Origin of the sequence: Microbacterium sp. (genome assembly GCF_035556355.1) — a bacterium.
In the GTDB taxonomy this organism is placed as follows: domain Bacteria; phylum Actinomycetota; class Actinomycetes; order Actinomycetales; family Microbacteriaceae; genus Microbacterium.
Genome location: NZ_DATMFG010000033.1, coordinates 1 through 56627, shown reverse-complemented (window position 1 = coordinate 56627; position 56627 = coordinate 1). Strand labels below are relative to the sequence as shown.

54 protein-coding genes and 3 tRNA genes (1 of these 57 running past the window's edge) are annotated in these 56627 nt (G+C 70.2%); 27 read left to right on the top strand and 30 right to left on the bottom strand.

The annotated features are described in order from the left end of the window. On the bottom strand, positions 1-634 hold the 5' portion of the coding sequence (gene cysS / locus VNR19_RS09225; RefSeq protein WP_325726042.1) for a cysteine--tRNA ligase. The gene continues 869 nt to the left of window position 1, outside the view; only the first 634 of its 1503 coding nucleotides appear in the window; the start codon lies at positions 632-634; its stop codon lies off the left edge, out of view. Positions 635-673: 39 nt separating this feature from the next. Here cysS and VNR19_RS09220 point away from each other — a divergent pair, with 39 nt between their 5' ends. Genes VNR19_RS09220 through VNR19_RS09210 form a run of 3 tightly spaced genes read left to right on the top strand, consistent with a single transcriptional unit; the run spans position 674 to position 2070 of the window. Beyond that, the gene (locus VNR19_RS09220; protein WP_325726040.1) at positions 674-1600 is read left to right on the top strand and encodes a DMT family transporter; all 927 of its coding nucleotides are present in this window, start codon (positions 674-676) and stop codon (positions 1598-1600) included. 4 nt (positions 1601-1604) lie between these two features. Further along, positions 1605-1931: a hypothetical protein gene (locus tag VNR19_RS09215; RefSeq protein WP_325726139.1), complete on the top strand. Its 327-nt coding sequence runs from the start codon at positions 1605-1607 to the stop codon at positions 1929-1931. Then, positions 1855-2070 carry a GNAT family N-acetyltransferase gene (locus VNR19_RS09210; RefSeq protein WP_325726135.1) on the top strand — a complete coding sequence of 72 codons (216 nt, stop codon included), beginning with the start codon at positions 1855-1857 and terminating at the stop codon, positions 2068-2070. Before VNR19_RS09215 ends, VNR19_RS09210 begins: the two co-directional genes overlap by 77 nt. A 32-nt stretch (positions 2071-2102) precedes the next feature. On the opposite strand, the gene ispD is transcribed toward VNR19_RS09210, so the two are convergent. Then, positions 2103-3320, bottom strand: coding sequence for a 2-C-methyl-D-erythritol 4-phosphate cytidylyltransferase (gene ispD / locus VNR19_RS09205; RefSeq protein WP_325726038.1), 1218 nt, complete (start codon positions 3318-3320; stop codon positions 2103-2105). A 20-nt stretch (positions 3321-3340) separates the two neighbouring features. Next, positions 3341-3823, bottom strand: a complete 483-nt coding sequence (locus VNR19_RS09200; protein WP_325031747.1) for a CarD family transcriptional regulator — start codon at positions 3821-3823, stop codon at positions 3341-3343. 144 nt (positions 3824-3967) lie between these two features. Between VNR19_RS09200 and VNR19_RS09195 the strand changes: the two genes are divergently transcribed. Then, positions 3968-4435, top strand: coding sequence for a DNA modification methylase (locus VNR19_RS09195; protein WP_325726035.1), 468 nt, complete (start codon positions 3968-3970; stop codon positions 4433-4435). Between the two features lie 47 nt (positions 4436-4482). On the opposite strand, the gene VNR19_RS09190 is transcribed toward VNR19_RS09195, so the two are convergent. Both VNR19_RS09190 and VNR19_RS09185 read right to left on the bottom strand, forming a co-directional pair. Further along, on the bottom strand, positions 4483-5166 hold the full coding sequence (locus VNR19_RS09190; RefSeq protein WP_325726033.1) for a response regulator transcription factor: 684 nt from the start codon (positions 5164-5166) through the stop codon (positions 4483-4485). Then, entirely contained in the window at positions 5163-6398 is a 1236-nt protein-coding gene (locus tag VNR19_RS09185) for a sensor histidine kinase (protein ID WP_325726031.1), read from the bottom strand. Before VNR19_RS09185 ends, VNR19_RS09190 begins: the two co-directional genes overlap by 4 nt. 168 nt (positions 6399-6566) lie before the next feature. On the opposite strand from VNR19_RS09185, the gene phoU reads away from it, so the two are divergent. After that, on the top strand, positions 6567-7253 hold the full coding sequence (gene phoU, locus VNR19_RS09180; protein ID WP_325726029.1) for a phosphate signaling complex protein PhoU: 687 nt from the start codon (positions 6567-6569) through the stop codon (positions 7251-7253). A gap of 9 nt (positions 7254-7262) precedes the next feature. On the opposite strand, the gene VNR19_RS09175 is transcribed toward phoU, so the two are convergent. Continuing rightward, the gene (locus tag VNR19_RS09175) at positions 7263-8012 is read right to left on the bottom strand and encodes a phosphoglyceromutase (protein ID WP_325726027.1); all 750 of its coding nucleotides are present in this window, start codon (positions 8010-8012) and stop codon (positions 7263-7265) included. 50 nt (positions 8013-8062) lie between these two features. Between VNR19_RS09175 and VNR19_RS09170 the strand changes: the two genes are divergently transcribed. Next, positions 8063-8908, top strand: a complete 846-nt coding sequence (locus VNR19_RS09170) for a class I SAM-dependent methyltransferase (protein ID WP_325726025.1) — start codon at positions 8063-8065, stop codon at positions 8906-8908. 15 nt (positions 8909-8923) lie between these two features. Here VNR19_RS09170 and ygfZ read toward each other — a convergent pair whose 3' ends face one another. The 3 genes from ygfZ to VNR19_RS09155 form a co-directional block, all read right to left on the bottom strand. Further along, complete coding sequence (gene ygfZ, locus VNR19_RS09165; RefSeq protein WP_325726023.1) at positions 8924-10027, bottom strand: CAF17-like 4Fe-4S cluster assembly/insertion protein YgfZ; 1104 nt, start codon at positions 10025-10027, stop codon at positions 8924-8926. Beyond that, positions 10027-10635: a heme-binding beta-barrel domain-containing protein gene (locus VNR19_RS09160; protein ID WP_325726021.1), complete on the bottom strand. Its 609-nt coding sequence runs from the start codon at positions 10633-10635 to the stop codon at positions 10027-10029. The genes ygfZ and VNR19_RS09160 overlap by 1 nt, the downstream gene beginning before the upstream one ends. 166 nt (positions 10636-10801) lie before the next feature. Then, entirely contained in the window at positions 10802-11092 is a 291-nt protein-coding gene (locus VNR19_RS09155; RefSeq protein WP_325726020.1) for a hypothetical protein, read from the bottom strand. Between the two features lie 124 nt (positions 11093-11216). Here VNR19_RS09155 and VNR19_RS09150 point away from each other — a divergent pair, with 124 nt between their 5' ends. The 7 genes from VNR19_RS09150 (at position 11217) to pstB (ending at position 19258) form a co-directional block, all read left to right on the top strand. Further along, positions 11217-11930: a response regulator transcription factor gene (locus tag VNR19_RS09150; RefSeq protein ID WP_325031737.1), complete on the top strand. Its 714-nt coding sequence runs from the start codon at positions 11217-11219 to the stop codon at positions 11928-11930. A 43-nt stretch (positions 11931-11973) separates the two neighbouring features. Beyond that, positions 11974-14139, top strand: coding sequence for an RNA degradosome polyphosphate kinase (locus tag VNR19_RS09145; RefSeq protein ID WP_325726018.1), 2166 nt, complete (start codon positions 11974-11976; stop codon positions 14137-14139). Beyond that, a complete protein-coding gene (locus VNR19_RS09140) occupies positions 14136-15074 on the top strand; it encodes an NUDIX hydrolase (protein ID WP_325726016.1) in 939 nt (312 codons plus the stop codon). Before VNR19_RS09145 ends, VNR19_RS09140 begins: the two co-directional genes overlap by 4 nt. A 145-nt stretch (positions 15075-15219) precedes the next feature. Continuing rightward, positions 15220-16317 carry a phosphate ABC transporter substrate-binding protein PstS gene (locus tag VNR19_RS09135; protein ID WP_325726015.1) on the top strand — a complete coding sequence of 366 codons (1098 nt, stop codon included), beginning with the start codon at positions 15220-15222 and terminating at the stop codon, positions 16315-16317. A gap of 77 nt (positions 16318-16394) precedes the next feature. Further along, positions 16395-17348, top strand: coding sequence for a phosphate ABC transporter permease subunit PstC (pstC, locus tag VNR19_RS09130; protein WP_325726013.1), 954 nt, complete (start codon positions 16395-16397; stop codon positions 17346-17348). Between the two features lies 1 nt (position 17349). Beyond that, positions 17350-18450 carry a phosphate ABC transporter permease PstA gene (gene pstA / locus VNR19_RS09125; RefSeq protein ID WP_414684139.1) on the top strand — a complete coding sequence of 367 codons (1101 nt, stop codon included), beginning with the start codon at positions 17350-17352 and terminating at the stop codon, positions 18448-18450. A 28-nt stretch (positions 18451-18478) separates the two neighbouring features. Beyond that, positions 18479-19258, top strand: a complete 780-nt coding sequence (gene pstB / locus VNR19_RS09120; protein ID WP_325726011.1) for a phosphate ABC transporter ATP-binding protein PstB — start codon at positions 18479-18481, stop codon at positions 19256-19258. 9 nt (positions 19259-19267) lie between these two features. Here pstB and VNR19_RS09115 read toward each other — a convergent pair whose 3' ends face one another. Then, positions 19268-20152, bottom strand: a complete 885-nt coding sequence (locus VNR19_RS09115; RefSeq protein ID WP_325726009.1) for an aminodeoxychorismate lyase — start codon at positions 20150-20152, stop codon at positions 19268-19270. Between the two features lie 163 nt (positions 20153-20315). Further along, complete coding sequence (locus VNR19_RS09110) at positions 20316-20951, bottom strand: DNA-directed RNA polymerase subunit beta (RefSeq protein WP_325726007.1); 636 nt, start codon at positions 20949-20951, stop codon at positions 20316-20318. 158 nt (positions 20952-21109) lie between these two features. Here VNR19_RS09110 and VNR19_RS09105 point away from each other — a divergent pair, with 158 nt between their 5' ends. The 7 genes from VNR19_RS09105 to VNR19_RS09075 all read left to right on the top strand — a co-directional run bounded on the left by VNR19_RS09105 (position 21110) and on the right by VNR19_RS09075 (position 30850). Continuing rightward, positions 21110-22627 (top strand): serine/threonine-protein kinase, encoded by a 1518-nt coding sequence (locus VNR19_RS09105; RefSeq protein WP_325726005.1) that lies wholly within the window; start codon positions 21110-21112, stop codon positions 22625-22627. 41 nt (positions 22628-22668) lie between these two features. Then, positions 22669-22744 (top strand) — tRNA-Lys (locus VNR19_RS09100). Between the two features lie 70 nt (positions 22745-22814). Continuing rightward, positions 22815-26516 (top strand): nitrate reductase subunit alpha, encoded by a 3702-nt coding sequence (locus VNR19_RS09095; RefSeq protein WP_325726003.1) that lies wholly within the window; start codon positions 22815-22817, stop codon positions 26514-26516. 14 nt (positions 26517-26530) lie between these two features. Next, positions 26531-28225: a nitrate reductase subunit beta gene (gene narH, locus VNR19_RS09090; protein WP_325726131.1), complete on the top strand. Its 1695-nt coding sequence runs from the start codon at positions 26531-26533 to the stop codon at positions 28223-28225. Next, positions 28222-28845, top strand: a complete 624-nt coding sequence (gene narJ, locus VNR19_RS09085; protein WP_325726001.1) for a nitrate reductase molybdenum cofactor assembly chaperone — start codon at positions 28222-28224, stop codon at positions 28843-28845. Before narH ends, narJ begins: the two co-directional genes overlap by 4 nt. Next, positions 28842-29621 carry a respiratory nitrate reductase subunit gamma gene (narI, locus tag VNR19_RS09080; RefSeq protein ID WP_325725999.1) on the top strand — a complete coding sequence of 260 codons (780 nt, stop codon included), beginning with the start codon at positions 28842-28844 and terminating at the stop codon, positions 29619-29621. Before narJ ends, narI begins: the two co-directional genes overlap by 4 nt. Next, positions 29618-30850, top strand: a complete 1233-nt coding sequence (locus tag VNR19_RS09075; RefSeq protein ID WP_325725997.1) for a nitrate/nitrite transporter — start codon at positions 29618-29620, stop codon at positions 30848-30850. Before narI ends, VNR19_RS09075 begins: the two co-directional genes overlap by 4 nt. 15 nt (positions 30851-30865) lie before the next feature. On the opposite strand, the gene VNR19_RS09070 is transcribed toward VNR19_RS09075, so the two are convergent. Both VNR19_RS09070 and VNR19_RS09065 read right to left on the bottom strand, forming a co-directional pair. Then, positions 30866-31447, bottom strand: coding sequence for an isochorismatase family protein (locus VNR19_RS09070; protein ID WP_325725996.1), 582 nt, complete (start codon positions 31445-31447; stop codon positions 30866-30868). Then, on the bottom strand, positions 31444-33720 hold the full coding sequence (locus VNR19_RS09065; protein ID WP_325725994.1) for an MMPL family transporter: 2277 nt from the start codon (positions 33718-33720) through the stop codon (positions 31444-31446). The genes VNR19_RS09070 and VNR19_RS09065 overlap by 4 nt, the downstream gene beginning before the upstream one ends. Before the next feature lie 88 nt (positions 33721-33808). On the opposite strand from VNR19_RS09065, the gene VNR19_RS09060 reads away from it, so the two are divergent. Further along, positions 33809-34771: an EamA family transporter gene (locus VNR19_RS09060; protein WP_325725993.1), complete on the top strand. Its 963-nt coding sequence runs from the start codon at positions 33809-33811 to the stop codon at positions 34769-34771. 31 nt (positions 34772-34802) lie between these two features. On the opposite strand, the gene VNR19_RS09055 is transcribed toward VNR19_RS09060, so the two are convergent. From VNR19_RS09055 to VNR19_RS09005, 11 genes are all read right to left on the bottom strand, one after another. Next, the gene (locus VNR19_RS09055) at positions 34803-35195 is read right to left on the bottom strand and encodes a hypothetical protein (RefSeq protein ID WP_325725991.1); all 393 of its coding nucleotides are present in this window, start codon (positions 35193-35195) and stop codon (positions 34803-34805) included. Between the two features lie 53 nt (positions 35196-35248). Continuing rightward, positions 35249-35321: transfer RNA gene (locus tag VNR19_RS09050), tRNA-Thr, on the bottom strand. A 92-nt stretch (positions 35322-35413) separates the two neighbouring features. Further along, positions 35414-36961, bottom strand: coding sequence for an alpha/beta hydrolase (locus VNR19_RS09045; protein ID WP_325725989.1), 1548 nt, complete (start codon positions 36959-36961; stop codon positions 35414-35416). Continuing rightward, complete coding sequence (locus tag VNR19_RS09040; RefSeq protein WP_325725987.1) at positions 36958-38136, bottom strand: DNA polymerase III subunit delta'; 1179 nt, start codon at positions 38134-38136, stop codon at positions 36958-36960. Before VNR19_RS09040 ends, VNR19_RS09045 begins: the two co-directional genes overlap by 4 nt. A 39-nt stretch (positions 38137-38175) precedes the next feature. Next, positions 38176-38838, bottom strand: a complete 663-nt coding sequence (tmk, locus tag VNR19_RS09035; RefSeq protein WP_325725985.1) for a dTMP kinase — start codon at positions 38836-38838, stop codon at positions 38176-38178. Beyond that, positions 38835-41540, bottom strand: a complete 2706-nt coding sequence (gene topA, locus VNR19_RS09030; RefSeq protein ID WP_414684138.1) for a type I DNA topoisomerase — start codon at positions 41538-41540, stop codon at positions 38835-38837. The genes tmk and topA overlap by 4 nt, the downstream gene beginning before the upstream one ends. Positions 41541-41605: 65 nt before the next feature. Then, positions 41606-41923, bottom strand: coding sequence for an Rv3654c family TadE-like protein (locus VNR19_RS09025; RefSeq protein ID WP_325725983.1), 318 nt, complete (start codon positions 41921-41923; stop codon positions 41606-41608). Between the two features lie 3 nt (positions 41924-41926). After that, a complete protein-coding gene (locus VNR19_RS09020) occupies positions 41927-42280 on the bottom strand; it encodes a TadE family type IV pilus minor pilin (RefSeq protein ID WP_325725981.1) in 354 nt (117 codons plus the stop codon). After that, entirely contained in the window at positions 42277-42501 is a 225-nt protein-coding gene (locus VNR19_RS09015) for a DUF4244 domain-containing protein (RefSeq protein ID WP_325725979.1), read from the bottom strand. Before VNR19_RS09015 ends, VNR19_RS09020 begins: the two co-directional genes overlap by 4 nt. Before the next feature lie 47 nt (positions 42502-42548). Then, the gene (locus VNR19_RS09010) at positions 42549-43469 is read right to left on the bottom strand and encodes a type II secretion system F family protein (RefSeq protein ID WP_325725977.1); all 921 of its coding nucleotides are present in this window, start codon (positions 43467-43469) and stop codon (positions 42549-42551) included. After that, positions 43457-44497, bottom strand: coding sequence for a TadA family conjugal transfer-associated ATPase (locus VNR19_RS09005; RefSeq protein WP_325725975.1), 1041 nt, complete (start codon positions 44495-44497; stop codon positions 43457-43459). Before VNR19_RS09005 ends, VNR19_RS09010 begins: the two co-directional genes overlap by 13 nt. A gap of 408 nt (positions 44498-44905) precedes the next feature. Here VNR19_RS09005 and acs point away from each other — a divergent pair, with 408 nt between their 5' ends. After that, positions 44906-46876 carry an acetate--CoA ligase gene (acs, locus tag VNR19_RS09000; protein WP_325725973.1) on the top strand — a complete coding sequence of 657 codons (1971 nt, stop codon included), beginning with the start codon at positions 44906-44908 and terminating at the stop codon, positions 46874-46876. Positions 46877-46882: 6 nt separating this feature from the next. Here the strand turns inward: acs and VNR19_RS08995 are convergent, their stop codons facing one another. Both VNR19_RS08995 and sp36 read right to left on the bottom strand, forming a co-directional pair. Beyond that, the gene (locus VNR19_RS08995) at positions 46883-47350 is read right to left on the bottom strand and encodes a RidA family protein (protein ID WP_325725971.1); all 468 of its coding nucleotides are present in this window, start codon (positions 47348-47350) and stop codon (positions 46883-46885) included. Position 47351: 1 nt separating this feature from the next. Continuing rightward, positions 47352-47579 (bottom strand): Sp36 family protein, encoded by a 228-nt coding sequence (gene sp36, locus VNR19_RS08990; RefSeq protein WP_325725969.1) that lies wholly within the window; start codon positions 47577-47579, stop codon positions 47352-47354. Between the two features lie 113 nt (positions 47580-47692). On the opposite strand from sp36, the gene VNR19_RS08985 reads away from it, so the two are divergent. From VNR19_RS08985 to VNR19_RS08970, 4 genes are all read left to right on the top strand, one after another. Then, a complete protein-coding gene (locus tag VNR19_RS08985; RefSeq protein ID WP_325725966.1) occupies positions 47693-50557 on the top strand; it encodes a transglycosylase domain-containing protein in 2865 nt (954 codons plus the stop codon). Further along, positions 50557-51534 carry a metallophosphoesterase gene (locus VNR19_RS08980; RefSeq protein WP_325725964.1) on the top strand — a complete coding sequence of 326 codons (978 nt, stop codon included), beginning with the start codon at positions 50557-50559 and terminating at the stop codon, positions 51532-51534. The genes VNR19_RS08985 and VNR19_RS08980 overlap by 1 nt, the downstream gene beginning before the upstream one ends. Before the next feature lie 16 nt (positions 51535-51550). After that, a tRNA-Pro gene (locus tag VNR19_RS08975) sits at positions 51551-51624 on the top strand. Positions 51625-51813: 189 nt separating this feature from the next. Beyond that, positions 51814-52584, top strand: coding sequence for an HAD-IIB family hydrolase (locus VNR19_RS08970; RefSeq protein WP_325725962.1), 771 nt, complete (start codon positions 51814-51816; stop codon positions 52582-52584). Here the strand turns inward: VNR19_RS08970 and VNR19_RS08965 are convergent. Both VNR19_RS08965 and VNR19_RS08960 read right to left on the bottom strand, forming a co-directional pair. Then, positions 52559-53830 carry an alpha-hydroxy acid oxidase gene (locus tag VNR19_RS08965; protein ID WP_325725960.1) on the bottom strand — a complete coding sequence of 424 codons (1272 nt, stop codon included), beginning with the start codon at positions 53828-53830 and terminating at the stop codon, positions 52559-52561. The two genes, VNR19_RS08970 and VNR19_RS08965, sit on opposite strands and share 26 nt — an antisense overlap. A gap of 31 nt (positions 53831-53861) precedes the next feature. After that, positions 53862-54563, bottom strand: coding sequence for a FadR/GntR family transcriptional regulator (locus tag VNR19_RS08960; RefSeq protein ID WP_325725958.1), 702 nt, complete (start codon positions 54561-54563; stop codon positions 53862-53864). Between the two features lie 70 nt (positions 54564-54633). Between VNR19_RS08960 and VNR19_RS08955 the strand changes: the two genes are divergently transcribed. Next, positions 54634-55479 carry a DUF1295 domain-containing protein gene (locus tag VNR19_RS08955; RefSeq protein ID WP_325725956.1) on the top strand — a complete coding sequence of 282 codons (846 nt, stop codon included), beginning with the start codon at positions 54634-54636 and terminating at the stop codon, positions 55477-55479. A 16-nt stretch (positions 55480-55495) separates the two neighbouring features. Here the strand turns inward: VNR19_RS08955 and VNR19_RS08950 are convergent, their stop codons facing one another. After that, a complete protein-coding gene (locus tag VNR19_RS08950; protein WP_325725954.1) occupies positions 55496-56143 on the bottom strand; it encodes a thymidine kinase in 648 nt (215 codons plus the stop codon). Positions 56144-56162: 19 nt separating this feature from the next. Beyond that, a partial coding sequence (locus tag VNR19_RS08945) for a pyrimidine dimer DNA glycosylase/endonuclease V (protein WP_414684137.1) occupies positions 56163-56627 on the bottom strand: 465 nt, incomplete at its 5' end.

Below are 56627 nucleotides of genomic sequence, written 5' to 3'. Positions count from 1 at the left end.
GCCAGCCGGGGCGCCCGCGTCCCCACGGCGAATCCCACGATGCGCTCTCCGGCTCTTCGGGCTTGGCGCCCTTCCACAGCGCGAAGTCGCGCGGGTCGCGCTTGCCGCGCGGGTCGGCGTCCTCGGCCGGCTCCATCGCGTCGAGCGACTGGCGCGTGAGCGAGCCGTAGTCGGCCCACGACCGCACGTCGAAGTACACGTCGCCCGCGGCCTCCGCCGACGTCGCGGCGTAGGCGTGCCCCGCCTCGATCAGCCGTGCGATGAGCTCCTGCATCTGCGGGATCGACGCGGTCGCACGCGGCTCGTACGTCGGCGCCGCGATGCCGATCGCCGTGTACGCGCGCGTGAACTCGAGCTCCATGCGATAGGCCAGCGCCCACCACGGCTCTTCGGGCGTCGCGTTGGCGAGCACCTTGTCGTCGATGTCGGTCACGTTGCGCACGAACGTCACGCGGCCGAACCGGTGCTCGAGCCAGCGGCGGAGGATGTCGAAGCTCAGCGCGCCGCGGAGGTGCCCGATGTGGGGGCCGGACTGCACGGTCGGGCCGCACACGTACATCGTGACGTTCGACGGGTCGAGCGGCGCGAAGTCGCGCAGCGCCTGAGCCTTCGTGTCGTAGAGCTGAACCGTCACCGCACCAGCCTACCGGCGGGGTCGCGGTACAAATGGGGGATGCTCCCGATCCTCGCCGTCGTCGCGGCCGCCGTGCTGTTCGGCACGACGGGCACGTCCCAGGCCCTCGGACCGGACGACACGACACCACTGTCCGTCGGCGTCATGCGCCTCGTCATCGGCGGCACCGCGCTCGCCCTCATCGGCTGGCTCCTGGCCCGCCGCCACCGCCGCCGCACGGGTGCGCCGCCGCGCCGCGCGACGCCCCGCGACATCGCCCTCATGGCGACGACCGGCGTGTGCCTGGCCGCCTACCAGCCGCTGTTCTTCCTGGGCACGGAGCGCAACGGCGTCGCGGTCGGCACCGTCATCGCGCTCGGCTCGGCGCCCGTGCTCGCGGGCACGCTCGAATGGGCGCTCACGCGCCGCACCCCATCCGGAACGTGGGCGCTCGCGACCGCGCTCGCCACCGCCGGGGTCGTGCTGCTCGGCGTCGGCGGCGACGCGGGCGCGACAGCGGGCGCCGATCCGCTCGGCATCCTGGGGTCGGTCGGCGCCGGAGCGTCGTTCGCGGTCTTCGCCAACGCGCAGCGCCGCCTCATGGACTCCGGGTGGGACCCGTTCACCGTCGCCGGCGCCATGGGCGCGTGGTCGGCGCTCGTCGCCGCGCTCGCGCTGCCCTTCGTCGATCTGTCGTGGCTCGCGGAGGGCCGCGGGCTCGCGATGGCGCTGTGGCTCGGCATCGCGACGATCGCGGTCGCGTACACGCTGTTCACGTGGGGGCTCGAGCGGCTCAGTGCGGGCACCGCGGCGACGCTCACCCTCGCGGAGCCGCTCACCGCGAGCCTGCTCGGCATCCTCGTCCTCGGCGAGCGGCTCAGCGTCCTCGCGATCGCCGGGCTCGCGGTGCTCGCCGCGGGGCTCATCCTGCTCGCGTGGGGCGCCCGGTCGCCGCGCGATCCGGTCCCGTTCGCGGTGGAGGGCTGAGCCCATGGTCATCGAGATCCGGGTCGACGATCTGTCCGGGCCGCTCACACAGGCCCTCATCGCGAAGCACCTGCGCGGCATGCACGACTCGTCGCCGCCTGAGAGCGTGCACGCGCTCGATCTGGAGGGGCTGCGGCATCCGTCGATCACGTTCTGGTCGGCGTGGGTCGACGGCGAGCTCGCCGGCATCGGCGCGCTCAATCAAGGCGATGGACGCCCCGGATGCCCCGGTGCAGCGCGGCGAGATCAAGTCGATGCGCGTCGACGACCGGCACCGGGGTGCGGGGATCGGGCGCGCGCTCCTGCGGCACATCGTCGCCGACGCGCGTGAGCGCGGGTACGAGAGCCTGTGGCTCGAGACCGGCACGCCGCCCGACTTCCTCCCCGCGCGGGCCTCTACGCGGCCGAGGGGTTCGTCGAGTGCGGCCCGTTCGGCGACTACGTCGACGACCCGTTCTCGGTCTTCATGACGCTCGACCTGCGCTGACGTCGTCGCGGAGGGTCACGCCGGGACGAGGAGGGCGACTGCGACGGCCTCGACGCCCTCGCCGCGGCCGGTGAACCCGAGCCCGTCGGTGGTCGTGGCGGACAGCGAGACGGATGCGCCGCCCAGCGCCTCGGACAGGGCACGCTCCGCCTCGGCGCGACGCTCCGCGAAGCGGGGCCGGTTCGCGCGCACCTGCACGGCGACGTTGCCCACGGCCCACCCCGCCTCTCCGACCAGACCGAGCGTGTGCGTGAGGAATGCGTCGGCGTGGGCGCCCTCGAACTCGGGCCGGTCCGTGCCGAAGTGCGTGCCGATGTCGCCGAGGCCCGCGGCCGACAGCACTGCGTCGACGATCGCGTGCGCGACGGCGTCGCCGTCGGAATGACCGCTCAGCGCCGGCTCGCCGGGCCACTCGAGACCAGCGAGCCACAGCGTGCCGGAGCCGCTGAACGCGTGGACGTCGGTGCCGACGCCGACGCGCGGCGAACGGGGCGTGCGGTCCAGCGACACCGGGATCGCCGGCAGCGGGTGCTCGGCCACGAGGGCGCGGGCTCGCTCGAGGTCGGCGGGCGTCGTGATCTTGAACGCGAGGGCCTCGCCGTCGACGACGCCGATCGGGTGCCCGGCATCCGCCATGAGCGCAGCGTCGTCGGTGTACTCGTGATCCGCGACGCGGTACGCCGCCTCGAGGGATGCGCGCGCGAACCCCTGCGGGGTCTGCGCCGCGGCGAGCTGCGACCGGTCCACCATTCCGGTGATGCGGTCGCCCTCGAGGCGCTTGATGGTATCGACGACGGGCACGACGGGGACGATCCCCCAGTTCGTGCGGTCGATGGCCGATACGACGCGGTCGAACACGGCGCCGGGCGTCAGCGCGCGGGCGGCGTCGTGCACGAGCACGATCTCGATGCCGGGCCACAGCGCGTCGAGCCCTGCTGCGACGGACTCCTGGCGCGTCGCGCCGCCGGTCACGACGCTCACGAGGTCGCGTGACGCGCCGGCCGCTGCGGCCGCCTCGAACAGATCGGTCTCGGCTTCGCCTTCGCGACCCTCGGGCGCGACCACGATGACCTGCGCGGTCTCGTGCGCGGCGAACACGCCGTCGAGCGCGTGACGCAGGATCGTATGCCTGCCGAGGCCGACGAACGCCTTGTGCTCGCCCGCTCCGAGTCGCGTGCCGGAACCGGCCGCGACGACCACGACGGCGACGCGAGGAGAGGGGGTGATGCTCACACCCCGAGGCTAGCGCGCGACTAGGACGCGAGGACCTCGTCGAGGATGACGCTCGCGCGCTCCTCATCGGTCTTCTCGGCGAGCGCGAGCTCGGAGATGAGGATCTGCTTCGCCTTCGCGAGCATGCGCTTCTCGCCCGCCGACAGGCCGCGGTCCTGATCGCGGCGCCACAGGTCGCGGACGACCTCGCTCACCTTGATGACGTCACCCGACGCGAGCTTCTCGAGGTTCGCCTTGTACCGGCGAGACCAGTTCGTGGGCTCCTCGGTGAAGGGCGCGCGAAGAACCTCGAAGACGCGCTCGAGGCCCTCCTTGCCGATGACGTCGCGGACGCCGACCAGGTCGACGTTGTCTGCGGGTACCTCGATGGTCAGGTCGCCCTGTGTGACGCGGAGCTTGAGATAGACCTTCTCTTCGCCTTTGATGATGCGGGTCTTGACTTCCGCGATAGTGGCAGCCCCGTGGTGCGGGTAAACGACCGTCTCGCCAACCTCAAAAAGCATGCAGTTATGTCCTTTCGGCAACTAATAGGATACCACAGGCGACATACGCTAAGGTTCTCACCCGCACCTTCCGGGACCGTCCACAGAGGCAGGGCGAAGCCCCATAGAATGCAAGGGTTGCTGTCTTCGGCCCTGGGAGGATCCGTGATCAAATCGCGTCTCGTCGCGTCCGTCGCCCTGGCTGTCGCCGTCGCCGTGGGCACGAGCGGCTGCGCCATGGTCTCGACCCAGGCGACCACCATCCCCTACTCGCCCGCCGACGGCGTGAACATCCCCGACTCGGGTCCGCTCAAGGTGCGCAACGTCCTCATCGTGGCCGATGAGGACGGCATCGACGGCAACCTCGTGGCGGCCATCGTCAACGACACCGACGAGCCCCACACCCTCCGGATCGAGTTCGGCGAGCCCGCCGAGCGCGTGAGCGTGCGCGTGCCCGCCAAGTCGGTCGTGAGCCTCGGCGAGAACGAGGAGCCGATCCTGCTCGAGGGCATCGACACCATGCCGGGCGCCGACATCGACATGTTCTTCCAGTCGGGCGACGACACGGGCGTCGTCCAGCCCGTGCCGGTCCTCGACGGCACTCTCCCCTACCTCGCCGACCTCGTTCCCTGAGCGGCGGGCGCTCCTTCGCTGGGCCGTGGGCGAGAGAGTCGAGTCGATCAGCCCTCGAACCGGTACCCGAGCCCGCGTACGGTGACGAGCATCTTCGGTTCGCTCGGGTTCTCCTCGATGCGTGAGCGGATGCGCTTGATGTGCACGTCGAGCGTCTTCGTGTCGCCGAAGTAGTCGCTGCCCCATACGCGATCGATGAGCTGCCCCCGCGTGAGCACGCGGCCGGCGTTGCGCATGAGCACCTCGAGCAGCTCGAATTCTTTGAGCGGCATGGCGATCTCGCGCCCGTCGACGGCAACTGTGTGGCGGTCCACGTCGAGCGTGACACGACCGCCCGTCAGCACGCGCTCGTCGAGGTCCGCGTCCAGCGCCGCCATGCGCCGCAGCACCGCGCGCATGCGCGCGAGCAGCTCGCGTGACGAGTAGGGCTTCGTGATGTAGTCGTCGGCGCCGAGCTCGAGCCCGACGACGATGTCGACCTCGGAGTCCTTCGCCGTCAGCATGATGATCGGCACGTTCGACCCCGCCCGCAACTGTCGCGCGACCTCGGTGCCGGGCATGCCGGGCAGCATGAGGTCGAGCAGCACGATGTCGGCGCCCCGCTCGCGATACGCCGTGAGTCCGGCCGGGCCGTCTTCGGCGATCTCGACGTCGTATCCCTCGCGGCGCAGCAGGTACGCGAGCGGGTCGGCGAGGTCGGGCTCGTCCTCGACGATCAGAACGCGGGTCATGACTCTCCGTTCGTGGTCGCGATGGTCGCCGCGGTGGGCGTGTGCGTCTTCCGGGTCTTCTCGGCCTTCTTCTTGCCCTTGCGGCCCTTGCGCGGGCCCTCGACGTCGGGCGGTTCGATGAGCGGCAATCGGATCGTGAACGTCGACCCCCGTCCCGGGCGCGACCACAGGCGGACTTCCCCTCCGTGGCGCTGCACGGCGTGCTTGACGATCGACAGGCCCAGGCCGGTGCCGCCCGTGCGGCGCGAGCGCGCCTGGTCGGCGCGGTAGAAGCGCTCGAAGATGCGGTCCTGCTCACCCTCGGCGATACCGGCGCCGTGGTCGGTCACGGCGATCTCGACGACGCCGTCCGCGTCCTTGACGCCCACCCCGACCGTCGCGCCCCGCGGTGAGTACGCGATCGCGTTCGCGATGAGATTGCCGACCGCTTCGATGAGGATCTGCGCGTCGCCGCGCACCCACAGCCCCTTGCAGCCGCCGCGCGCGAGCTCGACGCCGGCCGAGGCCGCCTGCACCACGTGGGCCTCGATCGCCGCCGTCACGATCCCGTCGACGGCGACGTCGCGCGTCTCGATGAGCTCGTCGGCCGCCTGAAGCCGCGAGAGGTTCATGATGCGCGACGTCAGAAGCCCCAGGCGCGACGCCTCGGCGGTGAGCCGCGACGCGAAGACGCGCACCTGCTCGGGGTCGTCGGCCGCGGACTCGATCGCCTCGGCGAGCAGCGTCACCGCGCCGACCGGCGTCTTCAGCTCGTGGCTCGTGTTCGCGACGAAGTCGCGGCGCATCTGCTCGACCCGTTCGCGCTCGGTGATGTCCCGCATGACGACGAGCGTGAGTCTGGGCGAGATGACGCTCGCCCGCGCCGCGACGAGCCGCGGCTCGGCGGGCGGCGCGCCCCGACGCAGCCGGAGGGTCTCGGTGATCGCGGCCTCCGACTCACGCGCACGCCGCACGATGTCGCGCAGCTCCTCGGATGGGACGACGGTCCCCTCCCCGAGCCCGAACGGCACGGCCCCGACGGATGCCGCGACCACCGTGCCCGACGCGTCGACGACGACCGCGGCGTTGTCCATCGCGTGGAGCACCGCCGAGACGCCGTCGGGGATGGCGGACGACGTCACGTGCCGCATCCGGTCCCGCATCCGCAGCGCGGCGAACACCACGGCGACGACGAAGCCCCCGATGATCACCCCGACGAACAGGGCGAGCAGCGCGAGCTGCGTGGTGTCCATGGCCTCCAGCGTAGGGCGCGCGTCGGCACGGGAGACCGCGCGAACCCTCCCCGCGACCGGACCGAAAGGTACTATTCACTGTTCCGGCACCGGCCGTTAACCTTCGCCGGTGACAATCGCCGGGGTCGCCGAACCGCGGTGTCTCCCCGTTTCACGAAAGGTGCTGCGATGCGCGAGGTCTTCCATCAGTCGCTCGAGGATGTGCGGAATCGCCTCGTCGAGATCGCGGAGCTCGTGACGATCGCGATCGACAAGGCGACGCGCGCGTTCGAATCGCGCGACGTCGCCCTCGCCGAGGAGGTCATCGAGGAGGACGCCGTCATCGACGAGAAGGCGACCGCCCTCGACGAGCTCGCGATCGAGATCCTCGCGCGTCAGCAGCCCGTCGCGCGCGACCTGCGCGTCGTCGTGAGCGCGCTGCGCATGAGCGCGTCGCTCGAGCGCATGGGCGACATCGCCGAGCACATCGCGCAGCTCACGCGCATGCGCTTCCCCGAGCGGGCGATCCCGAAGGGCCTGAAGTCGACGTTCACCAAGATGGGCGAGCTCGACACCGAGGTCGCGCGCCGGCTCACGGAGCTGCTGCGCACCGAGGACCTCGCGCTCGTCGAGGAGATCCGCAACTTCGACGACAAGCTCGACGACCTGCACGTGAGCGTCTTCGAGAAGGTGCTCAGCGACAGCTGGCGAGGCGACCCGTCCGCGACGGTCGACGCGACCCTCGCGAGCCGCTACCACGAGCGCTTCGCCGATCACGCGGTCTCGGTCGCGAAGAAGGTGCTGTACCTGTCGACCGGCGACTGGCTGGTGCACACCGACACGATCGAGCTGCCCTCGACGGAGCAGCCCGACTGATCGGGCCGGCTACTTCTTGCCCTGGCTGGCGACCGCGGCGGCGCCCGCCGCGGCGGCCTCGGGGTCGAGGTACTCACCGGGACCGACGGGCATGAGATCCTCGCCGATGCGGTACACGAGCGGGATGCCCGTCGGGATGTTGAGCTCCGCGATGTCGGCGTCGCTGATGCCGTCGAGATGCTTGACGAGGCCGCGCAGCGAGTTGCCGTGCGCCGTCACGAGCACCGTCTTGCCGGCCTTGAGGTCGGGCACGATCTGGTCGTACCAGTACGGCATCATGCGGTCGATCACGAGCTTGAGAGACTCGGTGCGGGGCACCTCGCCGTCGATGTCGGCGTAGCGCGGGTCGCCCACCTGGCTGTACTCGTCGTCGTCGGCGAGCGGCGGCGGCGGCACGTCGAACGAGCGGCGCCACAGCATGAACTGCTCCTCGCCGAACTCCTCGAGCGTCTCGGCCTTGTTCTTGCCCTGGAGCGCCCCGTAGTGGCGCTCGTTGAGGCGCCACGACCGCTTGACCGGGATCCACAGCCGGTCGGCCGCCTCGAGCGCGATGTTGGCGGTCTGGATCGCCCGCGTGAGCACGGACGTGTGCAGCACGTCGGGAAGGAGCCCCGACTCGAGGAGCAGCTCGCCGCCGCGCTTCGCCTCGGCGGCGCCGAGCTCGGTCAGACGCACGTCGACCCACCCGGTGAACTGGTTGGACTTGTTCCACGTGCTCTGGCCGTGGCGGAGCAGGATCAGCGTGTAGGGCTCGGTCATCCGCCCATGATATCGAGGGCCGGATGCCGCGCCTGGGCGAAGATGGAGGCATGGCCTCCTCCCCCGTCGGGCAGGTGACCCGCGGGACCACGGGCACCAACCGGCTGCGTCGCGTCGACCGGTGGATCGCGCGCCACGCGGCGCTTCGCCGAGCGACCGATCCGCTCGTCGTCGACCTCGGCTACGGCGCGAGCGGCGTGACGGCGCTCGAGCTGCACGCGCGGCTCGCGCGCACGCGACCGGACGTCGAGGTGCTCGGGCTCGAGATCGATCCGGCGCGCGTCGAGCGCGCACGGCACCAGCTCACCGAGGTGCGCGCGGGGCGCACGTCGTTCGCCCGCGAGGCGCACGTGTCGTTCGCGCTCGGCGGATTCGAGGTCCCGGCTCCGGACGGGCGGCGTCCCGCCGTCATCCGCGCGATGAACGTGCTGCGGCAGTACGACGAGTCCGAGGTCTCCGACGCGTGGGGGCGCATGGCCGGACGCCTCGCACCGGACGGACTGCTGGCCGAGGGCACGTGCGACGAACTCGGCCGGATCGTGACGTGGGTCGCGATCGGACCGGATGCGGCGCCCCGCAGCCTCAGCATCTCGCTGCGCCTCCCGGGCGGCGACTCCGCGACGGCAGGCGGCGAAGCGTGGCATCCGTCGATCGCCGCGGAGCGGCTGCCGAAGGCCCTCATCCACCGCAACGTCCGCGGTGAGAAGGTCCACGACCTCCTGGGCGCGCTCGACCGCGAGTGGGATCGCGCCGCCGCCCTGTCGCCGTTCGGCTCGGTGCACCGTTGGCAGGCCGCCCTCGGGGCGCTCGTCGAGCGGGGGTGGCCGCTCGTGGCGAGGTCGCGGTGGCGCCTGGGCGAGCTCACGGTGCCGTGGGCCGCGGTCGAGCCGCGGTGATGCCGTCGGCTCGGTTCAGGCGCGGGCGCGTCGCGAGAGCCGCGGAATGCGGGGAACGGATGCCGTCGCGCCCGCCTCGGGCGGCACGATGACCTGCTGCGCGGCCGCCACGGGACCCGCCTCGGTGTCGATCGTGAGCTCGGCGTCGACCGGCGTCGTGCGGCGCACGATCGCGAGCGCGATCGGTCCGTCCTCGTAGTGGAGCGCCGCCGACGTCACGGTGCCGACGATGTCGCCGCCCACGCGCACCGCGGCGCCCGACTCGGGGAGCACGCTGTCGCTGCCGTCCAGGTGGAGCGCGACGAGCCGCCGCGGCGGGTGCCCGAGGTTGTGCACCTTCGCGACCGTCTCCTGCCCTCGGTAGCAGCCCTTGTCGAGGTGCACGGCGGTGCGGATCCAGTCCACCTCGTGCGGCAGTGTGCGCTCGTCGACCTCTCGCGAGCGGCGCGGGCGCCACGCGGCGACGCGCAGCGCGTCGGCCGCGACCGCACCCGCGAGCGCGATCTCGCCCGCGGCGGCCGCCTGCGCGAGCCGCTTCTCCTCGTCGCGCGTGACGATCGCCTCGGCCCAATCGCGCTCGGCGCCGGGGTGGGGGTCGACCGGCGAGTAGGCCCAGCCGCCCACGGTGACGTTCGGCCACGGGTCGTGCCATACGAGGTCGACTCCCGCGGGCGCTGCGACCCGAACCGGCGCGAACGCCTCGGGAGCGCCGCCGACGACCGCGTACTCCTCACCCGCGTCGCGCGGGTCGACACGCAGGCGGAACCGCATCTTGCGGAGCCAGTCGAGCAGTCCGGCGGCGTCGATCGCGTCGACGATCAGCCACGTGGTCTCGCCGTCGTCGACGACGGATGCCTCGTGCTCAACGTGACCCTTCGGATCGAGCACGAGCAGCTCGGCGCTCACGCCGGGTGCGAGGTCTTTGAGCGCCTGCGACGTGAGCGAGTCGAGCCACGACAGGCGGTCCTCGCCGGTCACGGCGAGCACGTGGCGGTCGGCGAGCGGTGCGATCGCCTTCGCTCCGGCGAGCGCGCGCTGCTCGACGAGCGGATTGCCGATGTGCAGGAGCACGCCGTCTTCGACGACGGCACCCGGGATGCCTGCGAACGGGCTCGACATCAGTCGGCCCTCGCGAGCCGCGCTGACGCGTGCGACGACAGCTCGGTGCCGAGGGCCGCGATGTCCCACGCCCACAGCAGGTGGTTCTCGACGAGGCCGTACATGCGCGTCGCGGCGGCGTAGTTCTTCGCGCCGGCGGTGCGGACGACGGCATCCGTCGCGATGTCGATGCGCGGCCCGCGGATCTGGCCGAGGTACAGCTCGCTCACGCCGTCGGCGTGCACGAGCGACACCTCGATGTCGAAGCCGCCCTCGGCGTTGCGCAGCGCTTCGACGTCGTCGGCGGTGCGGGTCGTGGGCTCGGCGATCGCGGGCAGGAGTCCGGGGCCCGGGTCCGCGTCGGTCGACGGGCGCGACAGCCGCCAGAAGCCCATCTCGGCGACGAGCGGCTCGCGCGGCGCATCCGGATCATCGCCCAGCAGCCACGCCGTGGCCGAATAGTTGAGGTAGTCGCCGCCGTCGTGGCTGAAGCTCACGCGATGCGCGAACTCACCGGAGAACCGGTGGCCGGATGCCTCGTAGTCGATGACGCCCGTGCCCTCCCACACGCCGATCAGCCACGCGAACGGGACGAGGTCCGCGGGGAGGTCGGTCGGCAGCTCCAGCACGACGCCGCCCGTCAGCGCTGGCCGCGGTAGAGGTTCCAGACCACGACGCCCGAGACGAAGACGATGGCCAGCGACGCAAGCGCGAGAAGGCCCACGAAGAAGAGTTCGAGCGCGACGAGGTCCATGGCTCCACTCTACCCCCGAGCGAGGGCGCGACCGCCGCGCATCAGACCGAGAACAGCGACGCGAGCCCGAACCCGAGGCTCAGGATCCCGAGCACCACGAACGCGCCGAGCACGCTCGCGCCGACGCGCTGCGTGAAGCCCTGCGATCGGCCGTACGCGAGCTGGACGAGGAACGAGGCGATGAGGCATCCGGCGAGCCCGACAGCGAGCCACTGCGCACGCCACCCGAGCGGGACGAAGACGGCGATCGCGATGCCCACGAGCGCCGCGACGATCCAGACGGCGATGATGCCGCCGATCGTGCGGCGGGGGACGAGTTCCGGCGCAACCACCTGTCCATTCTCGCGCAGTCGCACGTTCCGCGTCATCCTGCGTCGCATGACGCTGCCCGCACACCCGCTTCGCGCGTGCCTTTACACTTGTGGGCACGGCGCGCCCGTCGCCGGGAGGGCCCCCTTGGCACAGCTTCTCGTTCTGAGCTCCACTCACGGAGGCGGTCCCGTCCTGCCTTCGCTCGAACTCCTGAGCCACCGCGTGCGCCTCATCGCCGCCGAGCCGGCCCAGCTCGTGAACGCACCGAGCGCCGATGTGATCTTCGTCGACGCGCGCGTCGACCTCGTCGGCGCGAAGTCGCTGTGCAAGATCCTGAACACGACCGGGCTCGACGCCCCGCTCATCCTCGTCGTCACCGAAGGCGGCCTCACGGCGGTCTCGACCGACTGGGGCGTCGACGACGTCATCCTCGTCACGGCCGGCCCCGCCGAGGTCGACGCCCGCATCCGGCTCGCGATCGGACGCCAGTCCGCGGCCGACCAGGGGTCCACCCGCATCCAGACCTCCGGCATCACGATCGACGAGTCGTCGTACTCGGCGAAGGTGCACGGCAAGCCGCTCGACCTCACGTACAAGGAGTTCCAGCTCCTGCACTTCTTCGCGACGCATCCGTCCCGCGTGTTCACACGCGAGCAGCTGCTGAGCGAGGTGTGGGGCTATGACTACTTCGGCGGCACACGCACGGTCGACGTGCACGTGCGACGCCTGCGCGCGAAGCTCGGCGACCTCGAACAGCTCATCGGCACCGTGCGCAACGTCGGCTACCGCTTCAACGTGTACGAGGACGATCAGGTTCCCGCCCCCCGCACGCGCAGCGACTCCCGCACAGACGCCTGATCCGGATCCCCCGCGCGTCACGTGCGTTTGCAATGATGTGTTGATGATCGAACAGGACGTGCTCGACGCCGGACTCGGCGACGCGGACGACGACGACTTCGACCTCGATGAGGCGTTCGACTCACAGCTGCCCGACAACCGCTACCTGGATCGGGAGCTGAGCTGGCTGGCGTTCAACCAGCGCGTGCTCGAACTGGCCGAGGATCCGTTCGTCCCGCTGCTCGAGCGCGCCAACTTCCTCGCGATCTTCGCGAGCAACCTCGACGAGTTCTTCATGGTGCGCGTCGCGGGCCTCAAGCGCCGCATCGTGACCGGCCTCGCGGTCCCGACGAACGTCGGCCGCTCGCCGCAGGAGGTGCTCGCCGACATCTCGGCCGAAGCGCACCGGCTGCAGCTTCGCCACGCCGATGTGTGGCTCAATCAGGTCAAGCCCGCCCTCGCCGAAGCCGGCATCTCGGTCGTCGGGTGGGACGAGCTCGACGACGCCGACCGCGAGCGCCTGAGCGACTACTTCCACGCCCAGGTGTTCCCCGTGCTCATGCCGCTCGCGGTCGACCCGGCGCATCCGTTCCCCTACATCTCGGGCCTCTCGCTCAACCTCGCGATCCGCATCCGCAACGCACGCACCGGCCGCCAGGAGTTCGCGCGCCTCAAGGTGCCGCCGATGCTCCCCCGCTTCGTGCAGGTCTCCGACGGCGAGTCGGGCGTGCGCTACGTGCGCCTCGAGGAGCTCATCTCGAACCACCTCGGCGACCTCTTCCCCGGCATGGAGATCCTCGATCACCACGCGTTCCGCCTCACGCGCAACGAGGACGTCGTGATCGAGGAGGACGAGACCGAGAACCTCATCCAGGCGCTCGAGGCGGAGCTGCTGCGCCGGCGCTTCGGGCCGCCGATCCGCCTCGAGGTCGGCGACGACATGGACGAGCTGACGCTCGACCTGCTCCTGAAGGAGCTCGACATCACGGCGCAGGAGGTGTACCGCATCCCGGGTCCGCTCGACCTGCGCGGGCTGTTCGACCTCGCGCGCATCGACCGCCCCGACCTGCACTACACGCCGCACGTGCCCACGACGGCCGTCGCATTCCAGCCGGGCGACAACAACGAGCGCGCCGACATCTTCGCGTCGATCCGCAAGGGCGACGTGCTCGTGCACCACCCGTACGAGTCGTTCGCGACGAGTGTGCAGGCATTCCTCGAGCAGGCGGCGCGCGACCCGCACGTGCTCGCGATCAAGCAGACCCTCTACCGCACGTCCGGCGACAGTCCCATCGTGCAGGCGCTCATCGACGCCGCCGAAGCGGGCAAGCAGGTGCTCGCGCTCGTCGAGGTCAAGGCACGCTTCGACGAGGCGGCGAACATCGTGTGGGCGCGCAAGCTCGAGAAGGCAGGCGTCCACGTCGTGTACGGCCTCGTCGGCCTCAAGACGCACTGCAAGCTCGCGCTCGTCATCCGTGAGGAAGACGGGGTGCTGCGCCACTACAGCCACGTCGGGACGGGCAACTACAACCCGAAGACGAGTCGCATCTACGAGGACTTCGGGCTGTTCACGGTCGACCCCGTGGTCGGGCGCGACCTCACGCGCCTGTTCAATGAGCTGAGCGGCTACGCGATCGAGAAGAAGTTCAAACGGCTCCTCGTCGCGCCGCTCCACCTGCGCAAGGGGCTGCTCCGGCACATCGAGAAGGAGCGGCGCAACGCCCTCGCGGGCAAGCCGTCCGGCATCCGCATCAAGGTCAACTCGATGGTCGACGAGCAGATCATCGACGCGCTCTACCGGGCCAGCCAGGCGGGCGTCCCCGTCGATGTGTGGGTGCGCGGCATCTGCTCGCTCAAGCCGGGCGTGCCGGGCATGAGCGAGAACATCACGGTGCGCAGCATCCTCGGCCGCTACCTCGAGCACTCGCGCATCTTCGCGTTCCACAACCAGGGCGACCCGCAGGTGTACATCGGCAGCGCCGACATGATGCACCGCAATCTCGACCGCCGCGTCGAGGCGCTCGTGCGGGTCGTGGCGCCCGCGCACATCGCGGCGCTCACGGAGCTGTTCGACCGCGCGATGTCCGACAAGACGAGCTCGTGGTGGCTCGGGCCGGACGGCGAGTGGACCCGGCACCATCTCGACGAGTCGGGCAAGCCCCTCACCGACCTGCAGGACCGCACGATGATGAGCGTGCAGCGTCGCCGGCGCGCTCGGGCGGTTCGATGACGGACGTCGCCGTCTACGCCGCGGGCGGCGTCGTGTGGCGCGTGGTGGAGGGCAAGGTGATGGTCCTGCTCATCCACCGCACGCGCTACCGCGACGTGACGCTGCCGAAGGGCAAGGTCGACCCCGGGGAGACCCTCGCCGAGACGGCCGCGCGCGAGATCTTCGAAGAGACCGGCATCCGCGTCGCGCTCGGCGTACCCGTCGGCGTCTCGCGGTACCACATGCCGAACAAGCGGCAGAAGATCGTGCACTACTGGGCGGCTGAGGCGACGGATGCCGCGATCCGAGCCTCCGCGTTCGTGCCGAACCGCGAGATCGCCGCGCTCGAATGGGTCTCGTTGCGCAAGGCGAAGGGGCGCCTCAGCTACCCGGTCGACGTCGAGATACTGGAGCACTTCGCCCGCATCGTGGAGGAGGGCGTGCTCACGACGTTCCCCCTCGTCGTGCTGCGCCACGCGAAGGCGGTCTCGCGCGACGCCTGGAAGGGCACGGACCGCAAGCGCCCGCTCACGTCGCGCGGCCGCAAGCAGGCGAAGGCGCTCGTCGGCCCTCTGCGCGCGTTCGGCGTGCGCAAGCTCATCTCGAGCCCCGCCGTGCGCTGCGTCGAGACGGTCGAGCCTCTCGCTCGCGCCCTCGACCGGCGCATCGAGACGACGAAGCTCATCAGCCAGGACGCGTGGGAGAAGGGCGAATCCGACGCGCGCACCGTCGTCGGGCAGCGCGTGCGCGCGCGCAAGCCCGCCGTGCTGTGCAGCCACGGTCCGGTGCTCCCCGACATCCTCAACGAGCTCGCCCTCGCGACGGGCACGCTGCGCGGCTCGTACCTCGGCAGCGCCTCGGCCCTCGAACCCGCGGCCTTCTCGGTCGTGCATCTCTCGGTCGACAGCCCCGGGTCGGGGATCGTCACGATCGAGACGCACGTGCCCAACGACTGAGCCCCGCGGCCCCGAGATCCCGGGCCTTCTGTCGTTCACCTTCCGTTCACCGTCGCACCCCACTCTGGTAACGACCGGTGTCTACGTTTCAGTGCGAACCCCGCACCGGGTGACTCAATCCCTGAAACGTGAAGAAGGATCCACTGTGAAGATCTCCCGCATCGCCCAGGTGGGCGCTGTCGCCGCGATCGCGGCCCTCACGCTGTCGGCCTGCGCCGCGAACGAGTCCGGCGCCGGCGCCGCCGAGAACGACGGCGGCGCGCAGCTGTCCGGCAACCTCGTCGGCGGCGGCGCGTCGTCGCAGGAGGTCGCCGTTCAGACGTGGACCGCGGGTCTGCAGACGGCCAACCCCGACCTCACGATCGACTACGACCCGGCCGGCTCCGGCACGGGTCGCGAATCGTTCCAGGCCGGCGCGTTCGCGTTCGCCGGCTCCGACCGCGCTTTCACGACCGACGAGATCGCCGAGGGCCCCTTCGACGCGTGCGTCGACGGGTCCGACCTCGTCGAGCTGCCGACCTACATCTCCCCGATCGCCGTCATCTTCAACCTCGAGGGCGTCGACTCGCTCAACCTCGACCCCGCGACCGTCGCGGGCATGTTCACGGGTGCCATCACGCGGTGGAACGACCCGGCGATCGCCGCCCTCAACGAGGGCGTCGAACTCCCCGACCTCGCGATCACGCCCGTGCACCGCTCGGACGACTCGGGCACGACCGAGAACTTCACCGACTACCTCTTCCAGACCGCGCCCGACGTGTGGACGTACGAGCCCGACGGCGTGTGGCCGCTCGACCGCGGCGAGGCCGCGCAGGGCACGAGCGGCCTCGTGTCGGCCGTCGAGGGCGGCGAGGGCACGATCGGCTACGCGGATGCCTCGCGCGCCGGCGACCTCGGGACCGTCGCGATCCAGGTGGGCGACGAGTTCGTGCCGTACTCGCCGGAGGCCGCCGCCCGCGTCGTCGACGCGTCGCCCCAGGATGAGGGACGCGCCGCGACCGACATCGCGATCGCGATCGACCGCACCACGACCGAGCCGGGCGTGTACCCGATCGTGCTCGTGAGCTACCTCATCGGCTGCGCCGAGTACGCCGACTCGGCGACGGCCGAGCTCGTGAAGGCCTTCTTCTCGTACGCAGCGAGCGCCGAGGGCCAGGAGGCGGCCGCGGCCGCGGCGGGCAACGCCCCGATCTCCGACACGCTGCGCGAGCAGATCGACGCGGCGATCGACGCCATCAACTGAACAACGACACGGATGCCCGACCCGGCCCTCCCCGGCCGGGTCGGGCTCCCGGCTGGAAACACATCACGGAAGGGCCGATGACCACCACCGCACCTGTCGCGTCGAAGAACGCGGCGAAGCCGCGCATCCGGCCCGGGGACCGTTGGTTCTCGGCCACCGCGCTGTTCGCGGGCTCGATGATCCTGGTGACGCTCGCCGCGGTCGCGGTGTTCCTCATCGTGCAGTCCCTCCCGGCGCTGTTCGCGACGAACGAGACGGCGTCGATCCTGCCCACGGACTTCTGGGACTACGTGTGGCCGCTCGTGTTCGGCACGGTGTGGGCCGCGTTCCTCGCGCTCCTGATGGCCGTGCCGCTGTCGCTCGGCGTCGCCCTGTTCATCACGCACTTCGCGCCGCGGCGGCTCGCGCAGGGTCTCGGCTATGTGGTCGACCTGCTCGCGGCCGTGCCGTCGGTCGTGTTCGGTCTGTGGGGCATCCTCGTGCTCGCGCCCGCCGTGCAGCCCGCGTACGCATGGCTGAGCGACAACCTCGGCTTCATCCCGCTGTTCGCGGGCGACGTCTCGGCCACGGGCCGCACGATCTTCACCGCGGCGATCGTGCTCGCGGTCATGGTGGTGCCGATCATCACGGCGATCTGCCGCGAGATCTTCCTCCAGACGCCCGTTCTCCACGAGGAGGCGGCGCTCGCGCTCGGCGCGACGCGGTGGGAGATGATCCGCATGGCTGTGCTCCCCTTCGGCCGTTCGGGCATCGTGTCGGCGTCGATGCTCGGTCTCGGCCGCGCGCTCGGTGAGACGATGGCCGTCGCGATGGTGCTCTCGGTCTCGGGCGGCGTCACGTTCCGGCTCTTCACGTCCGACAACCCGAACACGATCGCGGCGAACATCGCGCTGAGCTTCCCCGAGGCATACGGGCTCAACATCAACGTGCTCATCGCGACCGGCCTGGTGCTGTTCGTCGTGACCTTCGCGGTGAACGCGCTCGCACGGTGGATCGTGAACCGCCGCAAGGACTTCTCGGGGGCGAACTGACGTGACGTCGACAGTAGCGCCTCCCCGGTCCCGACCGCAGACCCCGCCGTCGACGTCGCTGCGCAACGGCCGCCTTCCCGCGTGGGTGCCGTGGGCGCTTCTGGGCGCCACGCTCCTCGTGGTGCTGGCCGTGTTCGCCGTGATCGCCCTCGCAGCCGGCGAAGGTCTCAACGTCGCCGCGTGGCTCATCGTCTCGGCGATCGCCTACCTCGTCACGATCTTCGCGCTCTCGGGGATCGTCGAGGGCCGCCGCAAGGCGGTCGACCGCTTCGTGACGGGCCTGGTCACGATCGCGTTCCTCATCGCGATGGTGCCGCTCATCTCGGTTGCATGGACCGTCGTCGCGAACGGCGTCGCGCGCTTCGACGCCGACTTCTTCTCGATGTCGATTCGCAACATCGTCGGCGAGGGCGGCGGGGCGCTGCACGCGATCGTCGGCACGCTCCTCATCACGCTCGCCGCCGCGGCCATCTCGATCCCCATCGGCCTGTTCACCGCGATCTACCTCGTGGAGTACGGCGAGGGCAAGCGCCTCGCGCGCGGCATCACGTTCCTCGTCGACGTCATGACCGGCATCCCGTCGATCGTCGCGGGCCTGTTCGCGTACGCCCTCTTCGCACTGTTCCTCGGTCCCGGCATCCGTCTGGGCATCATGGGGTCGGTCGCACTGGCCGTCCTCATGATCCCGGTCGTCGTGCGCTCGAGCGAGGAGATGCTTCGGCTCGTGCCGAACGAGCTGCGCGAGGCGGCGTACGCGTTGGGCGTGCCGAAGTGGGCGACGATCGCGAAGGTCGTGCTGCCGACCGCCGTGGCCGGCATCACGACCGGCGTCATGCTGTCGATCGCGCGCGTGATCGGCGAGACGGCCCCGCTGCTGATCACGGCGGGCTTCACGGCGTCGATGAACTACGACCTGTTCAGCGGGCGCATGCAGACACTGCCCGTCTTCACGTACACGCAGTACATGAACCAGGGCATCCCCGCAGAGGCCTACATCGACCGGGCGTGGGCGGCCGCCCTGACCCTCATCGTCATCGTCATGGTGCTGAACCTCGTCGCGCGGATCGTCGCGCGGGTGTTCGCCCCCAAGACCGGCCGCTGATCGGCCGCGGAGCAATCGAGAGAGAACCTTGTCGAAGAGCATCGAAGTCAAAGACCTCAACGTCTACTACGGCGACTTCCTGGCCGTTGAGGGCGTGTCGCTGCAGATCGAGCCGCGCTCGGTCACGGCGTTCATCGGACCTTCCGGATGCGGCAAATCCACGTTCCTGCGCACGCTCAACCGCATGCACGAGGTGATCCCCCGCGCACGCGTCGAGGGCCAGGTGCTGCTCGACGGCGAGGACCTTTACGCGCCGGGCGTCGACCCCGTGCTCGTGCGCCGGCAGGTGGGCATGGTCTTCCAGCGTCCGAACCCGTTCCCGACGATGTCGATCCGCGAGAATGTGCTCGCGGGCGTCAAGCTCAACAACCGGCGCATCTCGAAGTCCGACGCGGACGACCTCGTCGAGCGGTCGCTGCGCGGCGCGAACCTGTGGAACGAGGTCAAGGACCGCCTCGACAAGCCCGGGTCCGGGCTCTCGGGCGGTCAGCAGCAGCGCCTGTGCATCGCGCGCGCGATCGCGGTGTCGCCCGACGTGCTCCTCATGGACGAGCCGTGCTCGGCGCTCGACCCGATCTCGACCTACGCCATCGAGGAGCTCATCGCGGACCTCAAGCAGGAGTACACGATCGTCATCGTGACGCACAACATGCAGCAGGCGTCGCGCGTGTCGGACAAGACGGCCTTCTTCAACATCGCCGGCACCGGGAAGCCCGGCAGGCTCATCGAGTACGACGACACCCGCACGATCTTCACGACGCCGTCGGTGCAGGCCACCGAGGACTACGTGTCGGGCCGATTCGGGTGATCTGAGGGGCTAGTCGCGCGGGCTCAGCAGGTAGGCGTTGAGCGACGCGGTGAGCTCGGGGTCGAACGGGATGGGCTGCCCGTCGACCGTGACCACGGGGGCGGCCAGGCGCACGCTCGAGACCAGCCACGCGGCATCCGCCTCTCGCAGAGCTTCCACCGGAACGTCTTCGTAGGCGGTCGCGAAGCCGCGACGCTCGAGCTCCTCGAAGAGGCTGAGCTGCGTCGTGCCGTGCAGGATCCCGGCCCCCGGTGCGGGCGTCACGAACGTGTCGCCGCGGCGCAGGATGACCGACGAGGTCGGTCCTTCCAGCACGAAGCCGTCGGACGACACGAACACGGCGTCGTCGGCGCCGCGGCGCTTCGCCTCGCGGATCGCCGCCATGTTGACCGCGTACGACAGGGTCTTCGCGCCCAGCAGCAGCCACGGCGCCCGCCCCGGCGTGTCGATGCCGTAACCGCGGTCGAGCGTCACGACACGCACGCCGCGCTCGCGCACCGCGCTGTTGTCGGCCGCGGGGGCTGCGGTGACCCACGCGGTGGGCGTCGGCCCGTGCTCGATTCCGCGGCTGAGGATGAGCTTGATGACCGCCTCGCCGGGCGCGCACGAAGCCGCCGCGACGGCGACCGCCTGGCGCCACTGCTCGATGTTCGGCGCGGGCAGATCGCACAGCGCGGCCGAATGGGCGAGGCGCTCGAGGTGGGCCTGGACCTCCTGCGCGTGGCCGTCGACCACGCCGATCGACTCGAAGACGCCGTCGCCGCGCTGCGTGCTCAGCTCGCCGACGGTGAGCGCGGGAGCCGACGCGTCGATGACCGTGAACGTGTCGGCGAAGTCGTGACGGGGATCATCGGATGCCGCGGGCTCGATCACGAGCGCGAAACGCCAGGTCATCCTCCGAGCCTAACCGGGCCGGAATAGACCACCGTGTGCAGTGGTTACACTTGATCGGCCGGGCCGCAGTAACCCCGGGCTCCAACTTCTGCCGCTGCGAGCGGCCTCGCGCCGAGAGGCGTTCTGCGGCCCGGCACTTTCATGCCCGGCGCATCCGCTGGCCTCAGGTCAGCGAGTCGCGGCGCCACAGGGCGGCGCACGCTGTGAGGTCGGTCGCGTAGGTCGACAGCCGCAGCGCGCGCGTCGTGAGGGCGGATGCGCGGTCGGGCTCGGTGCCCTCGTAGTCGTCGGCGATGTGGCTCGCGCCGGACGCCTGCACACGGCAGAACGCCGCCGCGCGATCGAGGGCCACCGCGAAGTCGCCCTGGAACAGCCCCCGCAGGATCGTGTCGACGAGCGCGACGAGCTCGTCGGGCCCCGCGGGCGACGGCGCCCCGGCGATGACGTCATCGGCGGACATGAGCTCGGTGCGACCGCGCGCGTACAGCAGCGCCGCGGTGTTCGGATCGTCGTGGATCATGAGCTGCAGCAGATACAGCCGCCACAGCGCACCGGGAAGCGTGCGAGCCGGCGACCGCGACCACAGCTCCGCGATGTCGTCGATGCCGTGGTCGTCGGTGAAGGCGACCAAGCGCTCGACGACCGCGGAGTCGGGATTCTCGCGCACGCGCATGAGCAGTGCGCTCGCGGTGGCGTGGGCGATGCGCGACACCTCGGCGGGATCCTCAGCCGAGAACAGCCGGTCGAAGAGCTCGGCCGGCCGCCGCACGGGCTTGTGGAAGTCCCTCGATTCACTCACCCGCTCAAGGGTACTCCGCGCGTTTCGGCGAGGATCCGGCGGGGCCGGTTGCATCGATCGGCCGACAAGTCAAGGGCGTCTTGCCCGAAAGGGGTCGAAGCGTAGCGTGAACCTGCCCGAGCCACGAGGCCGTGTCGACGGGCGGGGGGAACCAGACCATGACGGATGTACGCGAGATCAGCGGACCTGCCACCGGCGAACTGCTCGGTGGACGGTACCGCCTCGAGGAGTGCATTGGCGTCGGCGGCATGGCCCGCGTCTACCGCGCGGAAGACACGCTGCTGCATCGCTCGGTCGCGATAAAGATGCTCCAGGGCCCGTTCTCCGAACCGGGCGGTCACGAACGCGCCGAGGCCGAGACGGCCGCGCTCGCGACTCTCAACCACCACTCGCTCGTGACGCTCTTCGACGCGCACCTGTCGCGCGAGGACACCAGCTACCTGGTGATGGAGCACGTCGAAGGGCGGACGCTGCGCGATCTCATTGCGCAGGGCCCGGTCGACCTGGACGAGCTCGCCGCGATCGCCGTCGACATCGCGGAGGGCCTTCACCTCGCGCATGCGGCGGGCATCGTGCACCGTGACATCAAGCCGTCGAACATCCTGCTGTGCGAGTCGCCGCTGCCGGGGCATCCGTGGCGCGCCAAGGTCGCCGACTTCGGGATCGCCTACCTGCTCGACTCCGCACGGATGACCAATCCCGGAATCGTGATCGGGACGATCGCCTACATCGCCCCCGAGCAGGCGGGGGGTGCCCCGCCGGCGCCGCCCGCCGACGTCTACGCGTTCGGGATCATGCTTCTCGAGGCGGTCACGGGCAAGCGGCCGTTCGCCGAGGCCGAGGGTTTCGGCGCCGTCACCGCGCGTCTGGTGCGATCGCCCGAGATCCCCGAGGAGCTCGATGAGACGTGGAAGTGCCTCCTGCGCGGCATGACTGCGTCGCGCCCCGAGGACCGTCCGTCGGCGCTCGACATCGCGGCGACCCTCGCCGGCCAGGCCGCGGCGGCTCGGTCGCATGCCGACACCGTGCCCGTCGACACCGCTCCCCTCACGATTCCCGCCGAGTGGATGCGCGAGGAGCCGGTCACGCCCCGGCCGATCCCGGCGGTGCCGGAGCGGATGGATGCCGCGACCGCCGCGTATCCGTCGGCGTACCCCATCGAGGACCGCGACCGTCCGGCTCCGCCTGCGCGTTCGCGCCGCCCGCGCGGCGTGTTCATGGCGATCCTCGCGGCCGCCGCACTGCTCACCGCGGCGATCGTCATGGTGATGTGGCTGCCCGGCCTGGGCGCTGCGGCACCGCTGACCGACCGCGATCCGAACCCGGCGTACACGTCCGGAGTGGACCCGCAGGACTCCGCGACGGATGACTCGGCCGACCGGACGCCCGTCGTGGAGCAGCAGGCCGTCGACCCGGTGACGAACACGAGCGATCCGACGCCGGCCGAGCAGGGACCGGCCGAACCGGGACCCGTCGAGCAGCGACCTGCTGAGCAGGGGCCGGTCGAGCAGGGGCCTGTCGAGAGCGAGCCCGTCGCGCCGGGAGGCGACTCGGAGACATCGGGCGAGGGTCCCGGAAGCGGCGGCAACGAGAACCGAGGTCCGGGGAACAACAGCGGAGCCAACGGCAACGGCAGCGGCTCGAACAACGGGAACGGCAACGGCCGCAACGGCTGAGTCGATCAGCCAGCCCGCATCGGCCAGTAGGCTTGATGAACGGGCCTGTAGCTCAGTTGGCAGAGCATCGGACTTTTAATCCGCGGGTCGAGGGTTCGAGCCCCTCCGGGCCCACCACTCCGGCCCTCCGCGACGGTATCGGCGGTGGGCCTGGTGGAGGCATCCGCACGTGAGTATCGTCCGGAGCATGACGCCTCGCATCGGTGTTGATGGGCCGGCTTCAGACGCTCTGCTCGCGGCGGGGCGGTTCTTCACGCGGTGGGATGAGACCCCCGATCATCGCGCTGCGTTCCTCGAGGGCGGGCGCGAGGGCGACGTCTTCTACCGGGATCGATGGAGTCACGACAAGGTCGTCCGTTCGACGCACGGCGTGAACTGCACGGGATCCTGTTCGTGGAAGGTCTACGTGAAAGACGGGATCATCACGTGGGAGGCGCAGCAGACGGATTACCCGAGCGTCGGACCCGATCGTCCCGAGTACGAGCCCCGTGGGTGTCCCCGCGGGGCTGCGTTCTCCTGGTACACGTACTCCCCCACGCGCGTGCGCTACCCGTACGTGCGGGGCGCGCTCCTGGAGGCGTACCGCGAGGCGCGCAAGCGCACGGGCGACCCGGTGCTCGCGTTCGGCGAGGTGACGAAGAACCCCGATACGCGGCGCCGCTACCAGCAGGCGCGCGGCAAGGGCGGACTCGTGCGCGCGAGCTGGCGCGAGGCGGTCGAGCTCGTCGCGGCGGGGTACGTCCACACGATCAAGGAGTACGGTCCTGACCGCGTGGCGGGGTTCTCGCCGATCCCGGCCATGTCGATGGTGTCGCACTGCATCGGCACACGGTTCACGCAGCTCGTCGGCGGCGTCATGACGAGCTTCTACGACTGGTACGCCGACCTCCCGGTCGCGAGCCCGCAGGTGTTCGGCGACCAGACGGATGTCCCGGAGTCAGGCGACTGGTGGGACGCGACCTACCTCATGATGTGGGGCTCGAACGTTCCGGTCACGCGCACGCCCGACGCGCACTGGATGGCGGAGGTGCGCTACCGCGGAACGAAAGTCGTCACGGTGAGCCCGGACTACGCCGACAACACGAAGTTCGCCGACGAGTGGCTGCCGTGCCAGGCGGGGACGGATGCCGCGCTCGCCATGGCGATGGGACACGTCATCCTCAAAGAGCGCTACGTCGACGCGCGCGTGCCGTTCTTCGTCGACTACGCCCGCCGGTACACCGACCTCCCGCACCTCATCACGCTCGTGCCGCACGCCGACGGCGGCCTTGTGCCCGGCAAGTTCCTCACGGCGGCGGATCTGGGCGAGGAGGCCCCGGAGGACGCGTGGAAGACGGTCGTGCTGGATGCGGCATCCGGTGCCCCTCGCGTGCCGAACGGCTCGATGGGCTTCCGCTACGCCGAGTCCGGCGAGGGTCGATGGAACCTCGACCTCGAGGGCATCGTGCCGGCGCTGTCGGTGCGCGACGCGAAGGTCATCGAGGACGCGGCGGAGGTGCTGCTGCCCCGCTTCGACGCACCGGACGGATCGGGCGCCGTCATGCGCCGCGGGGTCCCGGCGACGCGCGTGCACGGCGTGCTCGTGACGACCGTGCTCGACCTGCTGCTCGCGCAGTACGGCGTGGCGCGCGAAGGGCTCCCGGGCGAATGGCCGACGGGGTACGACGACGCCGCGACGCCGTACACGCCCGCGTGGCAGGAGGACATCACGGGCGTTCCCGCGGAGGCGTGCACGCGCATCGCGCGCGAGTTCGCGGCGAACGCCGAGGAGTCCGGCGGACGTTCGATGGTGATCATGGGGGCGGGCATCTGCCAGTGGTTCCACGGCGACGCGACGTACCGCGCGATCCTCGCGATGCTCATCCTCACCGGCTCGATGGGGCGCAACGGCGGCGGGTGGGCGCACTACGTCGGGCAGGAGAAGTGCCGCCCGATCACAGGGTGGATCTCGCTCGCGAACGCGCTCGACTGGGCGCGGCCGCCGCGCACGATGATCGGCACCGCGTACTGGTACATGCACACCGACCAGTGGCGCTTCGACGGCTACAGCGCCGACGCGCTCGCGTCGCCGCTCGCCGAAGGCAATCTCGACGGCCTGCACACCGCCGACACGATCGCGCAGTCGGCGCGCCTGGGCTGGATGCCCTTCTACCCGCAGTTCGACCGCAACCCGCTCGACCTCGCCGACGAGGCAGCCGACGCCGTCGAGGCCGGACAGTCGCCGGATGCCGCCTCCTACGTCGTGCGTCAGCTCGCCGACGGCGAGCTCAAGCCCGCGATCTCCGACGTCGACGCGCCCGAGAACTGGCCGCGCCTGTTGACGCTGTGGCGGTCGAACCTGCTCGGCTCGAGCGCGAAGGGCAACGAGTACTTCCTCAAGTACCTGCTCGGCACGCACAGCAACGTGATGGCGTCGGATGAGGCATCCGTGCGCCCCCGTGATGTCGTGTGGCGCGACGAGATCCCGGAGGGGAAGCTCGACCTGCTCGTGTCGGCCGATTTCCGCATGACCTCGACCACGCTCCTGTCGGACGTGATCTTCCCCGCGGCCACCTGGTACGAGAAGCACGACCTCTCCTCGACCGACATGCACCCGTTCGTGCACGCCTTCACGCCGGCGATCGATCCGCCGTGGGAGGCGCGCAGCGACTTCGACCTGTTCCACGCGATCGCGCGCGAGCTGTCGGAGATGGCGAAGAAGCACCTCGGCGTGCGGCAGGACATCGTGTCGGTGCCGATGCAGCACGACACGCCCGGTGAAACGGCGCAGCCGGGAGGAGTCGTGCGCGACTGGGCGCGCGGCGACGTCGACCCCGTTCCGGGACGGACGATGCCGCAGCTCATGCTGGTCGAGCGGGACTACACCGCGATCGCCGACAAGCTCGCCGCGATCGGGCCGCTCGCCGACACGCTCGGGTTCACGGTGAAGAACGTCACGTACGACGTGTCGCACGAGGTCGAGCGACTCGCGCACATGCACGGCGTGTACCCGTCCGGTCCCGCCGCCGGCCGCCCCGCGATCGACACCGACGTCAAGCTCGCCGAGGCGATCCTCACGTTCTCGGGCACGACGAACGGCGAGCTCGCGCGGCAGGGGTTCCGCACCCTCGAGAAACGCGTCGGCAAGCCGCTCGCCGACCTCGCTGCGGGCTCCGAGGAGAAGCACATCACGTTCGCGATGACGCAGGCGGCGCCCGTGCCCGTCATCACGTCTCCCGAGTGGTCGGGCTCCGAGACGGGCGGCCGAAGATACGCGCCGTTCACGGTCAACATCGAGCGCCTCAAGCCCTTCCACACGCTCACGGGGCGCATGCACTTCTACCTCGACCACGACTGGATGCGCGACCTCGGCGAGGCGATGCCGATCTACCGCCCGCCGCTCGACCTGCATCGGCTGTTCGGCGAGCCGCGGCTCGGCCCCGACGGCGCGCAGCAGATCACGGTGCGCTATCTCACGCCGCACTCGAAGTGGTCGATCCACTCCGAGTACCAGGACAACCTCTTCATGCTGTCGCTCTCGCGCGGCGGTCCGACCGTGTGGATGAGCCCGCAGGACGCCGCGGCGATCGGCGCGGCGGACAACGACTGGGTGGAGTGCGTCAACTCCAACGGGGTGCTCGTGGCGCGCGCGATCGTGTCTCACCGCATGCCGGAGGGTGTCGTCTACGTGCACCATGCGCAGGAGCGCACGATCGACGTGCCGAAGTCCGAGGCGACCGGGAGGCGGGGCGGCATCCACAACTCCGTCACGCGGCTGCTCGTGAAGCCCACCCACCTCATCGGCGGCTACGCGCAGCTGTCGTACACGTTCAACTACCTCGGCCCGACGGGGAACCAGCGCGACATGGTGGCCACCATCCGTCGCCGCAGCCAGGACGTGAAGTACTAGGAGGTGACGTGCTGATGCGTGTCATGGCCCAGATGGGCATGGTCATGAACCTCGACAAGTGCATCGGGTGCCACACCTGCTCGGTCACGTGCAAGCAGGCGTGGACGAACCGGGCCGGCACCGAGTACGTGTGGTTCAACAACGTCGAGACGCGCCCGGGGCAGGGCTACCCGCGCCGATACGAGGACCAGGAGCAGTGGCGCGGCGGGTGGACGCTCAACAGCCGGGGACGCCTGAAGCTGCGCACCGGCAGCCGGCTGCGGCGCCTGCTGACGATCTTCTCGTCCCCCGTGCAGCCCGAACTCGCCGACTACTACGAGCCGTGGACGTACGACTACGAGACGCTCATCGACGCACCGCTCGGCGATGACTTCCCCGTCGCCAAGCCCAAGTCGCTCATCACGGGTGAGGACACCAAGATCACGTGGTCGGCGAACTGGGACGACGATCTGGGCGGCACAACCGAGATGGGTCACCTGGACCCGATCGTCGAGAAGGTGCGGCGCGAGTCCGAGGACGCGATAAAGCTGCAGTTCGAGAAGACCTTCATGTTCTACCTGCCGCGCATCTGCGAGCACTGCCTCAACCCTTCGTGCATGGCCTCGTGTCCGTCGGGCGCGATCTACAAGCGCACCGAGGACGGCATCGTGCTCGTCGACCAGGACCGCTGCCGCGGCTGGCGCCAGTGCATCACCGGATGCCCGTACAAGAAGATCTACTTCAACCACAAGACCGGCAAGGCCGAGAAGTGCACGCTGTGCTATCCGCGGCTCGAGGTCGGAATCCCGACGGTGTGCTCCGAGACGTGCGTCGGACGCCTGCGGTATCTCGGGCTCTTCCTGTACGACGCGGACCGTGTCACCGAAGCCGCCTCGACGCCCGACGAGAAGGACCTGTACGAAGCCCAGCTCGACCTCATCCTCGACCCCGACGACCCCGACGTGATCGCGGCGGTGCGCGCGCAGGGCGACATCCCCGACGACTGGATGGAGGCGGCGCGGCGGTCGCCCGTCTACGCGCTCGCGAAGAAGTACCGCGTGGCTCTGCCGCTGCATCCGGAATACCGCACGATGCCGATGGTCTGGTACATCCCGCCGCTGTCGCCCATCGTCGACCTGCTGCGCGACCAGGGCCACGATGCCGAGTCCGCCGGCACGCTCTTCGGGGCCATCGAGTCGCTGCGCATCCCGGTCGAGTACCTCGCGGAGCTGTTCACGGCCGGCGACACCGACATCGTGTCGGACGTGCTGTGGAAGCTCGCCGCGATGCGGTCGTACCTTCGCGACATCACGCTCGACCGCGAGCGGGACGAGTCGATCCCCGCCGCGGTCAGCATGACCGGCGACGAGATCTACGCGATGTACCGTCTCCTCGCGATCGCGAAGTACGAGGAGCGCTACGTCATCCCCACCGCGCACTACGAGCAGGCGCACGAGCTCGAAGAGCTCGGGTGCTCGCTCGACTTCGACGGCGGCCCGTACGCCGAGGAGTCGGGTCCGTTCGGCGAGGCGAGCGGACGGCCGACGCCGGTCGCGGTCGAGACCTTCCACGCGCTGCGCGAACGCCAGACATCCGACACGCGCGCCGGCGACGAGACGCTGCGCGGCCGCGTGAACCTCCTCAACTGGGACGGCAACGGCGCACCACAGGGCCTGTTTCCGCCGCGGCGGACGGTCGACGCGGATGCCCCGGACGGAGGTGCGTCATGAGGGCCGCGGTCGTTCACCAGGCGGCATCCGTCTGCCTGTCGTATCCCGACGACGAGGTGCTGGCCTCCGCTCCGCTCATCGCCGCGGCGCTGCGCGAGTCGGCGCCCGAGGCGGCGGAGCAGTTCGCGCCGCTGCTGGAGTGGTGGGCGACGACGGATGCCGCTGTCGTGCGGACGGCCTACGTCGACACGTTCGACATGTCGCGGCGCCACGCGCTCTACCTCACGTACTGGACGGACGGAGACACGCGGAGGCGGGGCGGTGCGCTCGCCGATCTCAAGGCGAAGTACCGCGCGGCGGGCATGGAGGCGGACACGGGCGAGCTGCCCGACTACCTGCCGCTCGTCCTGGAGTTCACGCGCCACCGGCCGGACGCGGGCACCGCGATCCTGCAGCAGTACCGCGCGAGCGTCGAGCTCATCCGCATCGCGCTCGCCGAGCGGGGATCGCCCTACGCGGGCGTCGTCGCCGCGGTGTGCGCGACGCTGCCGGGGCCGTCGCCGGCCGATCGCCAGCAGGCGATGGCGATGGCCGCCGCCGGCCCGCCGCAGGAGTCGGTGGGCCTCGACGCGGGCGATCCGCGATTGATCCCGCTCGCACCGGCGGGAGGTCGCGCATGAGCCTCCTGTTGTGGGGAATCCTCCCCTACGCCATGGTCATCATCCTCATCGGCGGCCTCATCTGGCGCTACCGATACGACCAGTTCGGCTGGACCACGCGGTCGTCGCAGCTCTACGAATCGCGGCTGCTGCGCATCGGGTCTCCGCTGTTCCACTTCGGCATCCTCGTCGTGGTGATCGGGCACATCGCCGGGCTCGTGATTCCGAAGTCATGGACCGATGCGCTCGGCATCACCGAGGACATGTACCACTTCGCCGCCCTCGGCCTCGGCACCATCGCGGGCGTCGCGACGCTGGTCGGCGTCGGCATCCTCATCTACCGGCGCCGCACGACCGGGCCGGTGTTCATGGCGACCACCAAGAACGACAAGACGATGTACGTCGTGCTCGTCGCCGCCATCGTCGCAGGGCTCGCGACGACCGTGCTGAGCGTCATCGGCCCGCACGAGGACCAGACCTACCGCGAGACGGTGTCGCCGTGGTTCCGGTCGCTGTTCATCTTCCAGCCCGACATCCAGGCGATGTCGGAGGCGTCGTTCGCCTTCCAGCTGCACACGCTCATCGGCATGCTGCTGTTCATCATCTGGCCCTTCACGCGGCTCGTGCACGCGTTCACTGCCCCGATCCACTACCTCTTCCGGCCTTACATCGTGTATCGGTCGCGGGACGGACGGCCCACGACGGCCCGCGGCATCCGTCGCGGCTGGGCGCCCGTCGGCACACGCGACCGAGAACCCGACCGCACGCCCCGCCGATCGCGAAGGAGTTCTCGGTGAGCACGACCGCTTCGACCCCGACCACGGCGACCGCGCTGCAGGGCCGCACGCTCAACCTGTGGCTCGCCCTCCTCGCCTTCGCGATCACATTCTGGGCATGGAACATCATCGGCCCGCTCGCGGTGCAGTATGCCGCCGAGCTCGACCTGGACGCGACGCAGCAGTCGCTGCTGATCGCGACGCCCGTCATCGTCGGCTCGCTCGGTCGCATCCTCACGGGCGCCCTCACCGACCGCTACGGCGGGCCGGTCATGTTCACGATCCTCACGGCGGTCTCGGCGATCCCGGTGCTGCTCGTGATGTTCGCCGGGCTCATCGGCTCGTACGCGTTGCTCATCGTCTTCGGCTTCATCCTCGGCATCGCCGGAACGACGTTCGCGATCGGCATCCCGTTCGTCAACGCGTGGTACGAGCCGTCCCGCCGCGGGTTCGCGACGGGACTGTTCGGCGCCGGCATGGGCGGCACCGCGCTGTCGTCGTTCTTCACGCCACGCATGGTGGCGTGGTGGGGCTACGTCACGACACACGTCGTGATCGCCGTCGCGCTGCTCGGCGTTGCGGCGCTCGTGTGGTTCCTCATGCGGGACTCGCCGGCGTGGAAGCCGAACCGCGACCCCGTGCTCCCCAAACTCGCGGCCGCGTCGAAGCTCGCGGTGACGTGGCAGATGGCGTTCCTGTACGCCGTGACGTTCGGCGGATTCGTCGCCTTCTCGACGTATCTTCCGACGTACCTCAAGGAGGTGTACTCGTTCGACTTGGCGGATGCCGGGGCCCGCACCGCCGGCTTCGCGATCGCCGCCGTCGTCGCACGCCCGGTCGGAGGGTGGCTGTCCGACAAGATCGGGCCGCCGATCGTGCTGGGGATCTCACTGGCGGGAGCCGCCGTCATGGCGATCGTCATCGCGTTCAAGCCCCCGCCCGAGCTCGCCGCCGGCACGTCGTTCGTGCTCATGGCGCTCGCCCTGGGCCTCGGCACCGGCGCGGTGTTCACGTGGGTCGCACAGCGCGCACCGGCGAACCGCGTCGGCGCGGTGACGGGCATCGTCGGCGCCGCGGGCGGGCTCGGCGGGTACTTCCCGCCGCTGGTCATGGGTGCGACGTACAACGCGGCGGCCCACAGCTACACGATCGGGCTGGCGCTCCTGTGCGCGACCGCGCTGATCGCCCTCGCGTTCACGGTGTTCCTCGCGATCCGCGACAACCGCACGCGCGCCGGCGGCGCGGCGTGAGCCGAGGCGAGGCCGTCACACGCCGGATTCGGCGAGCTCCGCTCCGGCGTGTGCCAGCTCCGCGAGCGCGGCCTCTCCCGATCCCGGGGCGACCGCTGCGACGAGATCCGTGAACACGCGCACGCGGCGACCGTGCTCGACGGCGTCGAGGGCGGAGGCGCGGACACAATAGTCGGTCGCGATGCCGACGATGTCGACCTCGACGACTCCGTGCCGCTCGAGCAGCTCGTGCACGCTCTCGCCCTCATCGGTCGTTCCTTCGAAGAGGGAGTACGCGGGCTGACCCTGCCCCTTCTTCACATGGTGCGTGACCCGGCTCGTGTCGAACGCGGGATCGTACTCGGCCCCCTCGGTGCCTGCGACGCAGTGCACGGGCCACGTCTCGATGAAGTCCGGCTCGCCCGACGCGAAGTGTCCGCCGTTGTCGTTGTCGCCGTCATGCCAGTCGCGCGAGGCGACGATCATCGAGTACTCGTCCGCGTGGTCGGTGAGGAATCGCGAGATGCGCTCGGCGACGGCGTCGCCGCCCTCCACGCCGAGCGCCCCGCCCTCGGTGAAATCGTTCTGAACGTCGACGATGAACAGCGCCTTGCTCATGACATGAGCGTACGCCGCCTCGCGGCACGCGTCGTCGGCGCGGAACCCTCCGTCTCGTCGATCGGCTCGCCCGGCTCGCCCGGCGTCGGCTCCGCGTCCTTGCGCGACAGCTTCGAGGGCCACCAGATCGCGCGCCCGATGTCGTACGAGACCGCCGGCACGAGCAGCGACCGCACGACGAACGTGTCCAGCAGCACGCCGAACGCGACGATGAACGCGATCTGCGCGAGGAACAGGATCGGGATCACACCGAGCGCGGCGAACGTCGCCGCGAGCACGAGACCCGCCGATGTGATGACACCGCCCGTCGCCACGAGGCCGCGCAGGATGCCGGGACGCGTGCCGTGCTTGATCGACTCCTCACGCACGCGGGACATCAGGAAGATGTTGTAGTCCACGCCGAGCGCGACCAGGAACACGAAGCCGTACAGCGGCACGGCGGGATCGGCACCCGGGAAGTCGAACACGTTGTTGAAGACGAGCGCGCTCACTCCGAGGGCCGCGCCGAACGACACGATGACGCTCAGGATGAGGATCACCGGCGCGACGACCGACCGCAGCAGCAGCATGAGGATCGCGAGGATCACGACGAGCACGACGGGGATGATGAGCGTCCGGTCGCGGATGGACGTGTCGATCGTGTCGACGTCGGTCGCGGTGACACCGCCCACGAGCGTCGCGCCGTCGCCGAACGCGTCGTCGAGGGCGACCCGCAGATCGCGCACGGTGTCGTCGGCCGCGGTGGAGTCTGCGGCATCCGTCAGCGTTCCGATCAGCAGCACATCGCCGTCTGCGACGGTCGGCTCGGGCGCGGGCGCTCCGGGAGGGCCGGGGGCGGCGAAGACCGCTTCGCCGTCATCGACGGTGACCGTCGCCTGACCTGTCGGAGAATCGGCGGATGCCACGGCCACCGATTCGATGCCGACGCTGTCGTCGAGGAGTTCGACAGCGTCGGCGAGGTCGTCTTCTCGCGTGATGACGTAGACGGGGCTGCCCGATCCCGCCGGGAAGTGCTCGGAAAGCACCTCCTGCCCGTCGCGCGCCTCGGACGCGCCCAGCACGAATTCACTGGTGGGCACGCCGTCGGCCTTGAGCTGCAGCGCCCCGGCTGTCGCCGCGAGGAGCACGAGGGTCGCGACGATCCACACCGGACGCGCGTGCCGCGCGACGAAGCGCGCCTGACGCGGCCAGATGCCCTTCGCGGGTTTGGTGAGGTCGGCGGGCAGGGTCCCGGTGCCGGGCTTGGGGATGAAGGGCCAGAACGCGGCGCGACCGAAGATCGCCAGCAGCGCCGGCAGGAACGTGAGCGCCGACAGGATCGAGAACGCGATGCCGATCGACGCGATGGGGCCCAGCGCCCGGTTCGTCGCGAGGTCGCTCAGCAGCAGGCACAGCAGGGCCGCGATGACGGTGCCGCCCGATGCGAGGATCGGCTCGAACGAGCCGCGCCAGGCGCGCATCGTCGCGTCCCACCGCGGCGCGCCGTCGGCGATCGCCTCGCGGAATCGTGCCACGTAGAGCAGCGCGTAGTCGGTCGCGGCGCCGATCACGAGGATGAACAGGATTCCCTGCACCTGGCCGTTCAGCACGAAGACACCGGCCTTCGCGAGCCACCACACCGTGAGCAGGGCGACGCACAGCGCGAACGTCGATGTCAGCGGCACGAGGATCGGCAGCAGCGGTGACCGGTAGACGATGACCAGGATGATGAAGACCGCGATGAGGGCGACCGCCAGGAGAAGGCCGTCGATCCCGAGGAAGCCCTCCGCGAGGTCGGCCGTGAAGCCGGCGGCGCCGGTGACCCACGCCTCGAGCGGGGCATCGAGGTCTTCGGCGATGAGCGCACGCACCTCTTCGACGCTCTCTCGCACCTCGTTCCCGTCGATCGGCACGAACAGTTGAGCCGATTCGCCGTCGTCGGAGATGATCGGCGGCGACACCTCGCCCACGATCCCGTCGAGGTCGGCGAGATCGTCGGCGAGCGTCTGCAGCGCCGCGAGGTCGTCTTCGGTGAGCTCTCCGTCGCCGGTCGCCACGACGACAGCCGGGATCGAGTCCTCGCCGAGGAACTGTCCCAGCCGCTCGCTCACCTGCGTCGCATCCGCGCTCTCGGGGAGGAACGTCGACTGGTCGTTCGTCGACACCTCGCCCACCTTGCCGAAGTACGGGCCGCCGATGGCGCCCCCGACGAGCCACACGAGGACGAGGACGATCGGGATGCCGATCCTGACCCAGCGATTGGTCGATCGGCGGTCCCTCTGGCGCAAAGACATATCGCTAGCTTATCTAGCATCTACGCTCTTTGCATAATCGGATCGGCACTCCGATCTCGCGTGTGCGCGTCGGTCGTAGGCTGGGCGGATGCTGTCCGCCCTCATCGCGCTGCTCGGCGCCCTCGTGTACGGGTCGGCGGACTTCCTGGGCGGGCTCGCGGCGAGGCGACTGCGCTCGATCGTGGTGACGGCTGTGTCGGCGGCATCCGGTCTCGTCGTGCTCGTCGTGGGGCTCCCCCTCTTCGGGGTCGACGCGACGGGCGCCGACATGGCCTGGGGCGTCGCGGCAGGCCTCTTCGGGATCGTCGCGGTCGTGCTGCTGTACGCGTGCCTGGCGATCGGGCCGATGAGCATCCTGTCGCCGCTCACGGCGGTCGTCTCCGCGATCGCGCCCATGCTGTGGGGGCTGCTCGTGAAGGGCGAGAGCCTCTCGCCGCTCGGCTACGCGGGGCTCGCGGTCGCGCTCGTCGCCGTCGTGCTCGTGGGCTTCATCCCGGGAGCGAAGGTCGTGCGGCCGAGCGCGCGCGGGCTCGTGATGGCGGTCGGGGCCGGGATCGCGATCGGCGCCTTCCTCATCGTGATCGACCAGACGCGCGACCAGAGCGGCCTCGTGCCGCTCGTGTTCAGCCGACTCACGAGCGTCGTCATCACCGGCGCGGTCGTCGGCTTCATGATCCTCGCGGCCGTGCGGCGCGGCCGCACCGTCACCGCCGTGCTGATCCCGGCCGACCCCGACCTGGGTGCGACCCCGACGGGGCACGCCGATCTCGCGCACGCGACAGCGCCCATCCCCACGCGGATCCTCGCGTCCACCCGCGGCCGCGCCTGGTGGCTCGCCATCGGATGCGGCGCCCTCGACGCCGTCGCGAACGGCTTCATGCTGCTCGCGCTGAGGCTCGGGGATCTGTCGGTCGTCTCAGCGCTCACGGCGCTCTACCCGGGCGGGACGATCCTGCTCGCGGCGATCGTGCTTCGCGAGCGCATCGCCGCTGTGCAATGGATCGGGCTCGTGCTCGCGCTGGCCGCGGGGGCGATGCTCGCGGTCGGCTGACGCGGTGCGATGTGTCGGCGCGGGAGGTGGGTCAGCCGCGCGCGAAGAGCAGTGCCCATGAGGAGACGAGCGCGATGATCCCGAGCGCCGTGAGTGCGAGGGCGATCCACATCGTGAACCGCACGCCGGGCGCCGTGCGGGTGAGCCGCACGCGGTCTCGCGATCCGCGCCGCGCGTAGAGGTCGGCTTCGTCATCACCGTCGAGCTCGTGCGCGAGGTGGGGTGTCAGGACGGCCTCGCCCACTCCCCCGTCGTCGAACCAGCGGGCGACGCGTCCTTTCGATGAATCGTCGATCACGACGTGGACGGGGGCCCACGTGCCGTCGGCGATCCTCAGCACGGCAGCGAGGAGCGCGAGAGCGAGGCCGCCGCCGATGCCGACCCACGCGAAGATCTCGAGCACCGCGTCGAGCACGTGCTCCATCGCGCCTCCCCGGTATCGAGAAAGGCCCGGGACGAACCCGGGCCTCCATCTCGAGCCACCTAAGGGAATCGAACCCTTGACCTATTCATTACGAGTGAATCGCTCTGCCGACTGAGCTAAGGTGGCGCGCCTCGCCTGCGCGATGCACGATCAACGATCTTACAGGGTCGCGGGAGTGCTCGCGAACCGGCGCCGTCGCCGGGCGCGCCGCCCATGCGCTAGTCGCACCGCAGTCCGTCTTCGGGGACCGTGCCCTCGAGCAGGTACGTCTCGACCGCCGAGTCGACGCACTCGTTGCCCTTGTTGTAGCCCGTGTGCCCTTCGCCCACACGCGTCACGAGCACGCCCGACGAGAGCTGGTCTGCGAGGGCGACGGACCACTCGTACGGTGTCGCCGGGTCGTTCGTCGTGCCCACGACCACGATGGGGGCGGCGCCTTCGGCGGTGAGCGGCTCACGCGCGTTCGTGGACTCGTACGGCCACACACGGCACAGGTTCGGCCCGATGTTGTACTCGGCGATCGTGGGCGCTTCGGCCCGCAGTCGATCGTCCGCGGCGGCTTCCTCTTCCGGGGTCCAGTCGATCGGGTAGTCCATGCAGTTGTACGCAGTGAAGGCCTGGATGAGGTTCGACAGGTAAACGCCGTCCTGACGGTCGAAGTACGCGTCGACGAGGTACCACGCGATCTCGGGATCACCCTGCAGCACGCCGCGGAGCGCCTCGGTCAGGAAGTCCCAGTACTCGCGCGCGTACAGTGCGGTCGAGATCGCCGTCTCGAGGGCGTCAGCCCCGAACAGTCGCTCGTCCCCGCTCGGCAGGGGCGACCGGTCGAGGCTCGCGAACAGGGCGTTGAGATCGGAGAGCGCCTCGTCGACCGTCCCGCGGAACGGGCACTCGTCGTCGGCGAGGCAGTTCTCCATGTAGGCGCGCAGCGCCCGCTCGAAGCCGATCGTCTGGACGACGCCGAGCTCGAGCATCGAGATCGTCGGGTCGAGGGCGCCGTCGAGCACGAGTCGTCCGACTCGATCGGGGAACAGCTCCGCGTACTGCGCGCCGAGGTACGTGCCGTACGAATAGCCGAGGTAGGTGAGCTCGGACTCGCCGAGCACCGCGCGCAGCAGATCGAGGTCGCGCGCGGAGTTCTCGGTCGTGATGTACGGCAGGATGCCGTCGCTGTTCGCATCGCACGCCTGCGCGAACGCCTCGCTCGAGGCGATGACCTCGGCCGTCCACTCCTCCGAACCGCGCGGGGCCTCCGGGATGTCGAACAGGAAAGCATCCATGCCGGCGTCGTCGTAGCAGCGCACGGCGGTCGAGTCCCCGACGCCGCGCGGGTCGAACCCGACGACGTCGAACGACTCGATGAGCTCCTCCCCGACGGCGAACGACAGCGAGTCGGCGACATACGACTTGCCGCTCACGCCCGGGCCGCCGGGGTTCGTGAACAGCGCACCCTGCGACTGCCCCGTGGCCGCGTGCCGGATGACCGCGAGCTCGATGTCGGCGTCGCCCGGGTTCTCCCAGTCCAGCGGTGCCCGCACCGTCGTGCAGTCGAAGCCCTCGCCGCACGGCTCCCACTCGAGCTCCTGGTCGTAGTACGGCAGCAGCTCGGCCGGGACGCCATCGGTGTCGGGCGTGAGCGTCGGGGCGGGCCGCGACTCGGGGATCATCGCGTACAGGCATCCGGACAGTGCGACGGATGCCGCGGCGAGCCCGGCCACGACGGCGATGACCCGCCGGGGCCGGCGGGGGGCGGTTCGGGTCACAGGGTCCTCCCGCTCGCGACGGTCACGAGCATGCTCTCGAGGGCGAGTGTGGGGGCGACGTTCTGCTCGAGATTGCGTCGCGTCTCGGCGATGCGGTCGAGCACCGTGAGCGTGCGCTCACGCGACCATGCTTCGGCGAGTGCGCGCAGCTCGGGCTCGAGCTCGCGGTTGACGAGATCGGAGTCGCGGCCGAACTGCAGCACCACGACGTCACGGAACATCGACTGCAGATCCGTCAGGACGCGATCGATGCCGTCGCGCAGGCTGCGCGTCGCTCGGCGCTTCTGCTCCTCCTCGAGTGCGGTGAGCTGCGAGCGGACCGCGGGCGGCACGGGGGCGCCCTCGGCGATGCCGAGCGTGCGCAGCAGGTTCGCGCGCTCGGCCTCGTCGCGCTCGGCGGTGAGCGCCTTCGCGTCTTCGGTGGCGGCCTGCACGATGTGCCCTGCGACCTCGACGGCGTCGCCCACGCCGCGCACGGCGAGAGCCGCGCGCAGGGTGGAGTCCCGGCGGGCGCGGGCCCCGGCATCCGTCGCGAGCCTCTGAGCCATGCCGATGTGACGCTGGGCGTGCCGGGCGGACTGCTCTGCCACGGCCTCGCCGACGCCCGTGCGCAGCGCGATGAGCTTCGCGACCTCATCGACCTCGGGCTCACGCAGTCGCAGCGTGCGCACGCGCGATCGGATGGTCGGCAGCAGGTCGGCGTCGCTCGGCGCGCACAGCACCCACACGGTGCGCTCGGGCGGCTCCTCGAGGGCCTTGAGGAGCACGTTCGATGTGCGCTCGGTCATGCGGTCGGCGTCTTCCATGACGATCACGCGATACCGGCCGACCGACGGCGAGAAGTACGAGCGCTCGACGAGAGCCCGCGCGTCCTTGATCGAGATGATGACGCCCTCGGTGCGCAGGGCGGTGAGGTCTGGATGGGTGCCCGCGAGCACCTGCCGCATCGCCTGCTCGTCGCCGGGCTCGGCGATGAGCGCTGCGGCGAACGCGTGCGCGAGGATCGAGCGGCCCGAGCCGGGCGGGCCGGTGATCAGCCACGCGTGCGTCATCAGGTCGGGGTCGGATGCCGCGGCACGCAGCACCCCGACGGCGGCCGGCTGCCCCCACACCGCGCCCCACGGCAGCTCATCGAGCATGGCCGGCTCGACGGGCGCGGCGGCGGTGACGTCCATGTTGTTCAGCCTAATCGGCGGCGCCGACGCAGCGTCCGGTCAGATCCCGGCCCACTCGAGCGCAGACTGCACGCGCCTGCGCACGGCGTCCGCGATCTCGGCGACCGGCTGCGACGCGTCCACCACGAGGAAGCGCGCCGGCTCGGCATCGGCGAGCGCGAGGAACTCGCGCCGCACGTTCTCGTGGAACTCCGCCTCCTCCGCCTCGAGTCGGTCGAACGGCTTGCCCTGGGCCTCGCGGCGCTCGCGCGCGACATCGGGGTCGAGGTCGAGCAGCACCGTGACGTCGGGGATCAGGCCGTCGACCGCCCACAGCGACAGCCGGCGCACTTCCTCGCGACCGAGCACGCGACCAGCCCCCTGGTACGCGAGCGACGAGTCGAAGTACCGATCCTGGATGACGATGTCGCCGCGCTCGAGCGCCGGTCGCACGACGGTGGCGACGTGCTGCGCGCGGTCCGCCGCGTACAGGAGCGCCTCGGCGCGCGCGACGATCTCTCCGCGATGGTGCAGCACGATGTCGCGCAGCAGCTCGCCGACCTCGGTGCCGCCGGGCTCGCGCGTGCGCACGGTCGTGTAGCCCTCGGAGTCGAGCCACTCCTGGAGGCGCTGCGCCTGCGTCGACTTGCCGACGCCGTCTCCGCCTTCGAACGTCACGAACACGCCCCGGGCCGGAGCGACCGCCTCCGTGTCGAGGGTCACTTCTTCGCCGCCGCCTTCCGGGTCGTCGTCGTGCGCCGGGTGCGCTTGGGCGCGGGGCCCTTCGCGCGCTTCTCGGCGAGCAGCTGCACCGCTCGCTCGAATGTGACGTCGTCGACGCTCTCGCCGCGCGGGATCGTCGCGTTGGTCTCGCCGTCGGTGACGTACGGGCCGAAGCGGCCGTCCTTGAGCTTGATCGGCTTGCCGCTCGTCGGGTCCGCCTCGAACTCCTTCAGCGCGCTGGACGCACCGCGCGCGCCGTACTTCGGCTGCGCGTAGATCGCGAGCGCCTCCTCGAGCGTGATGTCGAAGATCTGCTGCTCGCTCTGCAGCGTGCGCGAGTCGGTGCCCTTCTTGAGATACGGCCCGTAGCGGCCGTTCTGGGCCGTGATGACCTCTCCGGTCTCAGGGTCCGTACCGACGACGCGGGGCAGGTCGAGCAGGCGCAGCGCCGTCTCGAGGTCGATCGTGTCGGGACTCATCGACTTGAACAGCGACGCCGTGCGCGGCTTCGGCGCGGCCTCCTTCTTCGAGCCGCGCTTCTTCGGGGCGGGCTCCTCGACGACCCCGGTTGCGGTGTCGACCGCATCCGGATCGACGGGGTCCTCCTCCTGGACGTACGGCCCGAAACGGCCGTCCTTCACGACGATGATCTTGCCGTTCGCGGGGTTCTCGCCCAGCACGCGATCGCCGGCGACGGGAGCTTCGATGAGCTCGCGCGCCTTCTCCGGCGTGAGCTCGTCCGGGGCGAGTCCCTCCGGGATGTTGACGTTGCGCGGCTTCGCGTCGGGGTTCGCCGGGTCGGTGACTTCGAGATAGGGGCCGTACTTGCCGAACCGCAGCGTGATCCCGTCGGCGATGCGTGTCGAGTTGAGCTCGCGCGCGTCGATCTCGCCGAGGTTCTCGACGATCCTGCGGAGGCCGACGTGCTCGTCCGAGCCGAAGTAGAACTCGTTGAGCCATTCGCTGCGCTCGCGCTCGCCGCGCGCGATCGCGTCGAGGTCGTCCTCGAGCTCGGCGGTGAAGTCGTAGTCGACGAGGTCGGGGAAATGCTGCTCGAGCAGGCGCACGACGCTGAACGCGAGCCAGCTCGGCACGAGCGCCTGACCGCGCTTCGTGACGTATCCGCGGTCGAGGATCACGTCGATGATGCTCGCGAACGTCGACGGACGGCCGATGCCCTTCTCCTCGAGAGCCTTCACGAGGCTCGCCTCGGTGTAGCGGGGCTTCGGGGTCGTCGTGTGGCCCTTGGCCTCGACGTCCTTCAGCCGGAGCTTGTCGCCGACCGCGAGCGCCGGGAGCGCCTGGTCGTCGGCCTTGTCGGCGTCCGCGCGCTTCTCGTCGCGGCCCTCCTCGTATGCGTCGAGGAAGCCCTTGAACGTGTAGACGGTGCCGGATGCTGTGAACTCGACGCGCGTGCCGTCCGCGTCGACCTCGAGCGTGACGGTGGTGGTCTCGTACTTCGCGTCGGCCATCTGGCTCGCGAGCGTGCGCTTCCAGATGAGGTCGTACAGCCGCTGCTCGTCGCGATCGAGCTCACCGGCGACCTGCGCGGGTGTGCGGAACTGCTCGCCCGACGGACGGATCGCCTCGTGCGCCTCCTGCGCGTTCTTGCTCTTGCTGCGGTACACGCGCGGGTTCGGCGGCACGGCCTTGTCGCCGTAGAGCTGCACCGCCTGCGCGCGCGCCGCCTGCACGGCCTGCGTGCTCAACGCCGTCGAGTCAGTGCGCATATAGGTGATGTAGCCCTTCTCATAGAGACGCTGCGCGACGCTCATCGCGTGCTTCGCGCTCATGGAGAGCTTGCGGCCGGCCTCCTGCTGCATCGTGGAGGTCGTGAAGGGCGCACGCGGGCTGCGCGTGCCCGGCTTCGACTCGAGGTTCGAGACGGATGCCTCGCCCACCCGTGCGACGGCCTCGGCCAGCTCGCGCGCCTTCGCCTCGTCCAGCGCGAGGACGGCCTTCTTGAGCTGACCGTTGTCGTCGAAGTCGGTGCCTCGCGCGAGGGTCGCACCGTCGACGCGCGCGAGCCGCGCCGAGAACGACTCCTTCGCGGAACCGTCCTCGCGCTTCTCGGCGAGCGTCTCGATGTCCCAGTACGACGCCGGCACGAACGCCATGCGCTCGCGCTCGCGGTCGACGACGAGGCGCGTGGCGGCGGACTGCACGCGCCCGGCCGAGGTGCCCTGCTGCACCTTGTACCAGAGGACGGGACTCACATCCCATCCGTAGAGGCGGTCGACGACGCGTCGGGTCTCCTGGGCGTCGACGAGCGCCTGGTCGAGCTCCCGCGTGTTCTCGACGGCGGCGCGGATCGCGTCCTTCGTGATCTCGTGGAAGACCATGCGCTTGACGGGCACCTTGGGCTTGAGCACCTCGAGGAGGTGCCACGCGATGGCCTCGCCCTCGCGGTCCTCATCCGTTGCGAGCAGGACTTCGTCAGCGTCCTTGAGTGCGCGCTTGAGTTCGGCGACCGTCTTGGTCTTGCGCTCGTTGACGACGTAGTAGGGGTCGAAGCCGTGCTCGATGTCGATCGAGTACTTGCCGTAGGCCTCCTTCTTGTCGGCAGGGATGTCGCGCTTGTCGGCGAGGTCGCGGATGTGACCCACCGACGACAGCACCTCGTATCCGTCGCCCAGGTACGCCTGGATCGACTTCATCTTCGTCGGTGACTCGACGATGACGAGCTTCTTGCCTTTGGCCAAGGGAGGCTTCCTTTCTTCGACGCAAACCATACACTCCGGTCGCTGGGAACCGGATCGTGCTTCGCTCACGGCGGAGGGCCCGCCCGGGCGCGCGCCTCGAGGTCGAACCCGGCGAACGAGCCGCTGACGGACACCGTGGCGATCAGTCCTTCGACCTCGCACGACACGAGTCGCAGGCCCGCGACATGCGCGATTCTCGCCGCGCGATCGCACGGCACACCGCTGACCGCACCCGACACCGTGTCGGCCGCGGCGAGGGCGGCCGCGTCGGCCGCTCCAGCGATCCGCTGGCTGACGACGGCACCGGCCGCGATCGCGCACAGGCCGACGGCGACGGATGCCGCGAACCCCGCCACCGCCGTCGCGAGCACCGTCCCGGGCACGATTCACCACCCACCCGCGAGCGCGCAGCTCGCGGCGGACAGCGGCGGCAGCGCGGGGAACCCTGCCGGCGCGGTCGCGACGACGCACACGAGGTCGTCGCGATGCGCGACGGATGCCGCACCGCCCGTCACCGCGCGCTCGACCACCGCCCGGGCGGAGGAGACCGGCTCGCCCCGGGCGACGAGTCGGGCCGCGTCGGCGGCCGCGTCCTGCAGCCGCACGTGACGCGCACCCGCGGCGAGGGCGCCGGCGGCGAGGAGGAGCACGAGAGCGACGGCGGGCAGTGCGACCGCGAACTCGGCGACGACCGAGCCGCGGTCGCCGCTCGAGCCGCGGGCGACGAGCGGGCCGGTCACTCGACCGTCAGCGCACGGCGCACGAGGTCGGTGAGGATGCCGCGCACCTCATCGCTTCGCATGATCACGACGAGCAGTCCCGCGAATGCCACGGCGGCCATCGTGGCGATCGCGTATTCGGCGGTGGCGGCGCCCGTCTCGTCGCCGAAGAGCTGCGCGGCGCGGCGGCGGGTGAGCGTCGGAAGGTGGAAGCGGCGGGCCGGGCTCGGGGTATCGGACATGGGGTTCCTCTCTATCGGTTTCTCCGGGTTGCGATCACGGGGGCAGGTCAGGGAAGAGTCAGCTCGCTCGACGACACGACGCTCAGGAACATCGGCACCACGCCGAGCAGCAGGAAGGCCGGAAGCGTGCAGACCCCGAGCGGCAGCAGCAGGCGCGATGAGAGGCGCGCGGCGCGCAGACGCGCCTCGACGCGGGCGCGATGTCGTTCGAGCTCCGCGCTCGCGCGGAGCAGTTCGACCGCCGGCACTCCCGCCGCGCGCGAGAGTGCGAGGATCTCGTCGAGCGATGACGCGTCGCCCCCTGCGGCGTCGGCCCCGGCGACGGCCCGGGCGGCGCCGACCACCTCGCGCGCACGATCGATCGACACACCGCCGCTGAGCGCGATGGCGAGCAGCTCGGCGTCCATTCCGGGTACGGCGCGCTCGTCTGCCGCCCGCCGGACGAGGTGAGCGTTCCAGCGACGGGCGAGGGCGATGAGGACGACACCGGTGACAAGGCATGCGATGCCCAACGGGCTGCCGATGAGCACCCCGACCGTGTCGAATCCGAGGACCGCTCCGAGAGCCACCGCGACGAGCGGCAGCCAGCCCATGAGCCTGGCGGTCGCCGCGGGCTCGGCGAGCGCGACGCGCACGTCGTCGGCGGCCACCTGGGCGTCGCGCATCGAGGCCGCGATGCCGCGCAGCGTCTCGGCGAGCGGTGCGCCGACGGATGTCGCGACCGACCACGCGGTCGCGACATCCGTCCACGGTCCTCCGAGCGCTGCGATCGCGGCCGGGAGCGGGGCTCCGTCCGCATGCGCGTCGCGCACCCGGGCGGCCGCGGCGTCGCCGGTCTCGGCGAGGTGCTGCCACGCGCGGGCGGGTGTGACCCCGGCGCCGAGCATGACCGCGAGCGTGAGGCCGGCGGCCGCGGCATCCGCGTCGTCGGATCGCACATGAGAACGGCGTCGGATCAGCCGGCCCATGACATCTCCTCGATCGCGAGACGCCCGGCGCCGTCGAGCACGGGGCGACCCGCCCCCGCGCAGCGCCTGCGGCCTTCTCCCGTGCGCTCGACATGAACCACGACGCCGATCGCGCTCACGACCTGGCGCGCGAGCGCGCGGTCGTCGAGGCCCGCGAGTGCGCCGAGCGCTTCGAGCCTCGCGGGGACGTCGTGCAGGCCGTTCGCGTGCATCGTGCCGGCGCCTCCGTCGTGACCCGTGTTGAGCGCCGACAGCAGTTCGCGCACCTCCGGTCCGCGGCACTCGCCGACGACGAGTCGATCGGGCCTCATGCGCAGCGCCTCACGGACGAGCCTGTCGAGCGCGACGCCGCCCGCGCCCTCGAGATTGGGCTGACGTGCCTCGAGACGCACGTGGTGGGGATGGTCGATGCTCAGCTCGGCGAGGTCTTCGACCGTGACGATCCTCTCCGATGGATCGGCGCACGCGAGCAGCGCCGCGAGGAGGGTGGTCTTGCCGGCACCGGCCGCACCCGTCACGAGGACGTTCTCGCGTCGCCGCACGAGGTCTTCGAGAGCCGCACGCCCTCGTGCGTCGAAGGCACCTCGCCCCTCGAGGTCGACGAGCGTGGGGCGCTCCACGCGCGGGACGCGGATCGAGACGACGGTTCCTGCGGGTGATACCGGTGGGAGCACGGCGTGGACGCGGATGCCTCCCTCCAACCGCACATCGACCGCGGGCGCGGCGTCGTCGAGGTGTCGTCCGCCCGCCGCGATGAGCGACACAGCGAGATCGCGGACGTCCTCCTCGGTCGCGCGCCACTCCGGCGCGCGTCGCGCACCGTCGCCACGATCGACGAAGAGGCCGTCGCCCGAGTTGACGAAGACATCGGTCACCGATGGGTCGTCGAGGTATCGCTCGAAGGGCTCGAGGGCCGGATGCCGCACGCGCCGCCCGGCGGGCGACTCCTCGAGCCGAGGCTCCGTCGGCACATCGGGCGTCGCCGCGCTCATCCCCTCGCGGGGCTGGACGACGAACGGCTCGGGCATGGCGTCGACGCTAGGGAGCGCGGTGCCGCGAACGCCGTCGAGACGGCGGATCCGTTGAAATCACGCGTGTCCGTGCGGCTGGGGAGGAGGCCTCGGAACTCGTCCGGGCACAAATAAGGGGCGGCATCCCATGGGGGGAATGGGATGCCGCCGCGCGCGGCACCGCAGTTCGGGGGGGTGCTTCGGGTGCCGCAATGCCAGAATCGATGTTCGGCCGCTGTTGAGCATACGCAAAATCCAGGCCGCCGACAAACAATTCCTGCACTCAGTACCGATATATCGGTTGTGTCCGTGTCAGCGCGTGTCGAAGGCGTGCGACGAGGTAGGTGAGTGCGGGGGGTCATAGGTAGATTGACCCTGTCGTCCGGCCGACGCCGGCCAACGAGAACCGCGAAGGAGCGCTCCCGTATGAGCAGTCAGATCGACCATCTCTTGAACGAGTCACGACGGTTCGCGCCGCCGGAGGAGTTCGCTGCGAGAGCGATCGCGACCGCCGACCTGTACGACCGTGCGAAGGCCGATCGCGAGGGCTTCTGGGCTGAACAGGCGCGCGAGCTGCTGCACTGGCACAGGCCCTTCACCGAGGTCCTCGACTGGTCGAACCCGCCGTTCGCGAAATGGTTCGCCGACGGCGAGCTCAACGTCGCGTACAACTGCCTCGACCGCCACGTCGAAGCGGGCAACGGCGACCGCGTCGCGCTGCTGTGGGAGGGTGAGCCTGGCGATGAGCGCCGCGTCACCTATGCCGAACTGACCGACGAGGTCAAGCGCCTCGCCAACGTGCTCACCGACCTGGGCGTGGGGCAGGGCGACCGCGTCGCGATCTACATGCCCGCTATCCCCGAGGCCATCGCCGCGATGCTCGCCGTCGTGCGCATCGGCGCCGTGCACTCCGTGGTCTTCGGCGGCTTCTCGGCCGACAGCCTGCGCGCGCGCCTCGACGACGCCGCCGCGAAGGTCGTCATCACGGCCGACGGCGGCTACCGCAAGGGCAAGGTCTCGCCCCTCAAGCCCGCCGTCGACCTCGCGCTCTCCGACCGCAACGGCTCGGGGCCGCAGGAGACGGTCGAGAAGGTCATCGTCGTCCGCCGAGGCGGAAACGAGATCGACTGGGTCGAGGGCCGCGACCTCTGGTGGCACGACGTGGTGCCGCACGCCTCCGCCGAGCACGAGGCCCCGGCCTTCCCCGCCGAGAACCCGCTGTTCATCCTGTACACGTCGGGCACGACCGGAAAGCCCAAGGGCATCCTGCACACGACGGGCGGGTACCTCACCCAGTCGGCGTTCACGAACAAGGTCGTGCACGACCTGCACCCCGAGTCCGACGTCTTCTGGTGCACCGCCGACATCGGGTGGGTGACGGGGCACTCGTACGTCACGTACGGCCCGCTCGCCAACGGCGCGACGCAGGTCCTCTACGAGGGCACGCCCGACACGCCGCATCCGGGTCGCTGGTGGGAGATCGTCGAGAAGTACGGCGTCACTATCCTCTACACCGCCCCGACGGCGATCCGCTCGTTCATGAAGATCGGGCGCAAGGTGCCCAAGCGGTTCGACCTCTCGTCGCTGCGCCTGCTCGGATCGGTCGGCGAGCCCATCAACCCCGAAGCATGGATGTGGTACCGCAAGATCATCGGCGGCAAGACCGCGCCGATCGTCGACACGTGGTGGCAGACCGAGACCGGCGCGATCATGATCTCGGCTCTGCCCGGTGTCACCGAGACGAAGCCGGGTGCGGCCCAGGTCGCGCTCCCCGGCATCTCGGTCGACGTCGTCGACGAGGACGGCACGCACGTCGGCAACGGCAACGGCGGCCTGCTCGTCATCACCGAGCCGTGGCCGTCGATGCTGCGCGGCATCTGGGGCGACCCGGAGCGCTTCGTCGAGACGTACTGGAAGAAGTTCGAGAAGCAGGGCTTCTACTTCGCGGGCGACGGCGCGCGCCTCGACGACGACGGCGACGTGTGGCTCATGGGCCGTGTCGACGACGTCATGAACGTGTCGGGTCACCGACTGTCGACGACCGAGATCGAGTCGGCGCTCGTCGCGAACGAGGCCGTCGCCGAAGCGGCCGTGGTCGGGGCATCCGATGAGACGACCGGTCAGGCCGTCGTCGCGTTCGTGATCATCAAGCAGAGCTACCTCGACGAGCACTCCCCCGAGGGCCTCGCCGACACCCTTCGCAAGTGGGTCGCCGAGCAGATCGGCCCGATCGCGCGTCCGCGCGACGTCTACATCGTGGGCGAGCTGCCCAAGACCCGCTCGGGAAAGATCATGCGTCGCCTGCTGCGCGACGTCGCGGAGGGCCGCGAGGTCGGCGACACCACGACGCTCGCCGACACGGCCGTCATGAGCGTGATCTCCGCGCAGCTCAGATAGCGAGGGTCACGCGAAGGAGAAGACGACCTCGACCTCGACCGGGGCGTCGAGCGGCAGCACCGGCACCCCCACAGCGGACCGCGCGTGCCTGCCCGCTTCGCCGAAGATCTCGCCGAGCACCTCGCTCGCGCCGTTGACGACGCCGGGCTGGCCGGTGAAATCGGGCACGGATGCCACGAACCCCGTGACCTTGACGACACCGGTCAGCCGGTCGACTCCTCCGACCGCTGAAGCGGCGGCCGCGAGTGCGTTGAGCGCGCACGTGCGGGCATACGTCTGGGCGTCGGATGCCGGGACGAGCCCGTGTCCGTCGCCGACCTTGCCCGTCGCCGGCAGCGCGCCCGACACCATCGGGAGCTGGCCCGCGGTGTAGACGAGGTCTCCGTGCACCTTCGCGGGGACGTAAGCCGCAACCGGCGGGACGACCTCAGGGAGGTCGATGCCGAGCTCGGCAAGGCGCTGCGAGACGCTCATGTCACGCCTCCCCGAATTGCTTGGCCGCCTCGGCCGCCGCGTCCAGGCCCGCGTTCGCGGCACCGGCGCCGGCGCCGTCGCCGACGGGCCGCTTGAAGTATGCGACGAGCCCACCCTCGGGCCCCTGCACGACCTGCACGAGCTCCCAGCCCTGCTTGCCCCAGTTGTTGAGGATCGCGGCGGTGTTGTGGATGAGAAGAGGCGTGGTGAGGTACTCCCACGTGGTCATGCGGCTCCTCGGAAGGCGTGAGTGCGGGTCATCGGATGTCGGAGGCTGAGAAGTCGCCTGAGTGGGCACGTCCGCCAAGGCTTCGTCCAGCAACCTCCCCTACGATCGACCCTATGCCTGATACCAAACGGACTGCTAGCGGCGTGCTCGGAGGCCTCGCGGGACTCGCGGGCCTCAGCGCTGTAGCGGGGGTTCTGGTCACCCTTACCGTCACGCCCGCGATCGCCCTGTCGGGGGCCGCGGCGACGAGCGCGATCACGATGTTCGACAATCTGCCGAGCGTCCTCGAGATCGACAAGCTCATGCTGCCGACGACGCTGTACTACAAGCACCCCGAGACGGGCGAGGACCTGGAGCTCGCGAAGTTCTACGACCAGAACCGTTCGCCGGTCACGTACGAAGAGGTCGCGCCGGTCATGTACGACGCGATCCTCTCGAGTGAGGACCCGCGCTATTACCAGCACGGCGGCGTGGACCTCATCGGAACGACGCGCGCCATCCTGTCGAACTTCAAGGGCGGCGGTGAGACCCAGGGCGGCTCGTCGATCAGCCAGCAGTACGTCAAGAACATCCTCATCCAGCGCTGCGAACGCGACGCGAAGGATGAGCCCGTCCTCGACGACAACGGCGAACCCGTCATGAACGAGGACGGGACCCCGCAGATGATCCCGCGTGAGCAGGTCCTTCTCAACTGCTGGACGGATGCCACGACCGCATCGGGCATCGAGGGATATCAGCGCAAGCTGCAGGAGATGCGCTATGCGATCTCGCTCGAGCAGCGCTACTCGAAGACCGACATCCTGCTCGGCTACCTCAACATCGCGAACTTCGGCGGCACCACGTACGGCGTCGACGCGGCGGCGAAGTACTACTTCGGCGTGGCGGCGAAGGATCTGACGCTTGGTCAGGCCGCGACGCTCGCGGGCATCGTGCAGAACCCGAACGCGTACCGCATCGACCGCCCCGAGGGCACGATGTTCGATGACGAGGGGAACGCCTACAACAAGGCTCCGGACGGCGTCGTCGACGACATCGCGAAGAAGCAGGTCGGAGCGCTCAACTCCAAGCTCGAGAAGGGCGAGATCACCGAGGAGCAGTACATCGCGGCCGCAGACGGCTACTCCGCGACGAAGGGCCGCCAGCTCTACGTCCTGAGCCGGATGCTCGATGACGGCAAGATCACCGAGGAGCAGTACGACGAGGCGGTGCTCGAGCCCATCACGCCGAACATCCACCGGCCCACGACGGGGTGTGTCGCAGCGGGCGGCGCGGCGTACTTCTGCCAGCTTGTGAAGAACATCATCGAGACCGACCCCGCGTTCGGCGAGACGCGGGAGGACCGCCTGAACGCGCTCAAGCGCGGCGGCCTCAAGGTCTACACGACGCTGGACGTCCGGGTTCAGGGCCCCGCCGAGCAGGCGATGACCGAGTGGGCGCCGACCTCCGTCGAGGGCATGGTCGATGCGAACACCGGCAAGTTCGGCGCCGCCGGCATCAGCATCGAGGCTTCCACCGGGCGCATTCTGTCGGTCGTGCAGAACACGAAGTTCTCCGAGGACGGCACGCTCGCGGACGACCCGAACTACAGCTCGCTCGTGTTCGCCGCCGACCAGAAGTACGGCCGTTCCGGCGGCTTCGAAGTGGGTTCGACGTTCAAGCTCTTCACCCTCATCGACTGGCTCGAGAAGGGCCACTCGGTCAACGAGGTGGTCAACGGGAACGTGCGCCCCATCAAGCGGCTCACCAACAGCTGCAACAGCCAGCTCAACGGTCCGGGCGACTGGGTCAACACGGGCAACGTCATCGTCAAGAACTTCAACAACCAGCGCGGCTACGTCGGCACCCCGATGAAGTTCACACGCGACTCGCTCAACACGGGCTTCTTCGCAATGGCCGAGAAGCTCGACCTGTGCGACATCAAGAACGTCGCCACGAAGATGGGGGTGACGCTCGGCAACGGCGAGCCGGTGAGGATGGACGACCTCTTCTCGATCATCGGCTCGAACAACGTGTCCCCGATGGCCATGGCGGGCGCTTACGGCACCGTCGCGAACAACGGCGTCTACTGCCAGCCGCGCGCGATCGACCGCGTCGTCGACGCGGACGGCAACGAGATCACGCCGCCCCAGACGACGTGCACCCAGGTGCTCGACCCGAAGGTGGCTGCGACCGCGGCCTACGCGCTGGAAGGCGTCATGAAGGGCGGGACCGGCAACAGGGCGAACCCGTACGACGGCACGCCTGTGCTCGGCAAGACGGGTACGCACGAGAGCTGGCAGACCTGGCTCGTGCAGTCCTCCAGCAAGGTCGCGACGGCGACCTGGGTCGGCAACTCGACCGGCAAGGGCGACATCTTCCAGCGCTGGCACAACGGACAGAAGATGTCCGACCTGCGCTACATCATCTCGCGCGCCATCCAGGGTGCGGCGAACTCCGTCTACGGCGGAGATCCGTTCCCGCAGCCGGACCGCGACCTGACGAAGCAGGTGCTCACCGACCTGCCGAACGTCGTCGGCATGCCGGTCGACCAGGCGCGCCAGACGCTCGAGAACGCCGGCTTCGAGGTCGTCGTGGGCGATCCGGTGGACTCGTCCGAGGCCGAGGGCATCGTCGCGGCGCAGAACCCCGGCGCGGGCAAGGTCGCGGGCGGCACAGTCGTCACGATCAACCCGAGCAACGGCCAGGGCCTCGCGGTGCCGGACGTCTCCGGACGACCTCTCGACGAGGCGGTCAGAGCCATCCAGCGCAGCGGCTTCGGCAACGTCCAACCGGGCACATGCACCGTCGACGACCGAGTGAACAATCCGAGGGCCACGGGCACGAGCCCCGGCGCCGGTTCGGTCGTGAACCGGAACACCCAGATCACGGTCAACTACGCCGCGAGCGACTGCGGCGGAGGCGGCGGTCCGGGCGGACCCGGCGGCGGTCCGGGCGGCCCCGGTGGCCCCGGCGGGGGCGACTCCGGCGGCGACAACTAGTGGCCTCGTCGAACGTCAAGACCGCCCTCACCGCGCTCGGCGCGGTGGGGGCGGTCGGTGTCGGCGCCGCGGTGTGGGGAATCGGCATCGAGCGCTACCTCTTCACGCTTCGCGAGCATGAGGTCGCGATCCTCCCCCCGGGGTCCGCGCCGATCCGCGTCCTGCACCTGTCCGACGCCCACATGGCCCCGTGGCAGAAGCGCAAGCAGCGGTGGATCGCCTCGCTCATCGACCTGCACCCCGACCTGATCGTCAACACGGGTGACAACCTCGGCCATGCTGACGGGCTGCGCGGGCTGCGCGCGGCGTTCGCGCCCTTCCGCGGCATCCCGGGGGTCTTCGTGCACGGCTCGAACGACCACACCGCTCCGTCGCCGCGCAACCCGTTCAAGTACTTCACGGGGCCGTCGACGATCCTCACCGCGGAGGAGCCCCTCGACACGGCCGCGCTCGACGAGTACCTCACGGACGACCTCGGGTGGGCGGATCTCAACAACGCGGCCGCACGGCTCGAGGTCGCGGGACTCACGGTCGACGCGTTCGGTGTGAGCGACGCCCACCGTCGCTGGGACCGACTCGACGTGGTCCCGGATGCCCTGGAAGAAGCGCGCGACGATGAGCCGGCCGGACTCACGATCGGCGTCACCCACGCGCCGTACCGCCGGGTGCTCGACTCGTTCGCCGACTTCGGCGCGGACATGATCTTCGCTGGGCACACGCACGGCGGCCAGGTGCGCCTCCCTGGCTTCGGCGCGCTCGTCGCGAACTGCGACATCCCGCTGCGCCAGGCGCGCGGTCTGAGCGAGTGGAGCCACCGCGGAACCGACCTCGCGCTCAACGTCAGCGCTGGTCTCGGCCACTCGATCTACGCCCCCGTGCGCTTCGCGTGTCCGCCCGAGGCATCGCTCATCACCCTCGTCGCGAAGGACGCGCCCGGGCATCCGGCTCGGTTCGGAGCAGGCTCCGGGATCGGGTAGACTCGACGGGTTGCCACGGGGTGTGGCGCAGCTTGGTAGCGCGCTTCGTTCGGGACGAAGAGGCCGCAGGTTCAAATCCTGTCACCCCGACTGATGAATCCGGCAGCCGCCACAGGTGGTTGCCGAATTGATCTATCTGGTGACCGGACGCGAAGCCTGCACGCGCAGGTGGGCCCACGCCGCCGGAGGCTCCGCGGAGCGCGCAGCGATCCGTGGAGTGGCGGTGGGGACAAATCCTGTCACCCCGACCACATTGTGAAATCGACGACGAGGAATGAGATGAGCCCGAAGCCCATCCGTCTCGTCTCGTTCGACCTCGACGACACGCTGGCGCCGTCGAAGAGCCCGATCGATCCACGCATCGGCGACCAGCTCATCGCGCTGGCCGAACGGGTCGAGGTCGCCGTCATCTCGGGCGGTCAGCTCGCCCAGTTCGAGAAGCAGGTCGTCGACCGGCTTCCGGAGGCCCCGGCATCCGTCCTCTCCCACATCCATCTGCTGCCCACGTGCGGCACGCAGTATTACCGGCTGCGCGAGGGCGGGGTGGAGAAGGTCTACGCGCACGCGCTCACCGACGACCAGAAGCGTCGGGCGATCTCGGCCCTCGAGTCCGAGGCGAAGCGTCTCGGACTGTGGGAGACCGAGACGTGGGGTGAAATCATCGAGGACCGCGGCTCGCAGATCACGTTCTCCGCGATGGGTCAGAGTGCTCCGCTCGAGGCCAAGACGGCGTGGGATCCGACGGGCGCCAAGAAGAACGCGCTCCGCGAGGCCGTCGCGGCCTTGCTCCCCGACCTCGAGGTGCGCTCCGGCGGCACGACGTCGGTCGACATCACGCACGAGGGCATCGACAAGGCGTACGGCATGCGGCAGCTCGCCGAGCAGACGGGCATCCCGCTCGACGAGATGCTCTTCGTGGGCGACCGTCTCGATCCCGACGGCAACGACTACCCGGTGCTCGCGATGGGCGTGCCGTGTCAGGCCGTCGAGGGCTGGGAGGACACGGCCGAGTTCCTGGACCGGCTCATTCCGACGCTGCCTCGACGCTGACCGCGCGGTTCTCCCGCCCGACCGGGACGAGCCGCGTGAGCTGCGTGACGTGCTTCGGCTCGAGCTCTTCGAGCGATGCGACGCCGAGCAGCTTCATGGTGCGCTCGATCTCGCCGCGCAGGATCGCGATCGCCTTGTCGACGCCCGCGCGGCCGCCGGCCATGAGGCCGTAGAGGTACGCGCGTCCGACCAGCGTGAACTTCGCGCCGAGGGCCACGGATGCCACGATGTCCGCGCCGTTCATGATGCCGGTGTCGATCATGACGGTGGCGTCGCGCCCGACCTCGCGCACGACGTGCGGCAGCAGATGGAACGGGATCGGAGCCCGGTCGAGCTGGCGACCGCCGTGGTTCGACAGCACGATGCCGTCGACGCCCAGGTCGACCAGTCGCTTGGAGTCCTCGATGTTCTGCACGCCCTTCACGACGATCTTCCCGGGCCACAGGTCGCGGATGATCGCGAGATCCTCGTAGCTGATCGTCGGGTCCATCGCGGCGTCGAGCAGCTCGCCCACGGTGCCGCCCGTCGTCGACAGCGACGCGAACTCGAGCTTGGGCGTCGTGAGGAAGTCGAACCACCACCACGGCCGCGGGATCGCGTCGATGATCGTCGACAGCGTGAGCTGCGGCGGGATCGAGAATCCGTTGCGCTTGTCGCGCAGCCGCGCGCCCGCCACCGGCGTGTCGACCGTGAACATGATCGTGTCGAAGCCGGCGGCCGCCGCGCGTCGCGCGAGGTCGTACGAGATCTCGCGGTCGCGCATGACGTACAGCTGGAACCAGTTGCGGCCGTTCGGGTTCGCGGCCTTCACGTCCTCGATCGAGGTCGTGCCGAGGGTCGAGAGGGTGAACGGGATGCCGGCGGCGCCGGCCGCGGATGCCCCGGCCGACTCCCCCTCGGTCTGCATGAGCCGCGTGAACCCGGTCGGCGCGATGCCGAACGGCATCGTCGACGGTCCGCCGAGGATCTCGGTCGACATGTCGACCGCCTCGGCCGGACGCAGGATCGACGGGTGGAACTCGATGTCTTCGAACGCCTGCCGCGCACGCGCGAGCGACAGCTCCCCCTCGGCCGCGCCGTCGGTGTAGTCGAACGCGGCGCGCGGAGTGCGCCGCTTCGCGATCGCGCGCAGGTCGTAGATCGTGAGGGCCTTGTCGAGGCGGCGCCGACGAGCGTTCAGGTCGGGCCGCTTGAACTGCATGAGCTCCATGAGCTCGGCGATCTTGGGCAGTTGGCGCTTGACCATGCGTGGGTACCTCTCGTCTTCGGACGTCGCGTCACGCGTGCGGACGCGTGTTCTCGTAGTAGTGCGTGATGTGGTCGCGCACGCGGCGCGCCGCGGCATCCGAATCTCGCGCCGTGATCGCGTCGAGGACGCCACGGTGCTCGCTGCGCAGCCGCTCGGCCTCGGCCGGCCAGTCGGGGATGCTCTCGACCGCTCCGCGCACGTAGCCTTCGATCGACGAGCGCAGGCCCTCCATGGTCGCCGCGACGACGAGATTGCCGGATGCCTGCGCGAGGGCCACATGGAACGCGGCGTCGAGCGCGAGGAACTCGGCGGGGGTCAGCTCGTCGTCGTCCATCGCGTCGAGCGTGTCGACCGCGGCGGAGAGGTCGGGCTCGGATGCGTTCGCGAGCGTGCGCGCGACCCACTCCTCGAGCAGGAGCCGGGTCGCGACGACGTCGGCGATCGGGAGCCCCTGTGCGGCCACCTGCAGGCGCAGGAGCGCCGAGAAGCCGCCGGTGGGGGATGCGATCACGATCGCGCCCGCGTTGGGCCCTGAGCCCGTGCCGGTGCGGATGAGGCCCATGACCTCGAGGACACGGAGCGCCTCGCGCACACTCGACCTGCCGACCCCGAGCCGCGCGACGAGATCGCGCTCCGAGGGCAGCCGGTCGCCCGGCCGCAGCCTTCCCGCGGACATGTCCGCCTCGATCGTGTCGAGGACGAGGCGCCATGCCCGCGCTTGCTCCGCCATGCCGACCTCCCTTTGGTCTGACCACACTACGCGAGCGTCTCATGACGGTGCAACCCGCTACTCTGGCGACATGGATCCCCTCGTCCTCGTCCTCATCGTCGCGGGCGTCGCGTGCGCCTTCTGCTGGATCGCCTCGCTCATCACGAAGGACACCTCGTGGGTCGACCGGCTGTGGTCGATCGTGCCCTTCGTCTACGTGTGGATCTTCGCGATCGCCGGCACCCTCGCGGGGGTCGATGCGACACGCCTGATCGTGATGGCCGTGCTCGCGACCCTGTGGGGCGCGCGGCTCACGTTCAACTTCGCGCGCAAGGGCGGCTACACCGGCATGGAGGACTACAGGTGGGCGATCCTGCGGGCGCGCATGAAGCCGTGGCAGTTCCAGCTGTTCAACCTGTTCTTCATCGTGCTGTACCAGAACGCGCTGCTCGTGCTCATCACGCTCCCCGCCTACATCGCGTATCTGCACCCGGCCGTGTTCAACGGCTGGGACGCCGCGTTCGCGGCGCTGTTCGTCGCGTTCCTGATCGGCGAGTTCATCGCCGACCAGCAGCAGTGGGACTTCCACCGGGCCAAGAAGGCGGCGGGCGGTCACCTCGAGCCCGGATTCCTGACGACGGGCCTGTGGCGGTTCAGCCGTCACCCGAACTTCTTCTTCGAGCAGGCGCAGTGGTGGACGTTCTACGCGATCGGCGCGACGGCGGCCGTGGCATCCGGTCTCGGCTTCTGGGGCGGCGCGTTCAACTGGACGATCGTCGGCGCGTTCCTGCTGACGGTGCTCTTCATCGGGTCGACGATCTTCACCGAGTCGATCTCGGCCTCGAAGTACCCCGCGTACGCCGACTACAAGCGCACGACGTCGATGATCGTGCCGCTCCCGCCGCGCCGTCGCCGCGAAGCCGAGGCGCACGCGTAGCCGCGCTCAGCGGCGCCTAGCCCAAGCGCCCGCCCGACTCGCGCAGGTAGCACTCCGCGCACATCGACTCGTACGTGACGCGGTCGGCCGAGAGCTCGTCGATCGCCACCTGGTCGCCGTCGAACACGAACCTGCCCTCGACCAGGCGGGCGTTGAAGATCGCCTTGCGGCCGCACCGGCAGATCGTCTTGAGCTCCTCGAGCGTGTGGGCGAGCTCGAGGAGCCGCCGCGAACCGGGGAACGCCTGCGTGCGGAAGTCGGTGCGGATGCCGTACGCGAGCACCGGTACGCCGTCGAGCACGACGATGCGCAGAAGGTCGTCGACCTGGTCGCGCGTGAGGAACTGCGCCTCGTCGACGAGGAGGCACGCGACGTCGGTCGACATGCCGCCGTGGTCGGGGATGAGCGTGTCGATCTCGGCGCGGCGCAGGCGCGCGCGGTGCTCGGCGAACAGGGCGCGCACATCGTCGTCTGGCCGGATGAGGAAGTCGACCTCGCGCGTCACGCCGAGGCGGCTCGTGATCTCGTCGGCGCCCTTCGTGTCGATCGCGGGCTTGGCCAGCAGAACGTGCTGCCCGCGCTCCTCGTAGTTGTACGCGGCCTGCAGCAGAGCCGTCGACTTGCCGGAGTTCATCGCCCCGTAGCGGAAGTAGAGCTTGGCCACGAACCGAGCGTAGTCGCCCTCAGGGGCGCTCCCACCCCGCGACGGGCCCGGGTTCGACGACGAAGCTCGTCCCCGCCGTCGGCTCCCCCGCCAGCCGCGGCAGCCAGTCCGCGGCGCGCGCGGCGACCTTCGCGCGCAGGTGGGCGGCCTCGTACGCGAGCTGCCCCTCGGTGACGGGGATGCCCGGGGGCGCGGCATCCGGTCTCATGATCCTCGTACGGTCGAAGCGGTAGCGGCGCGCGTCGGCCTCGTCAGCGAGCGTGCCGAGGTAGTGGCCGACGGCGCCGAGCGGGTCGTCGCACGCGCGAAACCGCTCGAGCTGCGGATGCCGCGTGTACCCGACCGTCCCGCCCGCGAGCACCTTCTGCGCCAGCAGCGCCTCGCGCCAGCACGCCACGAGCGCCGCACGGTCCAGCAGCGACGGATGCAGCGACCACAGCCTCACGCGTGCAAGCGTCTCACATGCGCAGGTCAGCGCCCGCCG

Excerpts from the sequence above, each read along its gene's own strand:
- VNR19_RS09220 (WP_325726040.1), top strand. The coding sequence starts at position 674 with ATGCTCCCGATCCTCGCCGTCGTCGCGGCCGCCGTGCTGTTCGGCACG.
- VNR19_RS09215 (WP_325726139.1), top strand. The coding sequence starts at position 1,605 with ATGGTCATCGAGATCCGGGTCGACGATCTGTCCGGGCCGCTCACACAG.
- VNR19_RS09210 (WP_325726135.1), top strand. The coding sequence starts at position 1,855 with ATGCGCGTCGACGACCGGCACCGGGGTGCGGGGATCGGGCGCGCGCTC.
- VNR19_RS09200 (WP_325031747.1), bottom strand. The coding sequence starts at position 3,823 with ATGCTTTTTGAGGTTGGCGAGACGGTCGTTTACCCGCACCACGGGGCT.
- VNR19_RS09190 (WP_325726033.1), bottom strand. The coding sequence starts at position 5,166 with ATGACCCGCGTTCTGATCGTCGAGGACGAGCCCGACCTCGCCGACCCG.
- VNR19_RS09185 (WP_325726031.1), bottom strand. The coding sequence starts at position 6,398 with ATGGACACCACGCAGCTCGCGCTGCTCGCCCTGTTCGTCGGGGTGATC.
- phoU (WP_325726029.1), top strand. The coding sequence starts at position 6,567 with ATGCGCGAGGTCTTCCATCAGTCGCTCGAGGATGTGCGGAATCGCCTC.
- VNR19_RS09175 (WP_325726027.1), bottom strand. The coding sequence starts at position 8,012 with ATGACCGAGCCCTACACGCTGATCCTGCTCCGCCACGGCCAGAGCACG.
- VNR19_RS09170 (WP_325726025.1), top strand. The coding sequence starts at position 8,063 with ATGGCCTCCTCCCCCGTCGGGCAGGTGACCCGCGGGACCACGGGCACC.
- ygfZ (WP_325726023.1), bottom strand. The coding sequence starts at position 10,027 with ATGTCGAGCCCGTTCGCAGGCATCCCGGGTGCCGTCGTCGAAGACGGC.
- VNR19_RS09145 (WP_325726018.1), top strand. The coding sequence starts at position 11,974 with ATGATCGAACAGGACGTGCTCGACGCCGGACTCGGCGACGCGGACGAC.
- VNR19_RS09140 (WP_325726016.1), top strand. The coding sequence starts at position 14,136 with ATGACGGACGTCGCCGTCTACGCCGCGGGCGGCGTCGTGTGGCGCGTG.
- pstC (WP_325726013.1), top strand. The coding sequence starts at position 16,395 with ATGACCACCACCGCACCTGTCGCGTCGAAGAACGCGGCGAAGCCGCGC.
- VNR19_RS09115 (WP_325726009.1), bottom strand. The coding sequence starts at position 20,152 with ATGACCTGGCGTTTCGCGCTCGTGATCGAGCCCGCGGCATCCGATGAT.
- VNR19_RS09105 (WP_325726005.1), top strand. The coding sequence starts at position 21,110 with ATGACGGATGTACGCGAGATCAGCGGACCTGCCACCGGCGAACTGCTC.
- VNR19_RS09095 (WP_325726003.1), top strand. The coding sequence starts at position 22,815 with ATGACGCCTCGCATCGGTGTTGATGGGCCGGCTTCAGACGCTCTGCTC.
- narH (WP_325726131.1), top strand. The coding sequence starts at position 26,531 with ATGCGTGTCATGGCCCAGATGGGCATGGTCATGAACCTCGACAAGTGC.
- narJ (WP_325726001.1), top strand. The coding sequence starts at position 28,222 with ATGAGGGCCGCGGTCGTTCACCAGGCGGCATCCGTCTGCCTGTCGTAT.
- narI (WP_325725999.1), top strand. The coding sequence starts at position 28,842 with ATGAGCCTCCTGTTGTGGGGAATCCTCCCCTACGCCATGGTCATCATC.
- VNR19_RS09070 (WP_325725996.1), bottom strand. The coding sequence starts at position 31,447 with ATGAGCAAGGCGCTGTTCATCGTCGACGTTCAGAACGATTTCACCGAG.
- VNR19_RS09065 (WP_325725994.1), bottom strand. The coding sequence starts at position 33,720 with ATGTCTTTGCGCCAGAGGGACCGCCGATCGACCAATCGCTGGGTCAGG.
- VNR19_RS09060 (WP_325725993.1), top strand. The coding sequence starts at position 33,809 with ATGCTGTCCGCCCTCATCGCGCTGCTCGGCGCCCTCGTGTACGGGTCG.
- VNR19_RS09055 (WP_325725991.1), bottom strand. The coding sequence starts at position 35,195 with ATGGAGCACGTGCTCGACGCGGTGCTCGAGATCTTCGCGTGGGTCGGC.
- VNR19_RS09040 (WP_325725987.1), bottom strand. The coding sequence starts at position 38,136 with ATGGACGTCACCGCCGCCGCGCCCGTCGAGCCGGCCATGCTCGATGAG.
- VNR19_RS09015 (WP_325725979.1), bottom strand. The coding sequence starts at position 42,501 with ATGTCCGATACCCCGAGCCCGGCCCGCCGCTTCCACCTTCCGACGCTC.
- VNR19_RS09010 (WP_325725977.1), bottom strand. The coding sequence starts at position 43,469 with ATGGGCCGGCTGATCCGACGCCGTTCTCATGTGCGATCCGACGACGCG.
- VNR19_RS09005 (WP_325725975.1), bottom strand. The coding sequence starts at position 44,497 with ATGCCCGAGCCGTTCGTCGTCCAGCCCCGCGAGGGGATGAGCGCGGCG.
- acs (WP_325725973.1), top strand. The coding sequence starts at position 44,906 with ATGAGCAGTCAGATCGACCATCTCTTGAACGAGTCACGACGGTTCGCG.
- VNR19_RS08995 (WP_325725971.1), bottom strand. The coding sequence starts at position 47,350 with ATGAGCGTCTCGCAGCGCCTTGCCGAGCTCGGCATCGACCTCCCTGAG.
- sp36 (WP_325725969.1), bottom strand. The coding sequence starts at position 47,579 with ATGACCACGTGGGAGTACCTCACCACGCCTCTTCTCATCCACAACACC.
- VNR19_RS08985 (WP_325725966.1), top strand. The coding sequence starts at position 47,693 with ATGCCTGATACCAAACGGACTGCTAGCGGCGTGCTCGGAGGCCTCGCG.
- VNR19_RS08970 (WP_325725962.1), top strand. The coding sequence starts at position 51,814 with ATGAGCCCGAAGCCCATCCGTCTCGTCTCGTTCGACCTCGACGACACG.
- VNR19_RS08965 (WP_325725960.1), bottom strand. The coding sequence starts at position 53,830 with ATGGTCAAGCGCCAACTGCCCAAGATCGCCGAGCTCATGGAGCTCATG.
- VNR19_RS08960 (WP_325725958.1), bottom strand. The coding sequence starts at position 54,563 with ATGGCGGAGCAAGCGCGGGCATGGCGCCTCGTCCTCGACACGATCGAG.
- VNR19_RS08955 (WP_325725956.1), top strand. The coding sequence starts at position 54,634 with ATGGATCCCCTCGTCCTCGTCCTCATCGTCGCGGGCGTCGCGTGCGCC.